Source organism: Flavobacterium algoris (assembly GCF_048158525.1).
GTDB lineage: Bacteria > Bacteroidota > Bacteroidia > Flavobacteriales > Flavobacteriaceae > Flavobacterium > Flavobacterium algoris.
Map to the genome: position 1 here is coordinate 173015 of NZ_JBLNKT010000001.1, position 57671 is coordinate 230685.

At 34.3% G+C, this 57671-nt stretch carries 53 protein-coding genes, 1 tRNA gene and 1 pseudogene (2 of these 55 running past the window's edge); 36 read left to right on the forward strand and 19 right to left on the reverse strand.

From position 1 onward, the window contains the following. The 3 genes from ACM55I_RS00635 to ACM55I_RS00645 form a co-directional block, all read left to right on the forward strand. A protein-coding gene (locus tag ACM55I_RS00635) for an alpha-galactosidase (RefSeq protein ID WP_416844859.1) crosses the window boundary here: on the forward strand, positions 1 to 1300 show its 3' portion. 923 nt of this gene lie to the left of the window's left edge; 1300 of the gene's 2223 nt are visible here — the last part of the coding sequence; its start codon lies beyond the left edge, outside the window; it ends in the stop codon at positions 1298 to 1300. An 85-nt stretch (positions 1301 to 1385) separates the two neighbouring features. Next, positions 1386 to 2405, forward strand: a complete 1020-nt coding sequence (galE, locus tag ACM55I_RS00640) for a UDP-glucose 4-epimerase GalE (RefSeq protein ID WP_416844860.1) — start codon at positions 1386 to 1388, stop codon at positions 2403 to 2405. 360 nt (positions 2406 to 2765) lie between these two features. Continuing rightward, positions 2766 to 4451, forward strand: a complete 1686-nt coding sequence (locus ACM55I_RS00645; protein WP_416844861.1) for a sodium/sugar symporter — start codon at positions 2766 to 2768, stop codon at positions 4449 to 4451. A gap of 121 nt (positions 4452 to 4572) precedes the next feature. Here the strand turns inward: ACM55I_RS00645 and ACM55I_RS00650 are convergent, their stop codons facing one another. The 5 genes from ACM55I_RS00650 to ACM55I_RS00670 form a co-directional block, all read right to left on the reverse strand. After that, the gene (locus ACM55I_RS00650) at positions 4573 to 4743 is read right to left on the reverse strand and encodes a polysaccharide deacetylase family protein (protein WP_416844862.1); all 171 of its coding nucleotides are present in this window, start codon (positions 4741 to 4743) and stop codon (positions 4573 to 4575) included. Positions 4744 to 4962: 219 nt separating this feature from the next. Further along, positions 4963 to 5331 (reverse strand): VOC family protein, encoded by a 369-nt coding sequence (locus ACM55I_RS00655; RefSeq protein WP_416844863.1) that lies wholly within the window; start codon positions 5329 to 5331, stop codon positions 4963 to 4965. 313 nt (positions 5332 to 5644) lie between these two features. Beyond that, positions 5645 to 6010, reverse strand: a complete 366-nt coding sequence (locus tag ACM55I_RS00660; protein ID WP_039110494.1) for a toxin-antitoxin system YwqK family antitoxin — start codon at positions 6008 to 6010, stop codon at positions 5645 to 5647. A gap of 174 nt (positions 6011 to 6184) precedes the next feature. Then, positions 6185 to 6613: a TlpA family protein disulfide reductase gene (locus ACM55I_RS00665; RefSeq protein WP_416844927.1), complete on the reverse strand. Its 429-nt coding sequence runs from the start codon at positions 6611 to 6613 to the stop codon at positions 6185 to 6187. Beyond that, positions 6588 to 7202 carry a hypothetical protein gene (locus ACM55I_RS00670; protein ID WP_416844864.1) on the reverse strand — a complete coding sequence of 205 codons (615 nt, stop codon included), beginning with the start codon at positions 7200 to 7202 and terminating at the stop codon, positions 6588 to 6590. The genes ACM55I_RS00665 and ACM55I_RS00670 overlap by 26 nt, the downstream gene beginning before the upstream one ends. A 162-nt stretch (positions 7203 to 7364) precedes the next feature. Here ACM55I_RS00670 and aspS point away from each other — a divergent pair, with 162 nt between their 5' ends. The 17 genes from aspS (at position 7365) to ACM55I_RS00755 (ending at position 23932) form a co-directional block, all read left to right on the forward strand. After that, positions 7365 to 9116 (forward strand): aspartate--tRNA ligase, encoded by a 1752-nt coding sequence (aspS, locus tag ACM55I_RS00675; RefSeq protein ID WP_416844865.1) that lies wholly within the window; start codon positions 7365 to 7367, stop codon positions 9114 to 9116. 126 nt (positions 9117 to 9242) lie between these two features. After that, complete coding sequence (locus ACM55I_RS00680; RefSeq protein ID WP_007137066.1) at positions 9243 to 9437, forward strand: cold-shock protein; 195 nt, start codon at positions 9243 to 9245, stop codon at positions 9435 to 9437. 233 nt (positions 9438 to 9670) lie between these two features. After that, a complete protein-coding gene (locus tag ACM55I_RS00685) occupies positions 9671 to 10036 on the forward strand; it encodes an NADH-quinone oxidoreductase subunit A (RefSeq protein WP_039110432.1) in 366 nt (121 codons plus the stop codon). A gap of 86 nt (positions 10037 to 10122) precedes the next feature. After that, entirely contained in the window at positions 10123 to 10671 is a 549-nt protein-coding gene (locus tag ACM55I_RS00690; protein ID WP_416844866.1) for an NADH-quinone oxidoreductase subunit B, read from the forward strand. A gap of 4 nt (positions 10672 to 10675) precedes the next feature. Continuing rightward, positions 10676 to 11197 carry an NADH-quinone oxidoreductase subunit C gene (locus ACM55I_RS00695; RefSeq protein ID WP_039110431.1) on the forward strand — a complete coding sequence of 174 codons (522 nt, stop codon included), beginning with the start codon at positions 10676 to 10678 and terminating at the stop codon, positions 11195 to 11197. Between the two features lie 35 nt (positions 11198 to 11232). Beyond that, complete coding sequence (locus ACM55I_RS00700; protein WP_416844867.1) at positions 11233 to 12471, forward strand: NADH-quinone oxidoreductase subunit D; 1239 nt, start codon at positions 11233 to 11235, stop codon at positions 12469 to 12471. Positions 12472 to 12560: 89 nt separating this feature from the next. Next, positions 12561 to 13091 (forward strand): complex I 24 kDa subunit family protein, encoded by a 531-nt coding sequence (locus tag ACM55I_RS00705; protein ID WP_416844868.1) that lies wholly within the window; start codon positions 12561 to 12563, stop codon positions 13089 to 13091. A 1-nt stretch (position 13092) separates the two neighbouring features. After that, complete coding sequence (gene nuoF / locus ACM55I_RS00710) at positions 13093 to 14460, forward strand: NADH-quinone oxidoreductase subunit NuoF (protein WP_416844869.1); 1368 nt, start codon at positions 13093 to 13095, stop codon at positions 14458 to 14460. Between the two features lie 18 nt (positions 14461 to 14478). After that, the gene (locus ACM55I_RS00715; RefSeq protein ID WP_416844870.1) at positions 14479 to 15528 is read left to right on the forward strand and encodes an NADH-quinone oxidoreductase subunit G; all 1050 of its coding nucleotides are present in this window, start codon (positions 14479 to 14481) and stop codon (positions 15526 to 15528) included. After that, on the forward strand, positions 15521 to 16573 hold the full coding sequence (nuoH, locus tag ACM55I_RS00720; RefSeq protein ID WP_416844871.1) for an NADH-quinone oxidoreductase subunit NuoH: 1053 nt from the start codon (positions 15521 to 15523) through the stop codon (positions 16571 to 16573). The genes ACM55I_RS00715 and nuoH overlap by 8 nt, the downstream gene beginning before the upstream one ends. 111 nt (positions 16574 to 16684) lie before the next feature. Then, positions 16685 to 17230: a NuoI/complex I 23 kDa subunit family protein gene (locus ACM55I_RS00725; protein WP_416844872.1), complete on the forward strand. Its 546-nt coding sequence runs from the start codon at positions 16685 to 16687 to the stop codon at positions 17228 to 17230. Then, positions 17230 to 17769 carry an NADH-quinone oxidoreductase subunit J family protein gene (locus ACM55I_RS00730; RefSeq protein WP_291247697.1) on the forward strand — a complete coding sequence of 180 codons (540 nt, stop codon included), beginning with the start codon at positions 17230 to 17232 and terminating at the stop codon, positions 17767 to 17769. Before ACM55I_RS00725 ends, ACM55I_RS00730 begins: the two co-directional genes overlap by 1 nt. Before the next feature lies 1 nt (position 17770). Next, the gene (gene nuoK, locus ACM55I_RS00735) at positions 17771 to 18091 is read left to right on the forward strand and encodes an NADH-quinone oxidoreductase subunit NuoK (RefSeq protein WP_035668725.1); all 321 of its coding nucleotides are present in this window, start codon (positions 17771 to 17773) and stop codon (positions 18089 to 18091) included. A gap of 6 nt (positions 18092 to 18097) precedes the next feature. Beyond that, on the forward strand, positions 18098 to 19993 hold the full coding sequence (gene nuoL / locus ACM55I_RS00740; protein ID WP_416844873.1) for an NADH-quinone oxidoreductase subunit L: 1896 nt from the start codon (positions 18098 to 18100) through the stop codon (positions 19991 to 19993). A 9-nt stretch (positions 19994 to 20002) separates the two neighbouring features. Continuing rightward, on the forward strand, positions 20003 to 21442 hold the full coding sequence (locus ACM55I_RS00745) for a complex I subunit 4 family protein (protein ID WP_416844874.1): 1440 nt from the start codon (positions 20003 to 20005) through the stop codon (positions 21440 to 21442). 196 nt (positions 21443 to 21638) lie between these two features. Beyond that, the gene (locus ACM55I_RS00750; protein WP_416844875.1) at positions 21639 to 23009 is read left to right on the forward strand and encodes an NADH-quinone oxidoreductase subunit N; all 1371 of its coding nucleotides are present in this window, start codon (positions 21639 to 21641) and stop codon (positions 23007 to 23009) included. A 206-nt stretch (positions 23010 to 23215) separates the two neighbouring features. Next, positions 23216 to 23932: a DsbA family oxidoreductase gene (locus tag ACM55I_RS00755; protein WP_416844876.1), complete on the forward strand. Its 717-nt coding sequence runs from the start codon at positions 23216 to 23218 to the stop codon at positions 23930 to 23932. An 82-nt stretch (positions 23933 to 24014) separates the two neighbouring features. Here ACM55I_RS00755 and ACM55I_RS00760 read toward each other — a convergent pair whose 3' ends face one another. Continuing rightward, a complete protein-coding gene (locus ACM55I_RS00760; RefSeq protein WP_416844877.1) occupies positions 24015 to 24755 on the reverse strand; it encodes a hypothetical protein in 741 nt (246 codons plus the stop codon). A gap of 515 nt (positions 24756 to 25270) precedes the next feature. On the opposite strand from ACM55I_RS00760, the gene ACM55I_RS00765 reads away from it, so the two are divergent. Further along, complete coding sequence (locus tag ACM55I_RS00765) at positions 25271 to 26263, forward strand: Gfo/Idh/MocA family protein (RefSeq protein WP_416844878.1); 993 nt, start codon at positions 25271 to 25273, stop codon at positions 26261 to 26263. Between the two features lie 80 nt (positions 26264 to 26343). On the opposite strand, the gene ACM55I_RS00770 is transcribed toward ACM55I_RS00765, so the two are convergent. Beyond that, positions 26344 to 26940, reverse strand: a complete 597-nt coding sequence (locus ACM55I_RS00770; protein ID WP_416844879.1) for a hypothetical protein — start codon at positions 26938 to 26940, stop codon at positions 26344 to 26346. Positions 26941 to 27130: 190 nt separating this feature from the next. Here ACM55I_RS00770 and ACM55I_RS00775 point away from each other — a divergent pair, with 190 nt between their 5' ends. After that, positions 27131 to 28003 (forward strand): AraC family transcriptional regulator, encoded by an 873-nt coding sequence (locus ACM55I_RS00775; RefSeq protein WP_416844880.1) that lies wholly within the window; start codon positions 27131 to 27133, stop codon positions 28001 to 28003. 40 nt (positions 28004 to 28043) lie between these two features. Here ACM55I_RS00775 and ACM55I_RS00780 read toward each other — a convergent pair whose 3' ends face one another. Beyond that, positions 28044 to 28328, reverse strand: a complete 285-nt coding sequence (locus ACM55I_RS00780) for a glycoside hydrolase family 95-like protein (RefSeq protein ID WP_416844928.1) — start codon at positions 28326 to 28328, stop codon at positions 28044 to 28046. A gap of 168 nt (positions 28329 to 28496) precedes the next feature. On the opposite strand from ACM55I_RS00780, the gene ACM55I_RS00785 reads away from it, so the two are divergent. Continuing rightward, positions 28497 to 29771: a Y-family DNA polymerase gene (locus tag ACM55I_RS00785; RefSeq protein WP_416844881.1), complete on the forward strand. Its 1275-nt coding sequence runs from the start codon at positions 28497 to 28499 to the stop codon at positions 29769 to 29771. Next, complete coding sequence (locus ACM55I_RS00790; RefSeq protein WP_416844882.1) at positions 29762 to 30202, forward strand: LexA family protein; 441 nt, start codon at positions 29762 to 29764, stop codon at positions 30200 to 30202. Before ACM55I_RS00785 ends, ACM55I_RS00790 begins: the two co-directional genes overlap by 10 nt. Before the next feature lie 113 nt (positions 30203 to 30315). Here ACM55I_RS00790 and ACM55I_RS00795 read toward each other — a convergent pair whose 3' ends face one another. The 5 genes from ACM55I_RS00795 to ACM55I_RS00815 all read right to left on the reverse strand — a co-directional run bounded on the left by ACM55I_RS00795 (position 30316) and on the right by ACM55I_RS00815 (position 37201). Then, positions 30316 to 33492 carry an efflux RND transporter permease subunit gene (locus tag ACM55I_RS00795; RefSeq protein WP_416844883.1) on the reverse strand — a complete coding sequence of 1059 codons (3177 nt, stop codon included), beginning with the start codon at positions 33490 to 33492 and terminating at the stop codon, positions 30316 to 30318. Positions 33493 to 33524: 32 nt separating this feature from the next. Beyond that, positions 33525 to 34592: an efflux RND transporter periplasmic adaptor subunit gene (locus ACM55I_RS00800; RefSeq protein ID WP_416844884.1), complete on the reverse strand. Its 1068-nt coding sequence runs from the start codon at positions 34590 to 34592 to the stop codon at positions 33525 to 33527. Positions 34593 to 34596: 4 nt separating this feature from the next. Further along, positions 34597 to 35940 (reverse strand): TolC family protein, encoded by a 1344-nt coding sequence (locus ACM55I_RS00805; protein WP_416844885.1) that lies wholly within the window; start codon positions 35938 to 35940, stop codon positions 34597 to 34599. Beyond that, positions 35940 to 36536, reverse strand: a complete 597-nt coding sequence (locus ACM55I_RS00810; protein ID WP_416835031.1) for a TetR/AcrR family transcriptional regulator — start codon at positions 36534 to 36536, stop codon at positions 35940 to 35942. The genes ACM55I_RS00805 and ACM55I_RS00810 overlap by 1 nt, the downstream gene beginning before the upstream one ends. 143 nt (positions 36537 to 36679) lie before the next feature. Continuing rightward, entirely contained in the window at positions 36680 to 37201 is a 522-nt protein-coding gene (locus ACM55I_RS00815; RefSeq protein ID WP_039110397.1) for a YceI family protein, read from the reverse strand. A 207-nt stretch (positions 37202 to 37408) separates the two neighbouring features. Here ACM55I_RS00815 and ACM55I_RS00820 point away from each other — a divergent pair, with 207 nt between their 5' ends. Further along, positions 37409 to 38383 carry a polyprenyl synthetase family protein gene (locus ACM55I_RS00820; RefSeq protein WP_416844886.1) on the forward strand — a complete coding sequence of 325 codons (975 nt, stop codon included), beginning with the start codon at positions 37409 to 37411 and terminating at the stop codon, positions 38381 to 38383. A 112-nt stretch (positions 38384 to 38495) separates the two neighbouring features. Next, positions 38496 to 38849 carry a hypothetical protein gene (locus tag ACM55I_RS00825; protein WP_416844887.1) on the forward strand — a complete coding sequence of 118 codons (354 nt, stop codon included), beginning with the start codon at positions 38496 to 38498 and terminating at the stop codon, positions 38847 to 38849. A 165-nt stretch (positions 38850 to 39014) separates the two neighbouring features. Here the strand turns inward: ACM55I_RS00825 and ACM55I_RS00830 are convergent, their stop codons facing one another. Continuing rightward, on the reverse strand, positions 39015 to 39557 hold the full coding sequence (locus tag ACM55I_RS00830) for a hypothetical protein (RefSeq protein WP_416844888.1): 543 nt from the start codon (positions 39555 to 39557) through the stop codon (positions 39015 to 39017). A 117-nt stretch (positions 39558 to 39674) separates the two neighbouring features. On the opposite strand from ACM55I_RS00830, the gene ACM55I_RS00835 reads away from it, so the two are divergent. The 4 genes from ACM55I_RS00835 to ACM55I_RS00850 all read left to right on the forward strand — a co-directional run bounded on the left by ACM55I_RS00835 (position 39675) and on the right by ACM55I_RS00850 (position 45666). Continuing rightward, the gene (locus ACM55I_RS00835; RefSeq protein WP_416844889.1) at positions 39675 to 42446 is read left to right on the forward strand and encodes a 2-oxoglutarate dehydrogenase E1 component; all 2772 of its coding nucleotides are present in this window, start codon (positions 39675 to 39677) and stop codon (positions 42444 to 42446) included. 7 nt (positions 42447 to 42453) lie between these two features. Continuing rightward, entirely contained in the window at positions 42454 to 43035 is a 582-nt protein-coding gene (locus tag ACM55I_RS00840; RefSeq protein WP_416844890.1) for a hypothetical protein, read from the forward strand. Positions 43036 to 43116: 81 nt separating this feature from the next. Further along, positions 43117 to 44343, forward strand: a complete 1227-nt coding sequence (odhB, locus tag ACM55I_RS00845) for a 2-oxoglutarate dehydrogenase complex dihydrolipoyllysine-residue succinyltransferase (RefSeq protein WP_416844891.1) — start codon at positions 43117 to 43119, stop codon at positions 44341 to 44343. An 87-nt stretch (positions 44344 to 44430) separates the two neighbouring features. Beyond that, positions 44431 to 45666, forward strand: coding sequence for a TCR/Tet family MFS transporter (locus ACM55I_RS00850; protein ID WP_416844892.1), 1236 nt, complete (start codon positions 44431 to 44433; stop codon positions 45664 to 45666). On the opposite strand, the pseudogene ACM55I_RS00855 reads toward ACM55I_RS00850, so the two are convergent. Next, positions 45644 to 46078 (reverse strand): annotated as a pseudogene (locus ACM55I_RS00855) (retropepsin-like aspartic protease); the annotation flags it as partial. The gene ACM55I_RS00850 and the pseudogene ACM55I_RS00855 sit on opposite strands and share 23 nt — an antisense overlap. A gap of 149 nt (positions 46079 to 46227) precedes the next feature. Here ACM55I_RS00855 and ACM55I_RS00860 point away from each other — a divergent pair. The 4 genes from ACM55I_RS00860 to ACM55I_RS00875 all read left to right on the forward strand — a co-directional run bounded on the left by ACM55I_RS00860 (position 46228) and on the right by ACM55I_RS00875 (position 49376). After that, on the forward strand, positions 46228 to 47007 hold the full coding sequence (locus tag ACM55I_RS00860; RefSeq protein WP_416844893.1) for a TatD family hydrolase: 780 nt from the start codon (positions 46228 to 46230) through the stop codon (positions 47005 to 47007). Between the two features lie 65 nt (positions 47008 to 47072). Further along, positions 47073 to 48209, forward strand: coding sequence for a 1-acyl-sn-glycerol-3-phosphate acyltransferase (locus ACM55I_RS00865; RefSeq protein ID WP_416844894.1), 1137 nt, complete (start codon positions 47073 to 47075; stop codon positions 48207 to 48209). After that, positions 48199 to 49227, forward strand: a complete 1029-nt coding sequence (locus ACM55I_RS00870) for an asparaginase (protein WP_416844896.1) — start codon at positions 48199 to 48201, stop codon at positions 49225 to 49227. Before ACM55I_RS00865 ends, ACM55I_RS00870 begins: the two co-directional genes overlap by 11 nt. Positions 49228 to 49289: 62 nt before the next feature. Beyond that, positions 49290 to 49376 (forward strand) — tRNA-Ser (locus tag ACM55I_RS00875). Between the two features lie 98 nt (positions 49377 to 49474). On the opposite strand, the gene ACM55I_RS00880 is transcribed toward ACM55I_RS00875, so the two are convergent. The 3 genes from ACM55I_RS00880 to gnd form a co-directional block, all read right to left on the reverse strand. After that, positions 49475 to 50893, reverse strand: a complete 1419-nt coding sequence (locus tag ACM55I_RS00880) for a gluconokinase (RefSeq protein WP_416844897.1) — start codon at positions 50891 to 50893, stop codon at positions 49475 to 49477. Between the two features lie 225 nt (positions 50894 to 51118). Then, positions 51119 to 52438 (reverse strand): gluconate:H+ symporter, encoded by a 1320-nt coding sequence (locus ACM55I_RS00885; RefSeq protein WP_416844898.1) that lies wholly within the window; start codon positions 52436 to 52438, stop codon positions 51119 to 51121. Positions 52439 to 52536: 98 nt separating this feature from the next. Then, entirely contained in the window at positions 52537 to 53436 is a 900-nt protein-coding gene (gnd, locus tag ACM55I_RS00890) for a phosphogluconate dehydrogenase (NAD(+)-dependent, decarboxylating) (protein WP_416844899.1), read from the reverse strand. Between the two features lie 406 nt (positions 53437 to 53842). On the opposite strand from gnd, the gene ACM55I_RS00895 reads away from it, so the two are divergent. Next, on the forward strand, positions 53843 to 54544 hold the full coding sequence (locus ACM55I_RS00895) for a porin family protein (protein ID WP_416844900.1): 702 nt from the start codon (positions 53843 to 53845) through the stop codon (positions 54542 to 54544). Here the strand turns inward: ACM55I_RS00895 and ACM55I_RS00900 are convergent. Next, a complete protein-coding gene (locus ACM55I_RS00900; RefSeq protein ID WP_416844901.1) occupies positions 54539 to 55087 on the reverse strand; it encodes a hypothetical protein in 549 nt (182 codons plus the stop codon). The genes ACM55I_RS00895 and ACM55I_RS00900 overlap by 6 nt on opposite strands. A 359-nt stretch (positions 55088 to 55446) precedes the next feature. Here ACM55I_RS00900 and ACM55I_RS00905 point away from each other — a divergent pair, with 359 nt between their 5' ends. After that, positions 55447 to 57671: the 5' portion of a bifunctional UDP-N-acetylmuramoyl-tripeptide:D-alanyl-D-alanine ligase/alanine racemase gene (locus tag ACM55I_RS00905; RefSeq protein WP_416844902.1), read on the forward strand. 223 nt of this gene lie beyond the right edge of the window; 2225 of the gene's 2448 nt are visible here — the first part of the coding sequence; it begins with the start codon at positions 55447 to 55449; its stop codon lies beyond the right edge, outside the window.

Sequence of the window (57671 nt, forward strand, 5' to 3'; positions counted from 1 at the left end):
TAGAAACCTTCACGATTGGGCAAGAAAATACAGACTTCTTGATGGTCAAGGCGAACGTCTTACCTTATTGAACAATTGGGAAGCCACTTATTTTGATTTTGATGAAAATAAACTTAAAGGCTTGTTTAAAGATGCAAAAGATTTGGGTGTTGATATGTTTTTGTTAGACGATGGATGGTTTGGCAATAAATATCCAAGAAATAATGATGATGCAGGGCTTGGTGACTGGCAGGAGAATAAAAAGAAACTTCCAAGCGGCTTGGGCTATTTAGTAAAAGAAGCTAAAAAAGAAGGAGTTAAATTTGGTATTTGGATAGAACCAGAAATGGTAAATCCTAAAAGCGAGTTATATGAAAAACATTTAGACTGGGTCATTCGTCAACCAGAAAGACCTGAGATTTATTATAGAAATCAGCTCGTTTTAGATTTGTCGAATCCCGAAGTTCAAGATTTTGTTTTTGGAATTGTAGATAATCTATTTGTAAAAAATCCAGAATTAGCATTTATAAAATGGGATTGTAATGCGACTATTTATAACGCCTATTCCGCATACCTTAATAAAAAAGGATTGCCACAATCTAATTTGTATGTAGATTACACTAAAGGATTGTATAAAGTACTGCAACGAATTCGTGCCAAATATCCAAAAGTTCCAATGATGTTATGTTCTGGTGGCGGTGGACGTGGTGATTATGAATTTTTGAAGTATTTTACAGAATTTTGGCCAACAGATGATACCGAACCTTTGGAAAGAATTTTTGTTCAATGGGATTACTCCTATTTCTTCCCTTCGATTGCAACTTGTAACCACGTGACCGATTGGGGAAAACAACCACTAAAATTTAGAGTTGATGTGGCTAGTATGGGAAAATTGGGTTTTGATATTGTAGCAAGCAAATTAAACCCTGATGATAAAACATTTTGCAAACAAGCTATTTCGAATTACAATTCATTTAAAGATATAGTTTGGCATGGCGATATGTTTCGACTAGTGAATCCTCACGAAAACAATATTGCAGCATTGATGTATGTAAATCCAGAGAAAAGTAAAGCAGTTGTTTTTAACTACTTAGTGAATAATAGATTTAATATTACTGCTACTGAGCGACCAGTTGTATTAAACGGATTAAATCCAAAGAAAAAATATACGGTAAAAGAAATTAACGTGTATCCAGGTATTACTTCATCTATAGCTTCTGATAAAGTTTACTCAGGCGATTTCTTAATGAAAGCTGGAATAAATCCAAATGTTTCTTTGAAAAGAACGAGTGTAGTTTTAGAGATTAACGAAGTAAAATAAGGCAACCAAATAGTTAAAAAGATAATTAATGATTTAGAAGTTATCTACTGAATTTACTGTTTTTAAATAGTATAAAAAATAAATTATGAAAATATTAGTTACTGGCGGATTGGGATTTATTGGTTCGCACACTGTAGTTGAATTACAAAATGAAGGTTTTGAAGTTGTGATTATTGATAATCTTTCTAATTCGTCTGAAGAAGTTTTAAAGGGCATAGTTGCTATAACAGGTATAATGCCGGTTTTTGAAAAGCTTGATTTGAGAGAGAAAGCATCAGTTCAGGATTTTTTCAAAAGACATTCTGATGTTTCTGGTGTAATTCATTTTGCAGCTTCTAAAGCAGTTGGTGAAAGTGTAGGAAACCCATTACTGTATTATGAAAACAATATTAATACTCTAATCTACTTGCTTCAGGAATTGCAACAAAAACTGGAGTCTCATTTTATTTTCAGCTCATCATGTACTGTTTATGGTCAAGCCGAAACAATGCCGATTAATGAAAGTGCCTCAGTTAAACCAGCAATATCACCTTATGGGAATACCAAACAAATTGGTGAAGAAATCATTACGGATGTTACAAAAGTAAGTGGGATTAACGCTATTTTGTTGCGTTATTTTAATCCTATTGGTGCTCATCCATCAACAGAAATTGGTGAATTGCCTATAGGAACTCCCCAAAATTTAGTGCCTTTTATTACCCAAACCGGAATTGGATTGAGAAAAGAATTATCCGTTTATGGGGATGATTACCCAACAACTGACGGGACTTGTGTACGAGACTATATTCATGTTGTCGATTTGGCTAAAGCGCATGTTATTGCTTTGCAGCGATTGGTAAACAAAAAGAATTTAGCTAAAATAGAAACTTTTAATCTGGGAACGGGAACAGGAAGCTCAGTTTTAGAAGTTATTGCTGCTTTCGAAAAAGTAAGTGGACAAAAATTGCCCTACAAGATTGTTGATAGAAGGGAAGGAGATGTGATTTCGGCTTATGCCAATACGGATAAGGCGAATAACATTCTTGGCTGGAAAACAGAGTCAACTCTTGAAGAAGGGATGGCAAGTGCTTGGAAATGGGAGCAGAAAATCAAAAAGAGCAACTAAAATAAATAAAAACAGTATTGTAAACCAGTGAAATGAATCAGAAATAAAATTAGTATTTAATACGGGGGAATACCACTCTTTTAAGTATTTAACTTACATAATGGTAATAAATGTAAAAAATACATTTATAAATGACATAAATAAATATTTTTATTTTACTTTTGACTTTCGTAATTCATAAAATAACAATATAATTTAAACACATATCACATTTTATACTTAAATTTTGTAATGGAATTGTATATTTTTAACCAAATTATAAGATGTGTTTTATGTAAAAAATAAAAATAGTTCAGTTAATAATAAAAAAATAGTACAAGTCGCATTCATTTATATTAATTTCTAAAAAACCATTTACTCATGAACCAGAACCTTGCTTTTGCGGATTACGCAGTATTTATTATCTATTTTATCGTGGTGTCCACCTATGGATATACCATCTATCGCAAACGTGAAAAAAACGAACACGATGCAAAAGCTTATTTTCTTGCAGAAGGAACTCTTACTTGGTGGGCTATTGGTGCTTCATTGATTGCTTCTAATATTTCGGCAGAACAATTCATCGGAATGAGTGGAGAGGGATTCTTTTTAGGAATTGCTGTTGCTGCTTATGAGTGGATTGCTGCTATTGCTTTGATTATTGTTGCAGTTTGGTTTATTCCTGTTTATTTAAAAAATAAGATTTATACCATGCCCCAATTTTTAAAAACCAGATATAACGAATCTACGGCTTTAATTATGGCTGTTTTTTGGTTGTTTTTATATGTTTTTGTAAACTTAACTTCTATTTTATATTTAGGAGCTGTTGCCATTAATGGTTTAGCTGGTGGGGAATACCTACACGCTATTATGATTGGTTTAGCTCTTTTTGCATTGCTGATTTCTTTAGGAGGAATGAAAGTGGTGGCGTATACGGATGTAATTCAGGTTGCTGTTTTGATCATCGGAGGATTAGTTACTTCTTATATTGCTTTGACTACCGTTGGACACTATTTTGGTTTTGGTGAAAACGCAATCGCTGGTTTCAAAGTGTTAATGGAAAAAGCACCGGAGCATTTCAAAATGATTATTCCAAGACCTACAGCTGCGTCTTCTCAATTGGAAATCAATAAGTATCTTACTTTTCCAGGGATGATGTCCTATTTAGCAGGAATTTGGATTATTAATTTGAATTACTGGGGTTGTAACCAATACATTACTCAAAGAGCTTTGGGAGCGGATTTACAAACTGCCCGAACTGGTATATTGTTTGCCGGTATGTTGAAATTATTAATGCCACTTATCGTTATGTTGCCTGGTATTGCTGCTTTTGTTTTACACGAAAATGGGCATTTACCACAATTAGTTGGTGGAAAAGACGGAGCCTATTCAGCAATGTTGACATTTCTTCCTACAGGTTTAAAAGGATTATCTGTGGCTGCTTTGACAGCTGCGATTGTTGCTTCTTTAGCAGGTAAAGTGAACAGTATTTCTACTATTTATACTTTGGATGTACATAAAAAATACATTCAAAAAGACGCTACCGATAGAGCTCAAGTAAACATCGGTAGATATGCAGTTTTTGCTGCAATGCTTCTTGCTGTTTTGTTTACTTGGAATGATGTTTTAGGAATTGGTGGTGTGGGTGGTTTCACTTACATTCAAAAATATACAGGGTTTATTAGTCCAGGTGTATTTGCTATGTTCTTCCTTGGAATGTTCTGGAAAAGAACAACGGGTACAGCTGCTATAGTAGGGGTAATCTCTGGTTTCTTATTGTCAGTTTTGTTTAATGAATTTGCACCTGCATTGTTTGGTAATGAAACATTGTTATACACAGCTTTCGCCAATGGAAAAGGTGGTTTCGAAATCCCATTCCATATTTGTATGGGATTGTCTTTTGTGTTTACGATGCTTCTAATGATTGCCATCAGTTTTGCTGGACCAAAAGTGAATCCAAAAGCATTCGAATTAGATACAGAAATGTTTAAGGTAAAACCACAAACAACTGTATTGATTGTAATAACGCTATTGATTATTTTTGCTTTGTACGTGAAGTTCTGGTAAAAATTAGTAGTTGATATTTTATTAAAAGTGTGAAACTAAATTCGTTTGGTTTCACACTTTTTTTTGATGTATTTAGTTAAATCTACCATTGTGGTAACCCAAATATCTTTTTCTCTTTCTTTTAAATACAGAAGTAATCTATTCTAGCCGTAACGACTGGTGATGATGTGATTAGGTGAAATGTTGCTTTAAAGTTAAATGAATTAAGGATCGGGATTACTTTATCAAGATGAATATTCAGTGCATCGTCATAGGTTAGGACCACGGCACATTTTTTACCATTCCAGTTCATTGATTCTTTTTGTGCATAACATAAACCGTTGGCTACAAATAATAAGGCAATAATAATAATAATAATAATAATAATAATAATAATAATAATAATAAAATTTTTAAAGTTCAGGGGTATAAACAGTTATGTTTTATAATTCTAATATTGGGTTTTGGTTGGTCTAATTATGTTTTTTTGCAATTTTATACTTCATTGATGTATAATTACTTGTCTAAAATCTTATTTCGTATTAAATTCTCCAAAATGCCATAAAATTCCTGATGGATCATGTAAGAAACATTCTTTTCCCCAATCAAGCTCGCGGATAGCTACTAATTTTACATTTTCATATTTTACAGTAAGTTCTAATTCCAATAATTCGTTCCAAAATTGGTTTGCGTCATCTACTTCCATAAAAACCATTGTATTGTCTACCCAATCTTTAACATAGGCATTTTGCAAATAAAAACCCAAGCCATCCGTGTTGAAATAGCTCATATCAGAAGATAAAATATGTTCTTGAAATCCAAGATCACGATAAAAATTACGTGATATTTCATAATTTTTAGCGCCAATAAACGGTCTGATAGATTTTCCTTTATACTCCATTTTTTTCTTTTTCTATAATAACTTGATTGCTAAAGCAACATGTTTAATAACTAAAATAATCTTTTGAGAATTGTCTGTTTACAATCTTTCAAACACAGGAGTCCTAAATATCGAATTCACCATATAATGATTAGACAGTTTTGCGTTTTGTAGCTTTAAGGGTGTACTGTAATCTCTCTTAATATGCTTAACAAAATTGGTGTTTACTTCCATAACGATGTTTTTGTGTGTCGCTATTTCAAGACTAGACACTGATAGAACTAAAAAAAGCTTTCGTTTTGTGCGAAAGCTTTTTATTTAAGTAAAATAATCTTTAGTTTCTGTTAACTAATGCTTCTTGTTTCCAGTTTTTAATGGAAGCGATAGTGTTATTAGAGTAATCAACTTCAGTTAAATTATGGAAGCCATTGTCATTTTTTTCAGACCAAAAAAACCATTTACCAGTTTTTTGACCATTTTTATATTCTCCTGACGAAATTTTGTTTCCTTTTTCATCATAAGCAACCCAAACTCCTTGTAGTTTTCCATTTTCAAAAAAACCTTCTTGTTGCACTTGACCATTTTCAAAAAAGTAAGTTGCTTTTAGCTTTTTACCAAAAGGTTCCAATACTGGTTTTGATTCTTGTGCAAAAATCATTCCTGAGAATAATATTGCAATTAAAATAATACATTTTTTCATATCTTGAGTTTTTAATATTTTACATTTCTTTATCAAAATTAACGAATACTTTACATTAAAAAAACTTTTAGATAACAATTTAGTAACATTAGACAAAAGCTTAACATTGGAATTTTTTTAGACACAAACAAAGCCAACACTTTCGTATTGACTTTGTTGCTCATTTGATATAAATTAATTTAAGAGTGTGTTTAATTGGATTTCTAATTTTGGAGCTGAAGGCCTTAGTGCATCAGCATTTATAATTTTTCCGTTTGGATCAATCAGTATGAATCTTGGAATACTGTTGATTCCGTAGTCTTTAGCAAATTTAGAATTCCAATCGTTATCTGCAAAAAGTTGTATTCCACCTAATTCTTTGTCCTTTATTAATGTTTTCCATTTTTCCATATCTTTTTGCACATCTATTGAAATGCTTACAAATGAAATGTTTTTATCATGGTATTTTCCTTCATTTTTTTTTTTAAAAGGAATTTCTGCACGACAAGGGCCACACCAAGTCGCCCAAACGTCAATGTAAACATACTTGCCTTTTAAATCCTCTAATTTTGTCTTACCTCCCGCGTAATTATCATAATCAAAAGAAAGAAGGAGACATCGTATTTACTAATTTGCTTTTAGCTAAATTAGATTCATAATTCATTTTGAAGTATTTAACGATACCATTGTGATTTTTATCAATACTTTTCTTTTGAAGAGCGACAAAAACAGGATCTAATTTTGGGTTTTCCAATCGCTTCAAATCATCCACTTTTTTCTTATCAAGTCCTTTCGTGAAATCAGCTTCGGTAGAAGTAAGTAAGGGGCCTATGTTTGTTTGTTCATCGAATAGAGAATTTTGAGCTAAAAAATTATTTTCTATTGCTCCTTTTCCGCTATATACTATCGATTCATCAAATTGTTTGGTGTCCATTTTTAGCTTTAAATCAAAGCCATTTTTCAAGTATACTATCGTAAATTCATTACCGTAGCATAAACTATATCTACCTGTGACAACATTCATGGTGTCTTTAAAAACACCTTCTTTATTGACTTGGATTTTTTTGATTAATTTGTTTTTATTGTCAGGGATGTAGATTGCGTCTCCATTCTTGTTAGCTATTTCAGCCTGAAAAGTCATATATTTTTTGTTTTGACATATAGTGCTCAAAGTACTGATTAGAACAAGGGCGCTCAAAAAATGTTTCTTCATAATTAATTGTTTTTGAATTTATAGCATTTTAAAAATAAAGGAAATTACCTATAAAAATTTTAAACATTAACATAATATTTTATTTTAAATAGTACCTATGGGTATAATTTTTAGGGATTAATTTGATTTTTGTGTTTACTTTTGCAATCTAAAATTTAGATCATGTATAGAAGTCATAATTGTGGCGAATTGAACGCCTCGCATATTAATACTGAAGTTACACTCGCAGGTTGGGTTCAGAAATCACGCGATAAGGGATTTATGAATTGGGTTGATTTGCGGGACCGTTACGGAATTACGCAATTAATTTTTGACGAAGGACGTTCTGAAAAATCAGTTTTCGAATTGGCAAAAACATTAGGGCGTGAATTTGTAATTCAGGTAAAAGGAACTGTTATTGAGCGTGAAGCCAAAAATAAAAACATTCCAACAGGAGAGGTAGAAATTTTAGTTACTGAATTGAACATTCTAAACGCTTCGCTTACGCCACCTTTCACGATTGAAGATGAGACAGATGGTGGAGAAGATATCCGAATGAAATACCGTTACCTTGACATTAGAAGGAATCCTGTGAAAAACAGTTTGCTTTTTCGTCATAAAGTAGCGATGGAAGTGCGCAAGTATCTTTCAGATTTGGATTTTTGCGAAGTGGAAACACCTTATTTAATTAAGTCTACTCCGGAAGGAGCGAGAGATTTTGTTGTTCCTTCTCGAATGAATGAAGGACAATTTTATGCCTTGCCGCAATCACCGCAAACTTTCAAGCAGTTATTGATGGTGGGTGGAATGGATAAATATTTCCAAATCGTGAAATGTTTCCGTGATGAAGATTTACGTGCTGACAGACAACCGGAATTTACACAAATCGATTGCGAAATGGCTTTTGTGGAACAAGAAGATATTTTGAATATTTTCGAAGGGTTGACAAGACATTTATTAAAAGTAATAAAAGGTATTGAAGTAGAGAAATTCCCTAGAATGACTTACGAGCATGCCATGAAAACATATGGAAATGACAAACCGGACATCCGTTTCGGAATGGAATTTGGCGAGCTGAATGAAGTAGCTAAAAGCAAAGAATTCCCAGTTTTCAATGCTGCAGAATTAGTTGTTGGAATAGCTGTTCCCGGAGTTGGGAATTATACCCGTAAGGAAATAGATGGATTAATTGACTGGGTAAAACGTCCTCAAGTTGGTGCGTCAGGAATGGTTTATGTAAAATGCAACGAAGATGGAACTTATAAATCATCAGTAGATAAGTTCTACGATCAAAATGATTTAAGCAATTGGGCAAAAACTACAGGAGCACAGTCAGGAGATATGATTTTTGTGCTTTCTGGACCAGCTGATAAAACACGGGGACAGTTAAGTGCGTTGCGTATGGAATTAGCAACACGATTAGGTTTGAGAAAGCCAACTGAATTTGCGCCACTTTGGGTTGTTGATTTTCCATTATTGGAATTTGATGAAGAAAGCGGTCGTTACCATGCTATGCACCATCCTTTTACGTCTCCTAAGCCGGAAGACATGCATTTATTGGAAACAAATCCAGGAAAAGTTCGTGCTAATGCGTATGATATGGTTTTAAATGGAAATGAAATTGGAGGAGGTTCAATTCGTATTCACGATAAAGCTACACAACAATTGATGTTTAAATATCTAGGTTTTACCGAAGAAGAAGCGAAAGCACAATTCGGATTCTTGATGGATGCATTCCAGTTTGGTGCACCGCCACACGGAGGTTTGGCTTTTGGATTGGATAGATTAGTAGCGATTTTAGGTGGTCAGGAAACGATTCGGGACTTTATTGCTTTTCCAAAAAACAATTCAGGAAGAGATGTTATGATTGACGCTCCATCTGCAATAGATGAATCACAGTTAAAAGAGCTCCATATAAAATTGGCGGAGTTGTAGTTTATCGTTTAAATTTGTCAGAAAACGTTGAATATCAATATTTTTACAAAATAAAAACATAAGAATGTCTTTCGTATTGTATTAAATATTACATTTGCTCCATTATAAATTATTATTACTATTACAATGCGTACAGGTACAGTTAAATTTTTCAATGAATCTAAAGGTTACGGATTCATTACAGACGAAGAAACAGGAAAAGACATTTTTGTTCATGCATCAGGAATCAACGCGGAAGAATTACGCGAAGGTGACAGAGTTAGTTATGAAGAAGAAGAAGGAAGAAAAGGAAAAGTTGCTGCGAAAGTAGCAGTGATCTAAGCATAAAAATTTATTTTTTTTGCCTACGAATGTTTAAAACGTTCCGATATATTCGGAGCGTTTTTTTTTGCTTTATTATGAAAAAAGGACATTGTGAATACGAAATTATTTATAATCATTAAAAATTGCGAGAAAATCATATTTTCATAGAAATTAATTTCAGTTTTTAGCTTGTGTTTTAATTCCTTGAAACCTATCTTTGTTGCTTATTTTTGCACGAAAAAAACATACTTATGCAGTCCGATCAATTAAATTATATTCCTATTTTAATGCAGTTTGTTTTAGCTGTAGGTTTTGTAGTTGGAACAATACTTATTTCTGGGAAATTAGGTCCAAAACGGAACTCTGAAATCAAAGATAAAAATTTCGAATGCGGTATCGAATCAGTAGGTAACGCAAGGATTCCATTTTCAGTTAAATATTTTCTTGTTGCTATATTATTTGTTTTGTTTGACGTTGAGGTGATTTTTCTTTACCCTTGGGCAATCAATTTTAAAGAATTGGGAATGGAAGGAATGGTTAAAATGGTAATTTTTATGCTTTTGCTTTTGGTAGGCTTTTTTTACATTATCAAAAAGAAAGCGTTAGAGTGGGAATAAAGATTTATTTTAAATGCTGAATTCTAAATTTTAAATGGTTTCATTGTAATTTATAATTCGAAGTTTATAATTCAAAATAATAAAAAATGAGCAATTCTAAAATAAATATGGTTGAGCCACCTGAAGGTGTTGTTGGGGAAGGTTTCTTCGCTACAAAACTGAATGATGTTGTGGGAATGGCTCGCGCTAATTCATTATGGCCTTTGCCTTTTGCGACTTCTTGCTGTGGGATTGAATTTATGGCTACAATGGCTTCGCATTATGATTTAGCACGTTTTGGTTCGGAGCGAGTGAGTTTTTCTCCTCGTCAAGCGGATATGCTAATGGTAATGGGGACAATTTCAAAAAAAATGGCGCCAATCTTACGTCAGGTTTATGAGCAAATGTCAGAACCTCGTTGGGTAATTGCTGTTGGTGCTTGTGCTTGTTCAGGTGGAATTTTTGATACCTATTCTGTTTTGCAAGGGATTGATAAAGTAATTCCGGTTGATGTTTATGTTCCTGGCTGTCCGCCAAGACCAGAACAAATTGTTGATGGTGTTATGAAATTGCAGGAATTAGTAAGAAACGAATCTGTAAGAAGAAGAAGTTCTCCAGAATACCAAGAATTATTGGCTTCTTATAATATCAAATAAAATAATGGCGCTAGAAACAATACAAATCCAAGAAAAATTAGTCGAAACATTTGATTCGGCTGTTTTTGAATTCAAGCAAGAAAAAGATATATTTTCATTTGAAGTTGCTGCCGATAAAATTACGGCGGTGATTCTTTTTTTGAAAAATGACCCTACATTACGTTTTCATTTTTTGACTGATTTGTGTGGGATTCACTACCCTGACAATGATGTGGATCATCAATTTGCAGTTGTTTATCATTTGCACAATTGGTACGAAAACAAAAGAATTAAAATCAAGGCATTTATCAATGGTGAAAATCCAGAAATAAAAACGATATCTAATATTTTCTTAAGTTCAAATTGGATGGAAAGAGAAACGTTTGATTTTTATGGCATAAACTTCATTGGTCATCCACAATTGAAACGTATTTTGAATATGGATGAAATGATTTCTTTTCCAATGCGAAAAGAATTTCCAATGGAAGATAGCGGAAGAACGGATAAAGATGACCGTTTCTTTGGAAGAACGACAGACAATTATTAAAAATACTCACTATTATAATTTTTCACATTAAATAAATGTCAGAACTATTATTACCACCAGAGCATCGCTATGCTAAAAGAATAAAGGAACAGCTAAACGAAGACGGAAGCGAGCTTTCGATTTTGAATTTAGGGCCTACTCACCCAGCAACACATGGTATTTTTCAAAATATTTTGTTGATGGATGGAGAACGAATTCTGGAAGCGGAACCAACGATTGGTTACATTCACAGAGCTTTCGAAAAAATTGCTGAAAACCGTCCTTTTTACCAAATCACCCCTCTTACTGATAGAATGAACTATTGTTCTTCGCCTATAAATAATATGGGTTGGTGGATGACATTAGAAAAACTATTGGATATTGAAGTTCCTAAAAGAGCGCAATATTTAAGGGTAATAGTAATGGAGTTGGCAAGAATTACGGACCATATTATCTGTAATTCCATTCTTGGTGTAGATACCGGAGCCTATACCGGATTTTTATATGTGTTCCAATTTAGAGAAAAAGTCTACGAAATCTACGAAGAAATTTGTGGAGCCCGTTTGACTACTAATATGGGAAGAATTGGTGGTTTCGAAAGAGATTGGTCGCCAGAAGCTTTTAGAAAATTAGATGTGTTTTTAGAAGAATTTCCAGCTGCTTGGAAAGAATTTGAAAACTTATTCGAAAGAAATAGAATTTTTATTGACAGAACAGTAAATGTAGGGGCTATAACTGCTGAACAAGCTATGGCTTATGGATTTACAGGTCCAAATTTACGTGCTGCGGGTGTTGATTACGATGTTCGTGTGGCACAACCCTATTCTTCTTACGAAGATTTCGATTTTATTATTCCTGTTGGAAAATCAGGAGATACGTACGATCGTTTTTGTGTTCGTAATGCCGAAGTTTGGGAAAGTTTGAGTATTATTCGTCAAGCATTAGCAAAAATGCCGGAAGGAAATGACTTTCATGCTGATGTTCCAGATTATTACCTTCCTCCAAAAGAAGATGTGTACACTAATATGGAATCATTAATTTACCATTTTAAAATTGTAATGGGAGAAATTCCTGTTCCAGTTGCTGAAATATACCATCCAGTTGAAGGTGGAAACGGCGAACTAGGTTTTTATTTGGTTACAGACGGAAGTAGAACGCCTTATAGATTGCATTTCCGCAGACCTTGTTTTATTTACTATCAAGCGTATCCGGAAATGATTAAAGGCTCATTGCTATCGGATGCAATTGTTATTTTGTCAAGTTTAAATGTTATTGCCGGAGAATTAGACGCTTAATAAAATTATAAATGATGAATTATAAATGATGAATGAAAATCAAAAAAAAACATTTAAAATTTAGCATTCAAAATTTGAAATAATAAAAAATGGAACGTACGTATCACAAACAAGAAATAAACATGACCGAAGCATTGATGAATCGCATCAATGAATTGATTAGTCATTATCCTGAAGACAAAAGAAAATCGGCATTATTGCCTGTTTTGCATGAAGTTCAAGATGCTCACGAGAATTGGTTGAGTATCGAATTAATGAATAAAGTTGCCGAAATCCTTTTGATCAAGCCGATCGAGGTCTACGAAGTGGTTTCGTTTTATACGATGTACAACCAAAGACCAGTTGGAAAATACATGTTCGAATTTTGTCAAACGTCTCCCTGTTGTTTGAATGGAGTAGAAGATTTAATGGATTACACCTGTGAGAAATTAGGAGTAAAAGTGGGGGAAACAACGCCAGACGGATTATTTGAAGTAAGAGGAGTTGAGTGTTTAGGAGCTTGCGGATACGCCCCAATGATGCAGTTAGGCGATTTTTATAAAGAACATTTGACTGCAGCAAAAATTGACCAGTTAATTGAAGATTGCAAAAACGATACAATAATAGTACACGATAAATAATATGTCACAAAAAATATTATTAGACAAAATAAACATTCCAGGAATTAAAACCTACGAAGTATACCGTCAAAACGGGGGTTATGCTTCAGTAGAAAAAGCAATAAAAACTTTAACACCTGACGAAGTAGTCGAAGAAGTGAAAACTTCCGGATTGCGCGGTCGTGGTGGGGCAGGTTTTCCTGCAGGAATGAAATGGAGTTTTATTGATAAAAAATCAGGAAAGCCAAGACATTTAGTTTGTAATGCGGATGAATCAGAACCAGGAACTTTCAAAGATCGTTATTTGATGGAATTTATTCCTCATTTATTGATCGAAGGAATGATTACTTCCAGTTATGCCTTGGGTGCAAACCTTTCATACATCTACATTCGTGGCGAATACATGTGGGTATATAAAATATTAGAAAGAGCCATTAATGAAGCAAAAGCTGCTGGATTTTTGGGTAAAAATATATTAGGTTCAGGATACGATTTAGAACTTTATGTTCATTGTGGTGCTGGAGCTTACATTTGCGGGGAAGAAACTGCATTGATTGAATCTTTGGAAGGAAAAAGAGGAAATCCTCGTATCAAACCACCATTTCCTGCTATTTCAGGACTTTGGGCAAATCCAACGGTTGTAAATAACGTAGAGACAATCGCTGCTGTGCCCTGGATTATCAACAATACAGGTGCGGAATATGCTAAAATTGGAATCGGCCGTTCTACAGGAACCAAATTAATTTCGGCTTCAGGACATATAAAAAATCCTGGTGTTTATGAAATTGAATTGGGATTAAGTGTTTACGAATTCATGAATTCTGATGAATATTTGGGCGGAATGAGTTCGGACAGACCTTTAAAAGCTTTTGTACCGGGAGGAAGTTCCGTTCCCGTTTTACCTGCCCATTTAATTTATAAAACTGCCGCTGGCGAAGATCGTTTGATGTCATACGAATCGTTAAGTGACGGTGGATTTGCAACTGGTTCTATGTTAGGATCAGGTGGATTTATTGTTTATAATGATACTGCTTGTATTGTTCGTAATACTTGGAATTTCTCCCGTTTTTATCACCATGAAAGTTGTGGTCAATGTTCTCCTTGTCGTGAAGGAACAGGCTGGATGGAAAAAGTATTGCACCGAATCGAAAATGGTCACGGTCGTGAAGAAGATATCGATTTGCTGTTGAGCATTCAAAGTAAAATTGAAGGGAATACAATTTGTCCATTAGGTGATGCGGCGGCTTGGCCAGTGGCAGCAGCAATTCGTCACTTTAGAGAGGAATTTGAATACCATATTCGTTTCCCGGAAAAAATAAAAAATAGAGATCATTTTGTCGCTGAGCCTTTTGAAAAAGTTAAGCATTTAGTTTCTAAAGTAATCGTATAAAGTCAAGAATTTCAGAAAATGAAAGTAACCATAGACGGTCAAAGCATAGAAGTAGAACCAGGAACAACAATCCTGCAGGCAGCACGTATGATAGGTGGAGAAGTAGTTCCGCCAGCGATGTGCTATTATTCTAAACTAAAAGGAAGCGGTGGAAAATGCCGTTGTTGTTTGGTTGAAGTTGCAAAAGGAAGTGAAGCTGATCCAAGACCAATGCCTAAATTAATGGCATCTTGTGTCACTGGTTGTATGGACGGAATGGAAGTGAATAGTAAATCTTCACCAAGAGTAACTGAAGCCAGAAAATCAGTAACAGAGTTTTTATTGATTAATCATCCATTAGACTGCCCCGTTTGTGACCAGGCTGGTGAATGTGATTTGCAAAATTTAAGCTTTGAACACGGGAAATCAGAAAGTCGTTTTATCGAAGAAAAAAGAACATTTGAACCAGAAAATATTGGCCCAAATATTCAATTGCACATGAACCGTTGTATTCTTTGTTACCGTTGTGTAATGGTTGCAGATCAATTGACAGACGATCGCGTTCACGGAGTAATGGATAGAGGCGATCATTCGAATATATCGACTTGTATTTCCAAAGCGGTTGATAATGAGTTCTCTGGGAATATGATTGACGTGTGTCCGGTAGGTGCATTGACGGATAAAACATTTAGATTTAAATCTAGAGTTTGGTTCAGTAAGCCTTATAATGCACATAGAGATTGTCCTACTTGTTCCGGAAAAACTACGGTTTGGATGTTTGGGGACGAAATCCAACGTGTTACCGGAAGAAAAGATGAGTACCATGAAGTAGATGAATTTATTTGTAATGGATGTCGTTTTGATCACAAAGAGATTGCAGATTGGACTATTGAAGGACCGAGAGCATTCGAAAAAGATTCGGTGATCAACCAAAATAAATACAACAGAAAATTACAGAAAGTGGAAATCGCTACCGAGGATCATATCCTTTTAGGCAGAGAAGAAGACCGCAAGAAAATAAGCATGGTCGAGATTCCATTGACCGAAGAAGACATTATTAATCAAAAAAGCTTGGGTAATAATGGATAGTACTATTATCATAGAAAAAAGTGTCATCATTGTTGCAGTTTTTGCTTTGACAATGTTGATGGCAATGTATTCCACTTGGGCAGAACGTAAAGTGGCCGCTTGGCTTCAAGATCGTGTTGGGCCAAACAGAGCCGGTCCTTTTGGATTGTTTCAACCACTTGCCGATGGTTTAAAATTATTCTCGAAAGAAGAATTTGAGCCAAACACTCCGAACCGATTTTTGTTTTTTGTAGGCCCGGCAATTGCTATGAGTACCGCTTTGATGACGAGTGCCGTAATTCCTTGGGGAGACAGACTGCATTTGTTTGGAAGAGATATTTTACTGCAGGCAACGGATTTAAACATTGGATTGTTATACTTTTTTGGAGTTGTTTCGGTAGGTGTTTATGGAATCATGATTGGTGGTTGGGCATCTAATAATAAATTCTCTTTGATGGGCGCCGTTCGTGCTGCTTCGCAAATGGTATCGTATGAAGTGGCGATGGGACTTTCGATGATTGCTTTGTTGATGATGACCGGAACGTTGAGTTTAAGAGAGATTTCGGCACAACAGGCAGGAATGAACTGGAATGTGTTTTACCAACCGTTATCTTTTATTATATTTTTAATTTGTGCTTTTGCAGAAACGAATAGAACACCATTTGACTTAGCGGAATGCGAAAGTGAATTGATTGGCGGATACCACACGGAATATTCATCGATGAAAATGGGATTTTATTTATTTGCTGAATATGCGAATATGTTTATTTCTTCTACGATTTTAGCGGTTTTATTCTTCGGAGGCTATAATTATCCCGGAATGAGTTGGGTTGTTGAAAATTGGGGGGTGAATATTGCCAATGTTTTAGGATTTGGCGCTTTGTTTATCAAGTTGTGTGGATTCATATTTTTCTATATGTGGGTTCGTTGGACTATTCCAAGATTCAGATACGATCAATTGATGCATTTGGGTTGGAGAATATTAATTCCATTGTCGATCATTAATATTATAATTACCGGAATTGTAATTTTGAGAAGTGAAATTGCAACTTATTTAGGATTTTAATTAGTACCGAAAAAGCCCTAGCCCTGATAGTAGCGGCATCCTTTTATTTTTTTCTTTAAAAAATAAAAGATATAGCGAATAGCAGGATTAAGCTTCAAATAAAAATAAAAAATGTCAATAGAAAGTATATCCTTATCGGGAAGAAAAAAGCAGGTCTCTAACAAGGAGATGACTTTTTGGGAAAGAATGTATCTTATTGCGATTGTCAAAGGTTTGATAATTACGATTCAGCATTTGTTTACCAGAAAAGTAACGATTCAATATCCAGAGCAAGTACGTGAAATGAGTCCCGTTTATCGTGGTCAACATATGTTGAAACGCGATGAGGAAGGTCGCGAGAATTGTACAGCTTGTGGTTTGTGTGCGTTGTCTTGTCCTGCTGAAGCAATCACGATGAAAGCGGAAGAGCGCAGAGCGGATGAAAAACATTTGTACAGAGAAGAAAAATATGCTTCGATATATGAGATTAATATGTTGCGTTGTATTTTTTGTGGATTGTGTGAAGAGGCTTGTCCAAAAGACGCAATTTATCTAACGACTTCAAAAGTATTAGTTCCTTCCAGTTATGAAAGAGAAGATTTTATCTTTGGAAAAGACAAATTGGTCATGCCTTTAGAAATGGCAATGAAAAATGCTCAACTTAAAAACGCTAATTAATGATACATATACCTGATTTAGCTAATGCAACACCGATACAAATCATTTTTTGTGTTTTATCTATTATTACATTAGCCACTGCATTTTTGACAATTTTTAGTAGAAACCCGATTCACAGTGCTATTTATCTTGTGATTTGTTTCTTTTCGGTTGCAGGTCATTATTTGTTATTGAATGCGCAGTTTTTGGCAATTGTTCATATTATTGTTTATTCTGGAGCGATTATGATTTTATTTTTATTCACCATTATGTTGATGAATTTGAATGAACAACATGAAGTCCACAGACCAAGGATTACCAGATTAGGTGCTATTGTTTCTTTTTGTTTGATATGCATCGTTCTGATTTTGATTTTTATAAACTCAAAACCTATTGTTGGAGAATATGTTACAACTGGTGAAGATTTTCAGTCTATAAAAGTATTAGGTAGAATATTACTAAACGAATATATGGTTCCTTTTGAATTTGCTTCCATATTACTTTTGGTTGCTATGATTGGGACTGTTTTATTGTCTAAAAAAGAAAAACTGCAAAAATAAGATGAACAATATTTTAAATCAAATAGGTATAGAAAATTATATATTCCTTTGCGTGATACTTTTTTGTATTGGCGTTTTTGGAGTGTTATACAGACGAAATGCTATTATCGTATTTATGTCAATTGAAATAATGCTGAATGCAGTAAACTTATTGTTTGTGGCATTTTCTACCTATCATCAAGATGCGCAAGGACAAGTTTTTGTGTTTTTCTCGATGGCTGTTGCAGCTGCAGAAGTTGCGGTAGGATTAGCAATTCTAGTTTCAATATTTAGAAACTTAGGCTCAATTACTATCGATAATTTAAAAAACTTAAAAGGATAAATGGAAATGAATACCAATATAGCTTTAGTTTTAGTTCTTGCTCCTTTTTTAGGATTTTTAATCAATGTTTTCTTTGGAAAAAGTCTGGGGAAATCGCTTTCTGGAATAATTGGGACACTTTCTGTAGTAGTTTCTTTTGTTGCTACCGCTTATTTCTTCAGTGGAATTTCAGCACAACCAGAAGGAATTCATATTTCACTTTTTGACTGGATTCAAATCAGTAATTTCAAAGTTGATTTCGGATTTCAATTAGACCAATTGTCAATTTTATGGTTGCTTTTTGTAACCGGGATTGGATCTTTGATTCATTTGTATTCTATCAGTTACATGCACGATGATGAAAATATGCATAAGTTCTTTGCGTATTTAAATCTGTTTATATTTTTCATGATCACTTTAGTAATAGGAAGTAACTTATTAGTAATGTTCATCGGATGGGAAGGAGTAGGTCTTTGTTCTTATTTGCTGATTGGGTTTTGGCATAAAAACCAAGATTTCAATGATGCAGCTAAGAAAGCTTTTATCATGAACCGAATTGGGGATTTAGGTCTGTTAGTTGGAATTTTCATCCTTGGAAGCTTATTCTCGACGTTAGATTTTGCTACATTAAAAACGGCTATTTCAACAGCTACCAATTTAAATAGCTATTGGATTGGTGTTGCCGCATTTGCTCTATTTATTGGAGCTTGTGGGAAATCAGCACAAATACCATTATATACTTGGTTACCAGATGCGATGGCTGGACCAACACCAGTTTCGGCATTGATTCACGCGGCGACAATGGTTACTGCAGGTATTTTTATGATAACCAGATTAAACTTTTTATACAGTCTTGATTTGCCGAGTATGCATTTGGTAAATGATATTATAGCGATTGTTGGAGCATTTACTGCTCTAGTAGCGGCCACAATTGGATTGGTTCAAAATGATATTAAGAAAGTCTTAGCGTATTCAACTGTTTCTCAATTGGGATTAATGTTTTTGGCTTTGGGTTTAGGGGCTTATGAAGTGGCTGTTTTCCACGTAATCACACACGCTTTCTTCAAAGCTTGTTTGTTCTTGGGTTCGGGTTCTGTTATTCACGCTTTACACGGAGAACAAGATATGCGTAAAATGGGTGGCTTGAAAAAAGCGATGCCAATTACTTTTATCACGATGTTAATTGCTTCATTAGCGATTTCTGGAGTTCCATTATTCTCCGGTTTTTTCTCAAAAGACGAAATCTTATTGGTGGCGTTCCATCACAACATTCCGTTATGGGTTGTTGCTTCGGTTGCGTCTATAATGACTGCTTTCTATATGTTTAGATTGATGTTTTTAACCTTCTTCCAAGAATTCAGAGGGACGGAAGAGCAAAAACACCATTTACATGAAAGTCCTTCTTTGATTACTTTTCCTTTAATCGTTTTAGCAATATTGGCAACAATAGGCGGATTAATCAGTTTGCCGGGAAATAGTTGGTTGAATGGGTATTTAACTCCTATTTTGCCTAAATTATTGCATGCAGAACACCATTTAGGAACTACAGAATATATGTTGATGGCTATTGCAGTTGTGGGCGGATTGGTAGGGATTGGTTTGGCTTATGCAAAATACATCAAACAAAACACAGTTCCAACTGAAGATGCTGAAATTACAGGGTTTTCTAAAGTGCTTTATAACAAATATTATATTGATGAGATTTACAATTATTTATTTGTAAGATCAATAAACGGATTGTCTAAATTTTTCAGAGATGATGTCGAAACCGCTTTATCCGCATTAGTTTTTGGATTCGGAAAAGTAACTAACGAAATAAGTTATCAAGGAAAGAAAATACAAAATGGAAGTATTGGACTTTATCTGTTCGTTTTCGTTTTAGGGCTTTGTGCCATTGTTTCCTATTTATTTTTAGCTCAATAATCTTATACTATGAATGTATCTCTAATATTAATTATACTTTTAGTTGGCGCGTTTGCAACCTTTCTTGCAGGCGATAAATTAGCTTCAAAAGTGGCTTTGTTCTTTGGGTTGGCTGCGGCAGGCTGTTCTATTGTATTATTAAATCACTATAATTTAGGTGAAAACATCAGTTTCATCAAACAGTGGATTACAAAACCTAATATTTCTTTTGCCTTAAAAGCAGACGGACTTTCCTTAGCAATGCTTTTATTGACTACGGTTTTGACACCAATTATTATTTTCTCTTCTTTTGGAAATGACTATAAAAACTCAAAATCATTTTATGCGTTAATCTTGTTTATGTCATTTGCAATGGCAGGAACATTCTTAGCAGTAGACGGTCTTTTATATTATATATTCTGGGAGTTATCATTGATTCCTATTTACTTCATCGCATTAATATGGGGTAACGGAGATACAGAAGAACGTAAAAAAGCAGTAGTTAAATTCTTTATCTACACACTTGCAGGATCTTTGTTTATGCTTGTGGCTTTCGTTTATATGTATCAAAAAGCAGGTAGTTTTTTATTGGAAGATTTATATAAATTGAATTTATCTGCAACCGAACAATTATGGATATTCTTGGCTTTCTTCTTAGCGTATGCTATTAAGATTCCATTGATTCCTTTCCACACTTGGCAGGCTAATGTGTACCAAAAAGCACCAACTGTTGGAACGATGCTTTTATCGGGTATTATGCTAAAAATGGGACTGTACAGCGTTATTCGTTGGCAATTACCATTAGCGCCACTTGCTGCCAAAGAATACATGTTTATCTTTATTGGACTAGGAATTGCAGGTGTAATTTATGGTTCAATCGTAGCCTTGAGGCAAAAAGATTTGAAGAAATTATTAGCCTATTCTTCTTTGGCACACGTTGGATTAATAGCAGCGGGAACTTATACATTGACATTAGACGGATTGCGTGGGGCAGTTTTACAAATGATTGCGCACGGTTTTGTGGTTGTTGGATTGTTTTTTGTAGCCGAGATTATTTTCAGAAGATATGAAACCAGAGCCATTGCTGAAATGGGAGGTATCCGTACGCAAACACCAAAATTCACCTCCATGTTTTTGATTTTGGTTTTGGCATCAGTTGCTTTACCAACTACTTTTAATTTTGTTGGAGAATTCACCGTTTTATACAGTCTTTCACAAATTAATATCTGGTTTGCCATTTTAGGAGGATTAACTATAATTTTAGGAGCGTATTATATGTTGAAAATGTTTCAACACGCTATGTTAGGTGAAACCAATTCAAAACTTTTTGCTGATGTAACGATCAATGAAGGAATAACTTTGGTAATTGTAATTGCTGTCCTATTCTTTTTTGGAATGTATCCAAAACCAATCATTGATTTGATCACACCAAGTCTGGAAGAAATTCTTAAAGTTATCCATAGAAATTAGGATTTAGGATTTGACAATGAAGATTAACGATTTTTGATTTCAGATTTTTATGAGATATTAAAAATGATTCTGTTCAAAGTAAAAATTTTAGTACAATTAAAATATATTATTAATACAAATAAATTAGGTTTCAGATATAAAGAATTAGTCGGTTTGTAAATCCTAATTCGTAAATCCTAAATCAAACAATCAAAAAATGAATACATTAATAGCTATAATAGGATTAGGTGTTTTATGCCTTTTATTTGAAATTTTTAATTTAAGGAAAGCCATTGTTCCAATAACGATTATTGGATTATTGGCAGTTCTTGGTTTAACGATATCTGAATTTAATTCTACACAGAGTTACTATAACAATATGATTATTGTTAGTAAATTTTCAACTGTGTTTTCTTCTTTGTTTATTGTGCTTACTATTTTTTTAGTGGCTTTAGGACATAATTTTTACGAAAATCATCAATCTAAAATTTCTGATTTTATTGCCATAAAAGTGTTTTTACTGGCGGGAGCAGTAGCAATGGTTTCTTTTGGGAACTTAGCGATGTTCTTTTTGGGAATCGAAGTATTATCAATATCACTTTATATTCTTGCGGCAAGTGACCGTATGAATTTAAAAAGTAACGAAGCGGGAATGAAGTATTTCTTAATGGGTTCTTTTGCTTCGGGAATCATTCTGTTTGGGATCTGTTTAATATATGGAGCGATGGGAAGTTTTGACGTTACTGAAATCAGTGAATTATCACAATCGGCTGAATTGCCAATTTGGTTTCCAATCGGCATTGTATTGTTAACGATTGGAATGTTATTCAAAGTCGCTGCAGTTCCTTTTCATTTTTGGGCACCGGACGTTTACGAAGGTTCACCAGCATTGACAACAGCATTGATGAGCACTTTGGCAAAAGTAGTTGCTATGGCGACTTTATATAAATTGCTATATGTTATGAATGCTGATATTTCAGAGGCATTCAAAACTATTGTAGTCGTTATTTCTATGGCTTCCATGACTGTTGGTAATATCATGGCCTTAAGACAAACAAACGTGAAACGTATGTTGGCTTTTTCAGGAATTTCGCACGCTGGGTTTATGCTGATGACTTTATTGAGTCTGTCCACTTCAGCGGGTAGTTTGTTGTATTATGCTTCAGCCTATTCTCTTTCTGGAATCGCAGCTTTTAGTGTGATTTTATACGTTTGTAAAAATAGAGATAATGAGGATGTTGTAAATTTTCACGGTTTAGGAAAAACGAATCCTTTGTTAGCTGCGATTCTTACAGCCGCTTTACTTTCAATGGCAGGTATTCCAATTTTTGCGGGTTTCTTTGCCAAATTGGTTTTGTTCAATCAAACGATTCAAGCAGGTTATTTGCCTTTAGTAATTGTAGCAGTTGTCAATTCTATTATAAGCGTTGGGTACTACTTCAAATTGATTTTGGCGATGTATACTAAAGAACCAAATGAAGAAAGAAAAGGAACGCCGGTTATTATTTATGCAGTTGCCGTTATAGCGATTGTCTTGAATATTGCCTTAGGTTTGTTTCCCTCTTTTGTTTTGGATTTATTGGGATAAGCCAAAGCTTTTAAAAATATACAAAAACCATCAAGAGCAATTTTGATGGTTTTTTTGGTTTCATGGGTTTTCTGTTTCCTTTATTGTAATAAATATTTACTATTCGAGTATCTATAATAAAATCCCAAAACCCAAAAAGCTCAATGGTGAATTGATTAATTTTGCCTTATAGAATCAATTTTTGAATTTCAATTAAATAAATGAAGATGGAAAATAAATTAAAAATACAAATCTGGTCGGATATCATGTGTCCGTTTTGTTATATAGGAAAAAGAAGAATGGAAGAAGCGTTACAGCTTTTTGAACACAAAGATGCAGTTGAAATTGAATGGAAAAGTTTTCAACTAGACGCTGGTTTTATTGCTTCCCCTGATGATGATATGGCAGAACATTTAGCAGAAAAATACAGAAAAGATAGGGATTGGGCCCAAAACATGCTTGATAACATGACTCAAAATGCAAAGACCGCAGGATTGGATTTCCATTTTGAAAAAGCAGTTCTTGCGAATTCATTGAATGCACATCGTCTGTTGCATTTGGCCAAAAAGTACAATCTGGCAAATGATTTAGAAGAATTATTATTCAAAGCGTATTTGACCGAAGGTAAGAACGTTAATGATTTAAATACATTAGCTGAATTAGGGCTTGAAGTTGGGCTCGAAGCGGAAGAAATTAAGCAAGTGTTGTATTCTGATGCTTTTGCAAATGAAGTAAAGGAAGATATTGCGGCGGCAAATTCAATAGGTGTGCAAGGTGTTCCCTTTTTTGTTTTCGAAAATAAATATGCAATTTCCGGAGCGCAACCTGCAAGCGCTTTTTTACAAACATTGGAAAAAGTATGGGAAGAAGGTAAATTTGAATCGAAAGTAACTTTGCTGAATACAACAACCGAAAATAGTTGCGACATCAATGGTTGTGACTAAAACTGAGAATAGCTTCAAACAAAAGTCCCGTTGATACGAATATCAACGGGACTTTTTTAACTAACCATTTTAAACAAACTAATTATCTTTTATCTAATCTGATATCTAAATTTCCTGTTACTTTAGCGTCTTCGATTTTGTTTTTTGTACCATTTGTTCTATAATAGTATTGATCTTGATTATTTGAATTTTGGTTGTTCCCATAATCCTGATTGTTATTTTGGTCATTTCCATAATCACGATCGTTGTTGCCATAGTTATTTTGATTATTTCTATAATCACGATCATTATTGTCATCGTTATTTTGGCTGTATTCATTCGCTCTACGTCCTTTTACACTTCCTACAATATCAACAATTTGGCCACGGCGGTTGTAGATAATTTGCAATCCACCTACTTGTTCTAAGGCATAACGGTTGTAAGTCATGTATATGGAACCAACTCGTTTAATTCTATCATTTGAATCATAGTTGATAAATATATTTCCAATCCGTCTTACTTTACCAGAATTATCATGTTCCACTTTTACACCGTAATTTTCATTTCGATAATTTGTGGGCGTACCATACGTTTTATTTACTGCACTTGTTCGGGTTGATTTATAATACATATCATTACCATTTGATGGACGTGTATTGAAATCAAATTGTCCGTCAGGAAATACAAAAAATTCGATTCCTCTTTCGGTGAACACAATTGGTTCCGCATTTCTAAAATCAACAGGTGATCTTCTCTCATGAGAAAAATTGGTTTTTTCTGTTGCATTCGCTACACCACCTCCAATAAGGAAGATACTAGCTACTAAAAGGGTAATTTTTTTCATAATCAATATAATTTGGGTTTTGCCTACTCTCGAGCTTTTCGGCTTACGCTTTTTTACTTATTTGATTAGGTATATCCAAGTAGTGTGCCAAAGTTTTGAATAATGGTTTTGATTTTATGAAGTATGAGTTGTTTTTTAGGATTTAAATGTTTTAAAATCAATTGATTATTGTTTGAAAATAAATTAATAATATAATTTTTAAGAAATGAATATTTATGTTTTTTTTAAGTGTAATTTCTCTTTATGGATATTTTTCCCTTGTCATTTTGCATAATTCAACGACTGATAATAGTTACTACAGCAATGAAAAGACTAAAATAAAAAGGCATTTTTTATTTCTAATAGTTATCAAATAACTTTGATGAATGTTTTGTCGTTGCAAATAAATATTTAAATTTACTTTAACCTTAACAATGTGTTTTATCTGCAAATAAGGTATGTGTAATGACCAGATTGGCTTGACAAAAAGAAATGAACTAACACTATAAGTGGGATTAGTTTTAAAACTATAGAAAATGATTAACAAGAGTGAGAGTACAAAAGTAATTCGTTGGGGAATATTGGGATGTGGTAATGTTACTGAAGTAAAAAGTGGTCCTGCATACCAGAAAACGGAAGGGTTTACAATCGAAGCAGTGATGCGAAGAGATGCTGATAAAGCCGCCGATTATGCTAAAAGACATGGAATAGATAAATTTTACACTAATGGAGATGACTTAATTAATGATCCAGAAATTGACGCGATTTACATTGCGACACCTCCGGATACTCATAAATATTACGGACTTAAAGTGGCTCAAGCCGGGAAAATTTGTTGTATCGAAAAACCTTTGGCACCAAATTATCAAGATAGTCTAAGCATTTATAAGGCTTTTGAAGAAAAAAATATCCCTTTGTTTGTTGCATATTATAGACGTACACTTCCTCGTTTTGAACAAATAAAAACATGGCTGGATACTGATAGTATTGGTGCTATCAGACACATAAGATGGCATTTGAGTAAACCTACAACGACTCAAGATTTATCTGGAGAATATAATTGGAGAACTGACTCTGAGATTGCTACTGGGGGGTATTTTGATGATTTGGCGAGTCATGGACTGGATTTGTTTATTCATCTTTTAGGGAATATAAAAGAGGTTTCAGGTATAAGTCTTAATCAACAGGGATTGTATTCTGCCAAAGATGCTGCTACAGCTTGTTGGGTTCATGAATCTGGAATCACTGGAACTGGAAGTTGGAACTTTGGTTGTTATGAGCGGGAAGATAAAGTAGAAATTTTTGGAAGTAAAGGGAAAATTACATTCTCGGTCTTTGAAAATGAGCCTTTAGTGCTTTCTAATGAGCAAGGAAAAACCGAAGTCTTTATTGAACATCCAGAAAATATTCAGTTGTATCATGCAAAGCAAATAAAGGAACATCTTCTTGGGAATAGTAAACATCCTTCAACAGGATTAACTGGTGCTCATACTAGTTGGGTTATGGATAAAATTATAGGAAACCTTTAGCGATTTAAAAATAGTTCAAAACAAAAAAAAGGCTATCCCAAAAAGACAGCCTTCTCAAATTACTACAATTTATTTAATCACTATTTAGCATCAACGGTTTCTATAAAAGTTTTCCCGTTAGAAGTTATCACAAAGGTGCATCTGTCTCGTTCAATGTTACTTACATCAAATAGTTTACCCACATTTATTTCAGAAGGTAAGGTTTCTTTATATACCTCTATATCATTTGAGTTGTAAATTTTAACAGTAACTGGAGTTTGAGAAACGTTTAACATATTAAGTGTTATTATTCCGTTTTTAGTTGTTAAAGAAGGTTTATAAACCTCAGAAACAGCATCAGCAGATAATTTAGCTACTTTACCAACAACCTCAATTTTATACTTTGAGATTTTAAGGTCGCTTTCAGCTTGTAAATAGTATACTCCGTCAGGGAAAGCCGTTAAATCATATGTTCTGTTAATATCGTCATCAGAAGTGACATTTTCTTGATAAATTAAATTGTCACTGGTGTCATAAATCGACAAGTCGATTTTCTTGATCTCTCTTAAAGTAAAACTAACAGTCTTTCCTTCTTCTTTTTTTAAATCTAATGAGAAATCAGCGTTCCCTGCATGTGCTTCTACGGCAGTTAATACTACTGCGGCTAAGACTAAACTAAATTTTAAAATCTTTTTCATAATGTAAATGTTTAGATTTATAATTGATTATTTATCTGGTGCTAAATTACCCTAATAGATTCATTATGAAGTAGTACAGGATTTTCTAATTTATGTGCTATTTTACCTTTTACGAAATCGATTAAGGTTAAAAAAGATAATTGTGTGTCTGTTTTTAGGTAATTTTGTACTAATTCTAAATACGTAGTCGATGAAAATAGTACCGCCTGCCTTTGAAATTATAGCACCATCCTTTGGGAGTTCCTTTTACTTTTCTCAATATGTTGAAAATGCCAACAGTAAGGCACACTTATGGCATTATCATCCAGAAATCGAATTGGTCTTTGTAAATGGAGGATCCGGTAAGCGACAAATAGGGAGCCATATATCCTATTATACTGATGGAGACCTAATACTTATAGGGAGTAACTTGCCTCATTGTGGGTTTACCAACGAAGAAACTGGAAATAAAAATGAAACGGTTATACAGATGAAACCGGATTTCCTAGGGAATGATTTTTTTGATATTTCCGAAATGAAAAATATTCGGAATCTTTTTAGTCAAGCCAAAGCTGGAATTGCTTTTGAAGGAGAAACTAAAAAGAATATTGGGAAGAAAATAGAATCTATGGAAAAACAGCCGCATTTTGAAAAGTTGCTGACCATGTTAAGCATTCTCAATGAACTGGAATTATCCAATGAATATACCGTTTTGAATGCTGACGGCTTTAGGATGGAAATGCAGATGCAGGATAATGATCGTATTAATGGGGTTTTTAATTATGTGAAAGATAATTTTCAGGAACATATTACGCTGGAAGAAGTGGCTGTATTGGTCAGCATGACTGTACCTTCTTTTTGCCGATATTTTAAAAAAATCACCAATAAAACATTTACTCATTTTGTAAATGATTATCGTTTGGTCCACGCTTCTAAACTACTGGCAGAAAAACCCATAAGCATTACTGAAATCTGTTTTGAAAGTGGTTTCAATAATTTTAGTTATTTCAATAAATCATTCAAGGAGTTTACGGGTAAAAGTGCTTCGCAATACCGTCAGGAACTTAGTTCGGTACTTAAATGAAGAATTTCAACAGTAAGTTAAAATGTCTTAAAATTAAATGTTACCAGATTAATTCTATTTTCTGTCCTTTTTTCAAAGTAACTTTTTTAGTTTTATCTCCATTAAAAAGTGTTGTATTTCCACCATTTTTAGAAAAAACAGTTGCTTTCTTCAAGATCTTACCACTCCATTCCATCGAAATTACAAATCCTCCTCTAGCACAAATTCCTGTTATTGAACCATTTTCCCAGGCATCGGGTAGAGCTGGAAGTAATCTTATTTCGTTTATGTTAGATTGGACTAAGATTTCTGCAACTGCGGCAGTACCACCAAAATTTCCATCTATCTGAAACGGAGGATGGGCATCAAATAAATTAGGATACGTTCCGCCACCTCTTCTTGATTTCTCTGTTTTCTTTCCATCTGGATCTACATATCGAAGTAGTTATTAACAAAACCAAAAATTAACTTTTGTTACTTACTCGCATAAAAGCATATTGAGTAATTTTGTTTAATGTATGCTTTAGTCGACTGTAACAATTTCTACGCTTCTTGCGAAAGGGTTTTTCAACCTCAATTCGCAGGAAAACCTATTGCAATATTGTCAAATAATGATGGTTGTGTAATTTCCAGAAGCAGTGAAGCTAAAGCGGCTGGAATTCCAATGGGTGCACCGGCATTTAAAATCAAGGAGCTGGTAAAAGAGAAAGGAGTAACGTTATTTTCTTCGAATTATGCCCTTTATGGTGATCTGAGTAATCGGGTGATGTCAATTTTAGGCCAGTTTACGCCTAATGTCGAAATTTACAGCATTGATGAAGCTTTTCTTAATTTTGATGGTTTACAGGTTTTAGATTACCATGATTATGGTATTCAAATGAAAACCCGCATACAAAAATGGGTTGGAATTCCCGTTTGTATTGGTTTTGCACCAACCAAAGCATTATCAAAAGTAGCCAATAAAATTGCCAAAAAATTTCAAGACAGAACGCATGGTGTTTATATAATCGATAGTGATGAGAAACGCATCAAAGCTTTGAAATGGACAAAAATTGAAGATGTTTGGGGCATTGGTTATCGAATGAATAAAAAGATGAAAGCTCGAAATATTACCACCGCTTTAGACTTTATAGCACCACAACACGAAGCTTGGATTAAGAAAGAAATGGGAGTAACGGGTCTTCGGTTAAAATATGAATTAGAAGGGAAATCAGTTTTAGAATTAGAACCTCTTGTTGATCAAAAGAAAAGTATCGCGATTACCAGAAGTTTTCCAAAACAAATCTCTGATTTTGATTTGTTGCGGGAACGCATTGCCACTTTTGCATCGGTTTGTGCAGAGAAATTGCGGAAACAAAACTCTTGTTGTCATACGATTATAGTAATGTTAGTTATCGATAAACATACGGTACAAACTTCCAAATATTATTTTAATATGGCCGTTACCCTGCCTTTTGCAACTAATTCTACTTTGACAATTTCGAATAAGGCAATTGATATCTTTAAGAAATTGTACAAAGGAAACGAGAATATAAAATTCAAAAAAGCAGGCGTTATTGTTACGGAACTTATAGATGAAAACAGAAAACAATTGCAGTTATTTGAGGAGGAAAATCCAAAACATTTGGAGTTAATGAAAGTGATGGATCGGCTCAATAATAAAATTGGAGATAAAAAAGTAAAATTGGCTACACAAAATTTAAGCCTGACGTGGAATATGAATCAGAAGCATTTATCGCCAAAATACACTACTAATTTTAAAGATATTCTCGAAATAAAATGTCAGTAAATAAAAATCAAAAACTTACCTTTTTTCTGCCTGATTTTGAAAGTGACTTGAAAATCCCTTTCATGTCCGAAGGCGTTTCGGCGGGATTTCCCTCGCCGGCTGCGGATTTTATGGAGACGAATATTGATTTAAACAAAGAGCTAAGTGAAAATCCTTTGGCCACTTTTTATATCAAAGTCAAAGGAAATTCGATGATTGATGCGGGCATAAATGACAAAGATGTGCTTGTGGTGGATCGAAGCTTAGAACCGCAAAACAATAAAGTTGTCATTTGTTTTATCGACGGGGAATTTACGGTGAAACGCATTCAGCTTGAGAAAGATTGTTTGTATCTCATGCCTGAAAATTCTAATTATTCTCCTATAAAAGTTACCGAAGAAAATCAATTGATCATTTGGGGAATCGTGACCTATGTGATAAAGAAGGTTTAAAACCAGTTACACATCGTCTAAAAAAAACGAATTCGCAGAAAGTTGATTTTTAGAAACAAAAAAACCTGCCCAAACTAATGGACAGGTTCTAAATTCTAAAATATAATTAGGTATTAAAGCGTATGTTTTGGATTAAATCCATCTTCACTTAATTCAGCATGAACATAATCGGCAACCATTTCCGCTTCATAATCTGTTTTTTCACCTTTTGAGAATTTGTGAATGATTTTTTCCATAATTTCATAAATTACAGGAACGACGATCAAGGTTAAGAATAACGAAGAAATTAATCCTCCGATAATTACCCAAGCCAAACCATTTTTCCATTCAGCTCCGGCTCCAGATGCTAATGCAATTGGGAACATACCAAAAACCATCGCAATAGTTGTCATCAAAATTGGACGAAGTCTCGCATGATTGGCCTGAATTAGTGCCGTTCTTATTGATTCTCCCGCAGCTCTTCGTTGATTGGTGTAATCGACTAGCATAATCGCATTTTTACATACTAGACCAATAAGCATAATTACTCCAAGAATGGTGAAAATATTCAAAGTGTTATTTGTTAACGCCAACGCTAGCATTGCTCCGATGAACGAAAGCGGAATGGCAAATAATACCACAAATGGATGCACAAAACTGTCATATAAAGAAACCATTACCAGATAAACTAAGATAATAGCCGCTAATAATGCAATTCCTAATGTTCCAAAACCTTCACTTTGGTTTTCTTGATCTCCACCCCAAATGTAGTTTACACCAGTTGGTTTTTCTAACTTGTCAAGCTTTTTTTGCCATTGCGTTACAATGGTTCCAGACGCCACACCTACATTTTGACCTTGCACCGTTACTGAAGCGGTTTTGTCTCTACGTTCCAATTGGCTTGGTCCAGAACCTTCCTTGATTGTTGCAAATTGCGATAATTTAATTTGCTGACCAGAAGAGTTGATGAAAATTAGATTACTAACATCTTCAATACTTTTTCTGTCAAAACTGTTGTATTTTATATTGATGTCATATTCGTATTCTCCGGCTCTAAATTTTCCATCTGTATTTCCAGAATAAGCCGTTTGCATTGTTCCTCCTACTGTTTGTAAAGTAAGTCCAAGCGCAGCCATTTTATCTCTGTCAACTTGCACATTAATTTCAGGATTTCCATCTTCAACAGTTAGTTTAATCTCTGTTGTTCCAGGAATTGTTCTTAATTCAGCTTCTGCTAATTTGGCAAATTTCATGGCACTTTCTACATTTGGTCCCGTTACAACTAACCCTAAAGTGGCATTTTCAGCCGTTCCTAAAATACCAACCGGAACTGTTTTTACTTTGGCGCCAACCAATACTTTTTCTAGTTTTCTTTTGATTTTTGCTGCGTAAACTGATGCTCCATCAGTACGATCTTTTTGTTCAATCATTTTTACGTCAATCTCGGCTTTGTAAGCGGTTGCTTGCGAGCCTCCTAAACCTTCGCTGGTTTGACCAACCGTTGTAATTTGACTATGAACATATTCTTGCGTTTTCAAAAATGCTTCTGCTTTTTGTGTCATAAAGTTGGTTTGTTCTAATGACGCATCTTTTGGCATTTCTATTTGAACTAAAAATTCACCACTATCTGACGCTGCAAAGAATTCACCACCAATAAAACCTCCACCAACTAATCCTATGGTTGATCCAAAAAAGAGGACAAGAACAATTGCTAAAGTTGTTTTGTAATGATCTAAAGACCATGTTAATAAACGGGAGATCCAGTTGATGAAACGGGTTAAATAGCTTTCAAATCCAAGGATAATTCTTCCGAAAAGATTTTTGCCTTCAATATGTTCTAATTTTCCATAGCGAGAAGACAACCAAGGAATAATGGTAAATGAAGCTAATAATGACAATAATGTTGAGATAATAACGGTTACACAAAACTGTGTAATAATGTTAGAAACTAAACCTGAACTCATGGCGATTGGTAAAAACACAACCACAATAACTAAAGTGATTGATACTACAGTTCCACCAATTTCAGCTGTTCCGTCATAAGCAGCACGAACACGGTTTTTGCCCATTTCCATGTGCCTGTAAATGTTTTCGAGGACCACAATGGCATCATCGACCAGAATACCAACTACAAGAGATAATCCAAGTAAACTCATTAAGTTCAAAGTGTATCCCATCAAATAAATTCCAATAAATGTGGCAATTAATGATGCTGGAATAGAAACCATTACAATAAGCGAGTTTCTAATGCTGTGTAAGAAAAACAACATTACAAAGGCAACTAAAAGTACTGCAATCAATAAATCATGCACAACAGAATCAGCAGCTTCAAGTGTGAAAATTGTACTGTCTTTAGCTATTTGAAGCTGTAATCCATTCTTTTTATAATCAGTTGTAAGTTTATTAATTGTTTTAACCAATTCCTCACTTACAGCAACCGCATTAGCATCAGATTGTTTAATGATTTGTAAAACAATAGCACTTTTTTGATCGACACGCGATATTTTTTCTGCAATTTTTTGAGTATCTTGAACATCTGCAATATCACCAAGTCGAACTTGAATTCCGTTTTGGGACGAGACTACTAAATGTCGCAATTCTTCAACATTTTTATATTTTCCGGCTAAACGAATTAATATTTTTTGATCACGGGTTTGAATATTTCCTGTTGGAAAATCTAAATTAGAACTCAAAATAGTTTGTTGCACTTGAGGAACAGAAAGTCCGTAACCTTGCAGTTTTACTGCATCAAGATTGACTTGAATTTCACGTTCTTGCCCTCCAATAATATTTACTTGTGCAACACCTGCAACTCTAGAAAGAACTGGTGCAATTTTTTTGTCTATTAAGTCATAAAAAGCGGCTTCATCCATTTTTCCGTTGGCACCAATAGTCATAATTGGTAAATCGCTCAAAGAGAATTTGGATAACGAAGGCGTCTTGGCATCATCTGGTAAATCACTGATGATGGCATTTATTTTTCGTTGGGCATCATTCATCGAAATGTCTACTTTGGCTGTTGAAGTCAAAGAAATCGATACGATAGACAAACTTTCGTAGGATTTAGAATCAATTTTTTTGATATTTTCTAAAGAAGCAACGGCATCTTCAATTTTTTTGGTCACTGTGTTTTCTACCTCACTTGGTGATGCACCAGGGTAAACGGTAGAAATTGTAATTACATTTTGTTCAAATTTTGGAATTAATTCGTAGCCCAAATTGCTATAACTAAACAGTCCACCAAGTATTAGAATCGCAAACAATACAATGACTAATGAAGGACGTTTTATGGATATTTCTGCTAATTTCATATGTTTTTACTTTTAAAGGTTTAGATTAAAACCTATTTGATGATTTCCACTTTGCTTCCGTCTTGCAAGTTGATTTGTCCTGTAACAATTACATTTTCGCCATCAGATAATCCATTTAAAATTTCCACTTTATCGCCCAGAATTCTTCCCGCTGTAACTGTTTTTAGTTTTGCAGCTCCATTTTCAATTACAAAAATTTGGTTGCTGCTTACACTTCCAACAAAAGCATTTCTAGGAACAACCATTAACGATTGTTTTTGTTGGTTTGAAGCAAATGCTGCAGTTCCATACATTCCTGCTTTCAAATCATTTGATGCATTGTTTGTAATTTCAATTTCTACTGGAAAATTCAAACTCTCATTTGCTTTAGCAGCAATAAAAGTTATTTTTCCTGAAAAAGATTTGTCTGGATAAACACTTGCAGTAACGTTAACAGGAGTTCCAATTTTTAAGCTTGCAACTTGGTTTTCGTTAACATTAACTTTTAATTTAAGTTTAGAAACATTTACAATATCAAATAAAGATGTTGCTGGCATTCCGCTTAAAATAGAACCTGGTTCAATGTATTTTTTATTGATAAAACCGCTAATTGGCGCTTTAATTCTGGTATCGCCAACGTTTATGTTTGCTTGTGTTAATTGCGCTTTTGCATTAACCATTGTCAATCTTGCCTGGTCCAATTGTTGTTTGGTAACACCACCTGTTTTGAATGCATTTTCGTATCTGCTGTAATCTGCAGCTGCATTTTGATAAGATGAATTTGCTGTTTGAGCGTTAACATTGATAACGTCGCTTCTTACAATGGCCAATGTTTGTCCAACAGAAACATAATCACCTTCTTTAGCCAAAACACTTACTACTTTTCCTGATTTTTCAGCAGAGAAAGTTAATTCTTGAATAGGTTCGAAATTTCCGTTTGAGGTAAAATCTAACGAAACCTCTTCGGTTTTCACTGTTTCAATTTTTACAGAAACTGCTGCATTTTTTTGAGCAACAATATCTGTTTTTTCTTTATTTTCTTTTTTATTGTTTGTTAAGATTACTGCGATGATTGCTATTGCGCCTAAAATAATTATTCCGGTTATTATATTTTTTTTCATGTTGTTAGTTGTTTAATAAAGTTTTTAATTCTCCTTTTGATTTGATTAATTGAATTTCTGCCAGTTTGTAATCTAATATTGCAGAAGTGTAATTGTTTTGTGCCTCTGTCAATGAATTTTCTGCATCCAATAAATCAGTTAAAGAAGCCAATCCTTGCATGTAATTATTTCTGGTGTTGTTTAGAACGTCTTGTGCTAATTGTGCATTTTCCTTTTGGTTGTTTATAATAACGATACTGTTATTAATTTGAATGTTTGCGTTTTCATACGCTAAATCAAGACTTAATTTGGTGTCTTTTATGTCTTCCTTCAAGGATCTTAAATTAACATCTGCCTGTCTTACTTTTGCTCTAGTTGAAAACCCAGTGAAAATAGGCACTTTCAAATTCAAACCAATTGAAGAATAATCAGACCAGTAAACGCCATCAGCTGGTTTTGCTCCCCAAGGCATTTTTGGACCTTGACCAATATAATTGTAGCCTGCTGAAAGGGAAAGTGTTGGGTAGTATGCCGCTTCATCCGCTTTCTTTTGAAACATTAATAATTGTTCTTGTTTTTTCAAAAGCAAATATTCTGTTCTGTTTGCCGTATTTGGTACTTCAGAGAATGCTTGTGGTGTCACTTGAAATTCAGTCTGTGGGATACTGATTTTAGTTTCAATTGGCATCCCGATGTAAAACTTCAAAGCGTTTTCTTGCAGTTGAACCGCATTTAAAACTTGTTGACGTTGTGTATTGATGTTTGAAATTTTTACTAAAATTCTATCCAAGTCAATTTTTTTGGCAAGACCATTATCAAATTGTCCTTTAATTATGTTTTTCACTTTGGTAGTGTTCACATAATTACTGTCCAGAACATTTAATTTTTGTCTTTGAACATAGACTTGGTAGTAGTTGTTTGCTACTCTTTCAATTACTTGCTCTTCTGTTAATTGATCATTTATCTGATAGAATTCTCTAGTTGATCTAGCGGCTTTTAGACCTGTAAAAACGGATTGGTCAAAAAGAGTTTGTGTCAAGGAAACACCCGCAGTTGAATTCCATTTTTGTCCAAAATTAAGTTTAACTGTAGTCCCAGGTTCGCCACCAAAAGACCCTCCGTCGAGGAAAGTAGTTTGTAAAATAGGGTTGTAAGTCAAACCACCATTGGCAGAAATTTGAGGTAAAGCTTTGGAACGAACTTCTTGAATTTGATATTCGCTGTTTTCTACTTTAAGTTTGGCTTTTTTAGCATCTGCTTTATTCTCTAAAGCATAGGTAATCGCATCTTTTAAGGTTAACGATTTAATCTCTTGTGATTTTACAGTGATTGCAAAAATCAAGAAACTGGTTAAAATTATATTCTTCATTATATATTAGGTTTTAGTAAGTGTTTTTCAAGTTCAATAATTCCTTTTGGCGTTGCCAAAGCTCTGGTGTGGTATTCTAAAATTTCAAGTTCTATTTTTTGAGCTTCTTTTTCAGAACTTGTGGTTTCTTTAATGCTAAAAACGAGGAGATAATAAAACCGTACATAGCTTTCAATATTTACGTTTTCTCGATACAATCCTTGTTTAATCCCTTTCTCAATATTTTGTTTGAAAATAGTGTTACACTCGTCAATTTCTCTACACATTACCTTTTCATATATTTCTGGGTAATGTTTTTTTAATTGATATACCGGAGAAGTATCCGATGATTTAAACATTTCTTTAAACAATTTTCTTATCTCGAAATTTTCTTGAATTGCATTGTAATTTTTTAAAATAACATCGTCAATTATCTGGTGTATTTCTTTATGGATTGTTGCAGTGCTTTCCTCAATGAGTATTTCTTTATTACAAAAATACTTGTAAATCGTTTTTTTAGAAATGCACATTTCACCGGCAATATCATCCATTGTAATACTCTTAAAACCTAGTTTTAAGAACATTTCACTTGCTTTTGATATGATTTTCTCTTTCATTTTGTTTATTCTTAACCTGTTACGGTTTGTTTTGATTTGTAGAAATAATGTTAAATTTCGAGTGCAAATGTAAGAAGGAAACTCTAAACACCAAAATAGTTTCCAATTATTTTGTAATTATTTAACATTTGCATAAAAGGGTCTTAAACCGTGAATTCTAAATTTGCAATAAGCTTGATGTCTTGCCCTGTAGTTATACCGCCAGTTTGAGTAAATGCATTTGATGTTAATCCAAAATCTTTGCGATTGATGTCTCCAGTTATTTCAAAAGCTGCTTTTTGATCGCCATTATACGCATTGATTCCAATAAATTCGGCATCAAGCTCAACAACCTTTGTGATGTTTTTGATGGTTAAATTTCCTTTCAAAAAATTAATGTTCTTGTTCACTTTTTGGAAAGAAGTAGACTTAAAGCTTATAATGGGATACTCATTTATATCAAAAAAATCATTCAGTTTTAAGTGTGAATCAATTTGTTCCAGTTTCGTATCGGTGTTGTTTACATCTAAAGAAAATTCGATTGAAGCATCTTCAATTTCATTATCCTGAATGTCTATATGGCCTTTGAATTTGTTGATAGTTCCAGCTAAATAGGCGATTATGGAATGTCTTATTTTAATCAAAACATCAGATTGTGTTGAATCAATTGTCCAGGTTGTTGTCATAATATTTTGGGTTTTATTTAGGTTTGTTTTTCATTTCACAATGGTTTGAAATGACTGTAATTGAAATGTTAAATTTTGATGCAAATGTAGACAGGAAACTTTGAATACCAAAATAGTTTCCAATGTATTTACAATTATTTAACACTTCATTAAGAAACGTAGTTTGGAATAAAGAGTGAATACTGTAAATTAGCCAAAAATTAATTTATGCATACCATTTATCAGTATCAGGAGTTCATTTCGGAATATTTGCAATCGCAATATGAAACCAAAGAGCCCAAAAATTTGTATGATCCCATACATTATATTTTAGATCTTGGAGGAAAAAGAATACGTCCGGTCCTTACACTTATGAGTACTGAAGTTTTTGATACAGATTATAAAAAAGCGTTGCCAGCGGCTTTGGCTGTTGAGGTTTTTCATAATTTTTCATTGGTTCACGATGATATTATGGACGATGCCCCTTTGCGAAGAGGGAAGCAAACGGTACATGAGAAATGGAATATAAATACCGGAATTTTATCCGGGGATGCGATGTTGATTTTGGCGTATCAATATTTTGAGAAATACCAACCTAAAATATTTCGTAAACTGGCTAAATTGTTCAGTAAAACTGCTCTTGAAGTTTGCGAAGGCCAACAATGGGACGTGGATTTTGAAGTTAGAGATGATGTTACCATTCGGGAATACCTTAAAATGATTGAATATAAAACAGCCGTTTTAGTTGCTGCAGCAATGAAAATGGGTGCTATTATTGCTAAAGCCTCAAAGGAAAATGCAAATTTAATATACGATTTTGGACTCAATTTAGGATTGGCTTTTCAATTGCAGGATGACTATCTGGACGCTTTTGGTGATCCGGAAACTTTTGGAAAACAAGTTGGTGGTGATATTATTGAAAACAAAAAAACGTATTTATATCTAAAAGCCGTTGCTTTTTCGAAAAAAGAAGAGAAACAACAACTCATGGATTTATTCTCCATTCAGCCAGAAGATAATTCAGATAAAATTAAGGCAGTAAAAGAGATTTTTAATAGTTCAGGTGCTTCAAAAGCAACACAAGATGCTATTCAAGATTTTACATTTAAAGCTTTTCAAACATTAGACAAAATGGATATCAGTGCTGATAAAAAAGCAATGTTAAGAGCTTTTGGTGAAAATTTAATGGGAAGAAAAGTTTAAAAAAAATCAATGGCAATAGAAATGTCAAAAATCAATAGTACTATTGATTTTTGACTTAAAGGTTGGTTGTCTAGGATTAATATTGATTTTTGACATTGAAATTTTAATAATTATGTTTATAGCTCCAAAAAATACTGATTTACTACTCATCGAGGCCGAAGGAGAAAATCTATACCTGAAATTAATCGAACAGATTAATAAGGATTTTAATCTCGCTAATGAGGCAATTGATTTTCCGTTGAGTATGTCTCCCAATGAATTGAAGATACAATTGCATGAAAAAATCTACAGGCTAATTCAATATAAATTTGCCGAATATCTTAATCTACTTTACATAATTGATGTTTCTGAAGAACAAATAAAAAAGCTGGATGGCTCAGATTTAGTAATCCTTGCCGAAGAAGTTGCTTTTCTAATTCTGAAAAGAGAATGGCAAAAAGTGTGGTTCCGCAATAAATACCGTTAATCGTTTTTTCTTTGGGAAATTAAATTGATAATCTTTTTGGGCAAGAGGTCTAGTTAATCATTGCTCTTTCAGGGCTGTTATTTCCAAAATTCCATAATAAGTGCCGTTAATCGCTTTTTCTACGGTTTCGGCTCCCTCTCCTTTGGAGAGGGTTGGGGAGAGGAATTAAAAATAAACCCTTACAAAAGGCATGAAGGCAGTACCATAAACGTTGTTGTTGTCATTTAATACATTATAACGTGCGCCAATAGTTACATTTCCGGCTCTATAACCAGCTCCGAGAAACATACCGGTGTTCCAGTAATCTTGTGAATTGCTATTGGAGCCATCTAAATTTACATTGACTCTTAATTCCTCTAACTCAGCCGAAAGTTGAATTTCGTTAATAGGATTAAAGAGTGCTACAATACTTCCTCCATATAAATGAGAAGCGTAATAATTCTTTTGTTTTATATAAGTGTATTGGGCGCCAAGACCCAAAGCTACATATTCATTGAAGTTGTAAATAGCACTTGGAGCCAGTGATATATCAGTATATTGAGAGCCAAAACTTAATCCTATCCCTCCTCCAAATTGTACTTTTTTCCAGAAATCACTTTGTGAATGGGGTGCAATTGTTTGTTGTTGAGCGGATAAAAAACAGGAAGAGAATAAGATTGTCAAAATCAAAAAAGATCTTAAAATGGCTAATTGATGAGTTTTTTTCATGTTTTAAGGGTTTTTTTAACAAATTTTTACGTAAAAGTACGTAAAAAATAGATTTAGATATACTGGATTATTGTACTTTTGTCAAACTATTTAACAAAAAGTATATTCACTAGCATTATGGATAGGTTTTCATTTTTAAACGCAGCACACACCGAATTTTTCGCACAATTATACGATCAATATTTAGTAAATCCAGATAGCGTAGAGCCAAGTTGGAGAAGTTTTTTTCAAGGTTTTGACTTTGGAATGACTACTTATAATGAGGAGAATCCAGTAACCTACATTGCAAATGTAGCTTCTGGGAATATGGAGAGTACTCACGTATCAGAAAAACTTCAAAAAGAGTTCAACGTACTAAAATTAATTGATGGGTACCGCTCTCGTGGACATTTGTTTACAAAAACAAATCCTGTAAGAGAGAGAAGAGCTACTTTGCCTACACTTGATATCGCAAATTTTTCGCTTTCTGCGGCCGATTTAAATACGGTTTTTGATGCGGCAAAAGTTATCGGTATTCAGCCTTGTACACTTCAAGAAATTATAGGACATCTCGAAGCAATATACTGTCAACACATTGGAGTGGAGTATATGTATATTCGTAAGCCTGAAATGATTACTTGGATTCAAGATAAATTAGGTATAAACGATAATCAGCCTAATTTTTCTGCTGATGAAAAAAAATCGATTCTTAATAAATTAAATCAAGCAGTTTCTTTCGAGAATTTCTTGCATACAAAATATGTTGGTCAAAAACGATTTTCACTCGAAGGAGGGGAATCTGTAATTCCAGCTTTAGACGCTTTGATTGAAAAAGCAGCCGAAAAAGGAGTAGAGCAATTTGTAATGGGAATGGCTCATAGAGGTCGTTTGAATGTTTTGGCCAATATTTTTGGCAAATCAACTCAAGATATTTTTGGTGAATTTGACGGTAAAGATTACGATCAGGAATATTTTGATGGTGACGTAAAATACCATTTAGGTCTTACGGCTGATAAAGTTACCAGTACAGGTAAAAAAATAAATATTAATTTGGCTCCAAATCCTTCTCACCTTGAAACAGTAGGTGCAGTAATCGAAGGAATTACAAGAGCAAAACAAGATAAATATTTCCCTAATGATTTCTCTAAAGTATTGCCAATTGCCGTTCACGGGGATGCTGCAATTGCTGGTCAGGGAATTCTTTATGAGATTGTGCAAATGGCACAATTAGACGGATATAAAACGGGAGGTACAATTCATATTGTAATCAACAATCAGGTAGGTTTTACAACTAATTATCTGGATGCTCGTTCATCAACCTATTGTACTGATGTTGCCAAAGTAACCCTTTCACCAGTATTACACGTAAATGCAGATGATGCAGAAGCCGTAGTACATGCGATGTCGTTTGCTTTGGATTTCAGAATGCAATTTGGTCGTGATGTATTCATCGATTTATTAGGATATAGAAAATACGGACATAATGAAGGTGACGAACCTCGTTTCACGCAGCCAGTTTTATATAAAATCATTGCAAAACATCAAAATCCTAGAGATATTTATGCTGAAAAGCTATTGTCAGAAGGAGTTATTGATGCTACTTATGTAAACGGATTAGAAAAAGAATACAAGTCTAATCTTGAAGTAAATCTTGAAGCTTCCCGTAAAAAAGACCTTACAATCATTACTCCATTTATGAAAAATGAATGGAAAGGTTTTGAGCAAGTTACTGACAAGCAAATGCTTGAAAAATATGATACTTCGTATTCTAAAGACGGATTAGATTCTATCATAAAAACAATCTCAAGCTTACCGTCAGATAAGAAGTTCATCAATAAAATAACTAAAATTGTTACTGATAGAAAAACGGGTTACGACAATAACACTATAGATTGGGGTACTGCAGAGGCATTAGCTTATGGTTCGCTTTTGACAGAAGGTTTTGATATTCGTATTTCAGGTCAAGACGTGGAGCGTGGTACATTCTCTCACCGCCACGCAGTGGTTAAAGTAGAAGATTCTGAGGAAGAAGTTATCTTATTGAATGCTATCGAAAACAAAAAAGGGAAATTCAATATTTTTAATTCTCTTTTATCTGAATATGGTGTTTTAGGTTTTGATTATGGCTACGCTTTAGCAAACCCAAATACACTTACAATATGGGAAGCACAGTTTGGTGATTTCAGTAATGGAGCCCAAATTATGATTGACCAATACATATCTTGTGGGGAAGATAAATGGAACAATCAAAATGGTATCGTTTTATTATTGCCTCACGGTTACGAAGGACAAGGAGCAGAGCATTCATCTGCCAGAATGGAACGTTATTTACAATTGTGTGCCAGACAAAACATGTATGTTGCTGATTGTACAACGCCTGCCAACTTCTTCCACTTGTTGAGAAGACAAATGAAAACCACTTTCCGTAAACCACTTATAGTGTTCACACCAAAAAGTTTATTGCGTGATCCAAGAGTTGTTTCTTCTGTTGAAGAATTTGCAAATGGTAGTTTCCAAGAAACATTTGATGATGAAACAGTAAATAAAGCGGATGTGAAAACATTAGTTTTCTGTACAGGTAAATTCTATTATGACATCACTGCCGAAAGAGAAAATAACGGCCGTAATGATGTTGCTGTAGTTAGAATCGAACAATTGTTCCCATTACCGGTAGAACAATTAAAAGCCATTATCGCTAAATATCCAAACGCGGATGATTATGTTTGGGCACAAGAAGAGCCTAAAAACATGGGAGCTTATAGCTATATGTTGATGAATTTCGATTTAGTAAAATGGAGATTGGCTTCACTAAAAGCGTATGCAGCACCGGCAGCAGGAAGTTATACAAGAGCAAAACGCCGTCAGGCCGATGCAATACGAATGGTATTCGATAAAAATTTATTTAGATAGTTTAATTATGAAAAAAATTATAGTATTATTATTTTTTAATCTGATTTTTGCTTTTTCATATTCTCAAGAATTAAGAAAGCCAAGTGAAGGAAAGTCAATAGTTTATTTCACGAGAATATCATCAACAGGATTTTTAATTAATTTTAAATATTTTGATGGAGATAAATATTTAGGAAAATTTAATCATGGAAAATTTTTAGCTTACGAATGTGAACCTGGAAAACATTTGTTTTGGTCTAAATCTGAAAATATAGATTATCTGGAAGCTGAATTAGAAGCAGGGAAAGTATATATAATCGATTCAGAGCCTCAAATGGGTGCTTTTAAGGCTGGAGTGAAATTAGTTCCTTTTGATAATGATCAGAATAATTATAAGAATATTAAAAAGTACGAAAGAAAAAAAGCTAATATTTTAGAAGCAATTTCTGGAGCAAAAGAATACAGTATTAGTGATGATGATTTAGTTGAAGCCAAAAAAGACCAAGAGGATTTAGTGAAACGATCGATGGAAAAATATACAAAACGAAAAGCAGACGGAGAAGTTTATACTGTGTTATCAGTTAATAATAGTTATATTTCGACCCCATAAACAAAAAAATAATCCAATTATTTTGTTAGTAATAAAGTAATTGTTGTAAAAATTAAAATTCATAATTTAAAATAATAGAACATGATTTTAGAAATGAAAGTCCCATCACCAGGGGAATCTATAAAAGAAGTTGAAATTGCAACTTGGTTGGTAAAAGATGGAGACTATGTAGAGAAAGACCAAGCGATTGCTGAGGTTGATTCTGATAAAGCAACATTAGAATTGCCTGCAGAAGCAAGCGGAATCATTACATTAAAAGCAGAAGAAGGCGATGCTGTAGCAGTAGGAGCAGTAGTTTGTTTAATAGACACTAGCGCTGTAAAACCATCAGGTGCTGCACCAGCGGCAGTGGTTGAAGCGCCAAAAGCTGAAGTTAAAGCAGAAGCACCAAAAGCGGCTCCGGTAGCGGCAGCTCCAGCAGCAACGTACGCTTCAGGAACTCCATCTCCAGCAGCAAGAAAAATATTAGACGAAAAAAATATAGCACGAGCTTCAGTAACAGGAACTGGGAAAGACGGAAGAATCACTAAAGATGATGCCGTAAATGCAGTGCCATCTATGGGAACACCTACAGGTGGATCTCGTGGAACAGAGCGTACTAAATTATCGATGTTGCGTAGAAAAGTGGCAGAAAGATTAGTTGCCGCTAAAAACGAAACAGCGATGTTGACTACTTTCAATGAGGTAAACATGACGCCAATCAACTTGATTCGTAATGAATACAAAGATGCCTTCAAAGCAAAACATGGTGGAATTGGTTTAGGATACATGTCTTTCTTTACAAAAGCAGTAACCAGAGCATTAAAATTATTCCCAGATGTAAATTCAATGATGGATGGTGATCATAAGATTGCTTTCGATTTTTGCGATATTTCAATTGCGGTTTCAGGACCAAAAGGATTAATGGTTCCTGTAGTTCGTAATGCTGAAAACTTGACTTTCCGTGGCGTTGAAGCTGATATTAAAAGATTGGCATTAAAAGCACGTGACGGGCAAATCACAGTTGATGATATGACTGGTGGAACGTTCACAATTACTAATGGTGGTGTTTTTGGAAGTATGTTGAGTACGCCAATTATCAATCCTCCACAATCTGGAATCCTTGGAATGCACAACATTATCGAGCGTCCAATTGCCGTAAAAGGCAAAGTGGAAATTCACCCAATGATGTATGTAGCTTTATCGTATGACCATAGAATTATTGATGGACGTGAGTCTGTTGGTTTCTTGGTAGCGGTAAAAGAGGCTTTAGAAAATCCATTAGAGTTATTATTGGATAACAATCCTAAAAAAGCATTTGAATTGTAATATACAATTCATAAATAACAAAAATCCGTTTAGAAAATTTTCTAAACGGATTTTTTGTTTATTTGTCTTTTTAACCAATACTATTTTATGGCATCAAATAAAAAACAGGCCGCTATCAGCTTTATTTTCATCACAATGCTAATTGATATAACTGGTTGGGGAATTATCATTCCAGTTATTCCAAAATTGATTAAAGAATTAATACATGGCGATATTAGTGATGCAGCAAAATATGGTGGTTGGTTAACATTTGCTTATGCGATAACTCAATTTATGTTTGCACCTTTAATTGGTAATTTGAGTGATAAATTTGGGCGAAGACCCATAATTTTAATTTCGCTTTTTGCCTTTTCATTGGATTATATATTGTTGGCGTTTGCTCCAACGATTACATGGCTATTTATAGGGAGAATAATTGCAGGATTAACTGGTGCGAGTATTTCAACCGCTTCGGCTTATATAGCTGATGTGAGTACGCCAGAGAATATAGCCAAAAACTTCGGAATGATTGGTGTGGCTTTTGGGCTAGGATTTATAATTGGACCCGTTATAGGAGGTGTTTTGGGGCATTACGGATCTAGGATTCCGTTTTATGCAGCGGCTGTTTTGTGCTTGCTGAATTTCTTGTACGGTTATTTTATTTTGCCGGAATCATTATCAAAAGAAAATAGAAGACCCGTTAATTTAAAAAGAGCCAATCCAATTGGTGCTTTTTTGAATTTAAAGAAATACCCTTCACTATATGGATTATTGTTTGCTCTGTTTTTGATTTATGTTGCGGGACATGCGGTAGAAAGTAACTGGAGTTATTTTACGATGTACAAATTTAGTTGGGACGAAAAAATGGTCGGAATTTCGTTAGGCGTTGTTGGGATTTTAGTAAGTCTTGTTCAAGGAGGATTGATACGATGGACTAGTCGAAAACTAGGAAATGAAAAAAGTATTTATGTTGGAATGGTATTATATACTATTGGAATGTTTTTGTTTGCTTTTGCTTCAGAAAGTTGGATGATGTTTCTCTTTTTGATTCCGTATTGTCTTGCGGGAATCGCTGGCCCAGCATTGCGAGCTATAATTTCGAATCATGTTTTGCCATCAGAACAAGGCGAAATTCAAGGAACAATTGCGAGTTTAACAAGTGCCGCAACCATTATTGGGCCACCAGTAATGTCGAGTCTTTTTTATTATTTTACACATAAAGGGTCACCATTTGAATTTGCAGGAATGCCATTTATTCTTGGGGGTTTATTGATGATGATAAGTGGTATTGTTGCTTATTTTTGGTTGAAAAAGTATAGTGTTTCAAATACAAACAATGATTAAAGTAATCGATTATCCCTTTCCCTTTCATCAAAACATCGGCACCTATGATTCCATGTACTGGTTTTGATTTGTGTTGCATCAGTGCTTCATTCACGTGAGATAAGTCGAAAATTACAAGATCAAACTCCAAATCTTTCCAGTTGCCCAGTTGCAATTGATTTTTAAAAGCAATTTGCGTGAACATTCCGTTTGCTCCCGCACCAGACGCTTTAGTTTTTGATTTTTTGGCTTCCAATAAAAACAAATCAATACTCTCAAATCCCACACAACTATTTGAAGCACCGGTGTCAAGAATGAAATTGCCGAGTACCCCATTGATTTTGGCTTTGATCAGCAGATGTTGTGTTTTGGTAATCATAAATTTTACTTTTTTGTAATTTTCTCTTTTGAGGATATCGTGGAGGTTTTTCATTTATACCAAATTTATTTTAGAGTCTAGTTCTCTATAGAACAAATATACAAGTAGTTTTTTTGAGTTTTTAATGGAAATATGCGAATCTTTGTTAAACCATTTTTCCTACTAGTATTATTCTTGTAATTTTGTACGCTTAAACTGTATACTTGGAAACAACAACAATAATAACCGATACGCACACTCATTTATATTCTGAGGAATTTGATCAGGATAGAAGCGAAATGATTCTAAGAGCGATTGATGCCGGCGTTTCTCGTTTTTTTATTCCTGCAATCGATTCTTCTTGTGCGGAATCCATGTATGAATTAGAAAGAAATTATCCTGATAATGTGTTCTTGATGATGGGTTTGCATCCTACTTATGTAAAAGATAATTATCTGGAAGAGTTGCAACATGTAGAAGCCGAGTTGGCTAAAAGAAAATTTTGCGCCGTTGGTGAAATTGGGATTGATTTGTATTGGGACAAAACTCATTTGCCTCAGCAACAAATTGCGTTCAGAAGACAAATTCAATTGGCAAAAAAATATAAATTACCTATAGTGATTCATTGTCGCGAAGCTTTTGAAGAGATATTCGAAATTCTAGAGGAAGAAAATTCTTATGATTTGTTTGGGATTTTTCATTGTTTTTCTGGGACTTACGAGCAGGCATTACGAGTAATTTCGTATAATATGAAACTTGGAATAGGCGGTGTTGTGACTTTTAAAAACGGTAAAATCGACCAATTCCTAAATCAAATAGACTTGAAAAACATCGTTTTAGAGACAGATTCACCTTATTTAGCACCCATTCCTTATAGAGGAAAAAGGAATGAAAGCAGCTATCTGGTAAATGTTGTAAACAAGTTATCCGAAATTTATGGTCTGACGCCAAATGAAATTGCCGCCACAACAACTGAAAATTCTAAAGCAATTTTTGGGATTTAAAACAAATTTATTTTATTTTAACTTTTTTTTTGTTCATTTGCCCACACAAACATAGAAAACTAACAATGCAGAAATTTGACGCTATTCGGCCATTTTACGACTCCGAAATAAACGAGGCTCTTCAAAATGTGATTCATCACCCTATGATGAAGGCATTAATGAATTTTTCTTTTCCGGATGTTGCTGACGAAGTTTGGAAAGAACAATTCCGAAAAACGCATTCTATTCGTGATTTTCAATGTAATTTTATTTACCAATCCGTTCAGAAAGTACTAGAAAAAAGTTCCGAAGGATTAACTACTTCTGGCTTCGAAAATTTAGAACCTAATACCTCTTACCTATTTATTTCAAATCATCGTGATATTCTTTTAGATACCACTTTATTGAATGCTGCTTTGTTTGAGCACGGATTAGTGATGACTGCTTCAGCAATTGGAGATAATTTGGTCAAAAAATCTTTTTTGAAGACATTAGCAAAACTGAACCGTAATTTTCTTGTACAACGAGGCTTAACGCCAAGAGAAATGTTGCAGAGTTCAAAGTTATTGTCAGAATATATAGGTCACTTGTTGCTTCATGAAAACCGTTCGGTTTGGATTGCACAACGCGAAGGAAGGACTAAAGATGGAAATGACACTACAAACCCAGGGGTTTTAAAAATGCTGGGAATGGCTTCAGATGAAAAGAATTTGATGGATTATTTCAAAAAAATTAAAATCGTCCCAGTTTCTATTTCGTATGAATACGATCCAACTGATGCTTTGAAAATGCCTCAATTAATGGCTGAAGCCAATAATGAAGTTTACATCAAAGAAAAAAATGAAGACTTCATGACGATTCTCAGTGGCGCTTTGGGACAGAAGAAAAGAATTCATATCCATATAGGGAAAGTTTTAGACACTGAAATAGATACAATCGTTGCTGAAAATGACAATTGTAACAAGCAAATACTGGCATTGGCACAAGTTATAGATGATTCTATACTATCCAATTATAAGCTATGGCCGACCAATTATATCGCGTATGATATTGTTAATAAAATCAATACCCATTCCCATCTTTATACAGAAAATGAGAAATCACTTTTTGAACGTAGGTTAGAGATGCGTATTGACGAAACTAATCCCGTTGCATTACAAGGATTTTTAGCTATGTACTCTAATCCTGTAGTTAATAAATCAAAATACCATAATGTTATCTAAAGCCAAAATACTTCTAATTTATACTGGTGGAACCATTGGTATGAGGAAAGATTTTGAAACGGGTGCGCTTAAGGCTTTTAATTTTAGTAAATTATTACAGCGCATTCCCGAATTGAAACAATTAGACTGTGAGATAGAGACTATTTCTTTCGAAAATCCTATCGATTCCTCTAATATGAATCCTCAAGAATGGGCTAAAATTGCTTCGATTATTGAAGGGAATTATGCTGAATTTGATGGATTTGTGGTCCTTCATGGTTCAGATACCATGTCTTATTCCACATCGGCATTGAGTTTCATGCTCGAAAATTTATCAAAACCTGTGATTTTTACCGGATCGCAGTTGCCTATTGGAGATTTACGTACCGATGCCAAAGAGAATCTAATTACGGCTATCCAAATCGCGTCTTTACGTGAAAATGGAAAATCGGTTATAAGAGAAGTTTGTCTTTATTTTGAGTACAAATTATATCGTGGTAACAGAACGACAAAAATAAATGCAGAACATTTCAAAGCATTTACATCCCCAAATTATCCTGCTTTGGTAGAATCTGGTGTTCATTTAAATATGAATCCTGAGTTGTTTTTACCAATACCAAGAGTTAGAAAATTAAAGGTCCATAAGAATTTAGATAATAATGTGGTCATCATAAAAATGTTTCCTGGAATAAACGAAACAGTTCTTTCGGCGATTTTTAATATTCAAAATCTTAAAGGAATTGTTTTAGAAACCTATGGATCTGGAAATGCTCCAACCGAAGAATGGTTTATAGCTCTTTTGAGTAAAGCGATTGAAAACGGATTGTACATCATTAATGTTACCCAATGTTCCGGAGGAAGTGTCAGTATGGGGCATTATGAAACTAGCACAGGAATGAAAAAAATAGGTGTGATTTCAGGTAAAGACATCACTACCGAAGCAGCAATCACAAAATTAATGTACTTATTGAACCAAAAAATTGCACCAAAAGACTTCAAAACTATCTTTGAAACACCTTTACGGGGGGAAATGGTATAATATTCAGATTTTACTTTTCTAAGTCAGTTTTTTTTGTGTTCTTTGCAACCTTGAATAAAAATAGAGAGGTGTCCGAGTGGCTGAAGGAGCTAGCCTGGAAAGCTAGTATGTGGGTAACTGCATCGTGGGTTCGAATCCCATCCTCTCTGCAATGAAATTAATGCTTCCTGAAGGGGAAGCATTTTTTGTTTTATAGCGTGACAAACCTTTTTTATAGCAGATATTAGATTAATTTAAAAAGTCCGTTTTAAATATCTTTCAACAAAGGATAAACCCGTTTGAATTTCTCAAAACCCTGTTCGTAGATTTCTTTGTGATCTTTATTTGGTAAAAAGGTTTTTTCAATTCTGGTATGATTTGAAATAGGAATCCCAGTAGCTTTAAACCCAATTAAAACAGCTCCCCAAGCAGAAGCTTCGATTGTTTCGGCGACGACTACTTTCATTTGAAAAATATCAGCGACCATTTGCAGCCAAAGTTCGCTTTTTCCAAAGCCACCGCTGGCCATGATAGTGGTTTCATGTCTTTTTTCTGGATCAGGAAGTAAGACTTCAGTAATGCTCAACAATCCAAATAAAATGCCTTCGAGTGTAGCTCGAATCAAATGAGCTTTGGTATGGATGATTCGGATTCCCAAAAGTGTACCCTGAGCGGAAGCATCCCAGATAGGAGCTCTTTCGCCCAATAAATAAGGGACAAAAAGCAAGCCTTCGGACCCCGCAGGTATTGTTTCGGCCTGCTCGAATAATTCTTCAAAAGATTCGTTCGTTTTTAAGATGGACTCTTTCAGCCATTGCAAAACAATTGCACCATTATTAACCGCTCCTAATTTTAAGTATTGATTGTCCATCAAATGATAACATTGCGTTCGCATTTGGGAATCAATATAAGGTTTGTCAATTGGCAACCGCACTGCGCCGCTGGTTCCAATGGATAACGCCATGCGTCCAGTTTCCATTGCTTCGGTTCCTAAATTTGCCAATACTCCGTCACCACCACCAAGAATATAATGGAAACTATCTGATAGTCCTTTGCTTTGATGTGTAGTACTAACAATAGTAGAAAGTTGGGATTCTTCTATTTTTAAAAATTCAAGAATTTCCGATTCCCATTGTATCGTATGAATATTCATTAGCCCAGTGCCCGAAGCCATGGAGGAATCAATTACATATTCGCCTGTAAGATGATGCCAAATGTATTCTTTGAGGCTAATAAATTTATGCGCTTTAGAAAAGTGTGTTGCATTATTTTCTTTCAACCAAGCAATTTTAGTCATGGGAGTAAACGTATGAATAGGAATGCCCGTTTTTTGATAAAAAAGGAGTCCTTGCTCTGATTCTTTTAATGCCTGGGCTAGTGAATGCGCTCTATTGTCTGCCCATAGAATGGCATCGGTGAGCGGTTTCCCGGTTTCATCTATTGCCATTACACTTTGCATAGCCGAACTAAAACTGATAAATTCAGGCTGAATTTCTTTTGTAATTTCCGCAATGCATTCTAAAACAGCTGTTAAGATTTTATTGGGTTTTTGTATACTCCAATCAGGCTTTGGGTGATACATAGGGTAGGACTGGGTAAATTGACGAATCACTTTCCCTGTCTTGTCAAAACACACCGCTTTGGTTGCCGTGGTACCAATGTCTATTCCTATGTAAAACTCCTCCATTTTTATTTTAGATAAATTCAATTGTATTATTTACAGACATTTTAAAACGAATTTTTTAAAAAAAACAGGCTAAATTTTTTAAACATAGGAGAAATATAAGGGCATATAAGGCAAAAAATGAAATAGTATAGTCATAAATATTTTGGAATCAAGGAATTTGTCTTGCGTCCCAAAAAAGAACCTAATTTATATGTTCTTATATTTCTTACATGGTTTAATTATTTTTTATACCACAAATAAATTCAGTAACAATACACCTGCTAATCCCATAACCCCGATTATGGTTTCCATGACGGTCCATGTTTTAAACGTATCCGAAATACTGATTCCGAAATATTCTTTAAACATCCAGAAACCCGTATCATTCACATGGGAACACATTAAACTTCCGGCACCTATAGATAATACCATCAATTCCGGACTGATTCCGGAACTAACCACCAAAGGTTGTACAATTCCTGCCGCGGTTAATCCTGCTACGGTTGCTGAACCCAATGCGATGCGAATAATCGTTGCGATTAACCAACCTAAAAGTAAAGGAGAAAGTGTTGATTGTTCGAAAGATGCAGCTAAATCAGTGCCGATGCCACTGTCGATTAATACTTGTTTGAAAGCACCACCTGCTGCAATAATCATAATAATCATGGTAGCAGAACTCAGTGCCGAACTGGATTTATCCATAAGGTCCTGCATCTTTCGACCACGATTGATACCTAAAAATACAATTGCAAACAATACCGCAATAAGCATTGAAGTGGTGGGATTTCCAATGAATCCAATGATATGACGTAAGGAAGATGTTTCGGGCAAGGTTAATTCGCTTGTTGTTGCCAATGCCATTAAAATGACAGGAATTAGCGCAGTCAAAAAACTGATACCGAAAGATGGCATTTCGTTTTCGTCGAATGTTTTGCTTTCGAATAATCCCTTGGGCGGAATGGCGATAATTTTTTTAATGAATTCTGGAAAAACAATTCCAGCAATCACTAAAGTGGGAATAGCAATCACTAATCCGTAAAGTAATGTTTTTCCAATATCTGCTTTAAAAATCACGGCAATGGCAGTTGGTCCAGGATGAGGTGGCAAAAAACCGTGTGTTACAGAAAGTGCCGAGGCCATCGCAATTCCAAGATAAATAATGGGTTGCTTAGTACTTTTTGCGACAGCGAAAACCATTGGAATCAAAATCACAAAACCGGCATTGTAAAACATCGAAATTCCTACCGCAAACCCTGTAAGCATCATCGCCCATTTGATGTGTTTAATGCCAAAAGACTGAATCATTACAGCACTTATTCGTTGCGCCGCGCCACTATCCGAAAGGATATTTCCCAAGATAACTCCTAAAGCGATAATCAAAATCAAAGAGCCTAATGTGCTCCCGATTCCTTGCTGAAGAGAGTTAATGATATCAGGAAAGCCCATGCCCTTAGCAATTCCCACAAAAAGAGAAGCAATAATCAATGAAATGAAAGCATTCAGTTTTATTGCGGATATCAAAACAAGCAATAAAAGAATACTTGCAATTAAAATTAATATGGACATAGACTGGAATGTGATAAATTAGGGATCAGATAAATGCGTGTTAAATCGAGTGCGGTCGAGACTGTTTTTTGAACTTTTAAATGCAGTAAAATTTTCTATTACTCATTTTTTTCGACTGCATGACCGCCAAATTCATTGCGAAGTGCGGCTACTACTTTTCCGGAGAAAGTATCCTGCATTTGGGAACGGTAGCGCATCATGATGGAAAGGGCAATAACCGGAGTTGGAACGCCTAAATCCAAGGCTGTTTCCAATGTCCATTTTCCTTCACCCGAAGAATGCATAATTCCTTTAATACCATCTAATTTAGGGTCTTTCGAAAAAGCATTTTCTGTCAATTCCATTAGCCAACTGCGAACCACGGAACCATGATTGAATAGTTTAGCTGTTTTTTCGAAATCAATATCAAATTCGGAGTGTTCAAAAACTTCAAAACCTTCAGCGATGGATTGCATCATTCCGTATTCGATGCCGTTGTGAACCATTTTAGTAAAATGTCCGCTTCCGGCTGCACCCGTATATAAATGACCATTTTCAACAGAAATATCCTTGAAAACTTGCGCAACATATTCAAATACTGGAGCATCTCCGCCAATCATCGTACAAGCACCATTCAAAGCTCCTGAAGTTCCACCTGAAGTTCCACAATCTAAAAAGTCAATGCCAAGTTCCTTCAGTTGGGAATAACGGCGTTTCGAATCTTTATAGTTAGAGTTTCCTCCGTCAATGATAATGTCATTTTTTTCTAAAAAAGGAATTAGGGAAGTGATAACTCCGTCTACAATTTCGCCAGCAGGAACCATTAACCAAATCACTTTTCTGTCGATTAATTTATTGCATAATTCTTCAACTGAAAGTGCCTTTGTGATTCCTTCCTGACCAATTTTTGTTACAAAGTCTGTGTTTACATCTTGGGCTACTACTTTGTAACCATTTCGCTGTAAATTAAGGGCAAGGTTGAAGCCCATTTTTCCTAATCCTATAATTCCAATTTGCATGACTTTTTTGTTTTAAGTATAATTTGAAAATGCTTTTGCAAAAGCGTTTGAAATTTTTTTCTAGTAAAAATATTGGTTTTAATTTTTTAACAAGCAATTTATTCGAGAAATATTTAAACTAGCTTAAACCAATATGTTAATTAATTGGTTTTTGATGGATCAGATTTGAATTGCGATACAATTTTTTAAATAAACTTATGTTTATTACAGGGTTTCTGTTTCTCAACATATAAGAGAAATATAAGTTGATTTAAGTTTTTCTGTGTTTAGTTTATTATAAGCTTTATTTGTGAGCAATACGCATAAGAAAAGTATCAAAATCCTATATTTGTAAAGTCATAATGAGAAATAGAAACCTATGAATAGGTGTGGAACAATCATTAAGTAATTTTAAACCAAAAGCAATATGCGATTATTTCTGAGTTCTTTTCTTTTCTTATCCGTTCTTTCTGTTTTTTCGCAAGAAATTGTGAAACAAGAAAATGCGCCAAAAGTAAAAATTGATTCATTGTACAGAGAAGATCAGTTTTATTTTGGATTTACATACAATACGTTATTGAATAAACCTGTGGGGTTATCTCAAAGTAAATTATCCACTGGCTTTTCGGCTGGTTTTCTTAGGGATATGCCTATAAATAAAAATAGAACTGTTGCAATCGCGTCCGGAATTGGTTTTTCGTATAACAATTACAACCAAAATCTTGCCATTTCTAAAACGGACGAAACACCCGTCTATTCGATTATTGATGCCGAAACAACCTTTAGCAAGAATAAATTTTCACAACTATTAGTAGAGGTTCCTCTTGAATTCAGATGGCGTACATCAACCTATGAAAGTTATAAATTTTGGAGAATTTACGGAGGATTTAAATTCAGTTATTTAATTTATGACCGTTCTATTTACAGTGATGATCAAAGTAAAATAGTTGTTTCGGGCAATAAAGATTTCAATAAATTTTTATATGGTGCTTATATTTCATCGGGTTATAATACAATAAATGTATATGCGTATTATGGTTTGAATTCGCTGTTCAAAACCGCAAAAATTGATGGTAAACCTATCGATATGACTTCTCTTAATATTGGGATTATTTTCTATATTTTATAGCCATAAATACAGCAAAAGCAGTTGCGATACACTTCCTAGGAGAAACCCAATAATCAGTTCAGTAGTCGTATGCGCCTTCATTTCTAAGCGGGAGGAGGCCACGAGACCATTCATAAGTATTAAAAAGACAATCAAAAAAGTGCTTTGAACCTGATAATGGATGCTTATTCCAATAACAAATACTGTTAAGGAACTAATGCCCATCATGTGTAAACTGGCTTTTGTCTTAAAAAACGATAATATTAAGGCTTGCAAAGTGCTCATTAACGCTCCCAAAAAGAAGAAATGCAACTCGGGATATCTATCTATCGTAATGCTTTTTCGAACCAATATAATAATGAGAAAAGAATGAAGAAGAAGAGGTATTTTACGTTGTGAGACTTCGGCAACCATTATGGAATCAATTTTTCCGGCAGCACGTAGTAAAAAAAACAGCAGGACAGGAACGATTACCGTAATAATTAAGATTTGTAAAAAAATGACTAACTTTTCCTGATTTATAATAAAGGAAGCATTGTAAAAAAGGTAAACCATCGTTGCCATTACCGAAATGAATATCGGATGAAAAATGTAGGAGAATATTGGAAGGATTTTTTTCAAGATTTCTAATGGTATTTATATCAACAAATATAGCAATAATGACAAAATAGTTGGTTGGTATTTATGGCGTTTTTAACGTATTTCGTACTATAAAATGCAATTTTATCCAGTTTTAATTAAGCAGAAATAGCTGTAAATTGTAGCGTTTCAAAGTCTTCATTTTGAAAAGAAGTGTTATTTTTGAGGAAGTTTTAGAAAGAAACCAATTAATTACTGCGTTTACGCAAAAATTACGCTGCTTTCCTTTCGATAGAATAATTCGTGTCAATCAGTAAAATCGGCGTCATTCGCGTTTCAAAACAATGAGTCTAAAAATCCAAAATATTATTCCTCAAATTCAGGCTGAGTTTGTAGGCGACAACAGTGCCGTTTCAATTGATACGATTTCTATTGACAGTCGCTCGTTGCAAAATGGTTCGCAAACCTTGTTTTTTGCTTTGGTTGGAACCAATAATGATGCGCACATTTACATTAAAGATTTAATTGAAAAAGGCGTTCAAAACTTCGTCGTTACCCATATTCCGGAAGACTCTAAAACCAAAGCCAATTTTCTGGTTGTCAAAAGCACATTGGAAGCCTTGCAAAAAATGGCGGCATATTATCGCGGTCTTTTTCATTTTCCTATTATTGGATTGACCGGAAGTAACGGTAAAACGATAGTAAAAGAATGGCTCAATTTTCTATTAAGTCCAGATTATAATATTATTCGAAGCCCCAAAAGCTACAATTCACAGGTGGGAGTTCCTTTGTCTGTTTTGGCAATCAATGCGCAACACAATCTGGGGATTTTTGAAGCCGGGATTTCTACCGGTTCCGAAATGGAAAAACTGGAGCCCATTATCAAACCCACGATTGGAATTTTAACGAATATTGGTTCGGCACACGACGAAGGTTTTACAAATTTAGAAGAAAAAATAAAAGAGAAAATGCGCCTTTTTGAGAATTCAGAAGTGATCATTTATCAAAAAAATGAGATTGTTGATTCCTGTATTTCTAAAAAAACAAAAGCATTTACATGGAGTTTTGATGCTAAAGCTGCCGATGTTTTTGTCTTTCATGCAGCAATTAAAAATGACAGTACAACCATTCAATACCAATACAAAGGAGACTCATTCGAATTGATAATTCCGTTTCAGGATAAAGCCTCGATTGAAAATGCGATTTCGTGTTTGATGATTTTGTTGTATTTTAAATATGACGGAAAGACGATTCAAAACCGAATGGAATTGTTGTATCCTGTTGAAATGCGTCTGAAAGTTAAAAACGGAATCAACAATTGCAGCATTATCGATGACAGTTATAGTTCTGATTTTCAATCGCTTAAAATAGCGTTGGATTTTCTCGAAAGTCAAAATAAACGTCAAAAAAAGACCTTAATATTATCGGACATTTTTCAAAGTGGTTTGTCCAATGCCGAATTGTATTCCAAAGTTGCCCAATTAGTAGTTTCAAATAAAATTACCAGAGTTATTGGGATTGGAGAAATTATCTCATCATTCGAAAATAAATTCAACAACTGTGTTACTTTCAAAAATACGGAAGCATTTATTTCCGGTTTTGAGGATTTAAATTTTAGCAATGAAACGATTTTGATTAAAGGAGCGCGCACGTTCCATTTTGAGGAAATCGTGGCTTTGTTAGAGGAGAAAACACACGAAACTGTTCTTGAAATCAACCTGAATGCCATTAGTCATAACCTGAATTTCTTTAAATCAAAGTTGAACCCAAAAACTAAAATAATGGTGATGGTAAAAGCTTTTGGGTATGGAAGCGGAGGTCTTGAAATTGCCAAATTACTGGAGCATCACAAAGTGGATTATTTGGGCGTAGCTTTCGCCGATGAAGGAATCTCGTTAAAAAATGGCGGGATTAATTTACCAATTATGGTATTGAATCCTGAAACAACCAGTTTTGCAGCGATTATTCAACATCAATTAGAACCCGAAATTTATAGCTTGAAAGGATTGCGTGCGTTCCTTAAAATTGCCGAACAAAAGAAACTAAAACATTTTCCTATTCATATAAAGCTCGATACCGGAATGCACCGTTTGGGTTTTGAGAACAATACCATTGATGATTTGATTGCGACTTTAAAAGGAAATCAAACCGTTAAAGTGAAAAGTGTTTTGTCTCACATGGCGACAAGCGATGATTTAGAACACCAGGATTTTGCGCATTCGCAAATTGATTTGTTTGAAAAATTATCATCAAAATTGATGACCGAATTAGACATAAAACCCATTCGGCATATTTTAAATACTTCGGGAATTAGTAATTTTCCCGATTCGCAATACGATATGGTTCGCCTTGGAATTGGCCTTTACGGCGTTTCAAATGATAATGAAGAGCAGAAATATTTGGAAAATGTAGGGACACTTAAATCAGTGATTTCTCAAATCAGAACCATTCCTGCCGGTGAAAGTGTGGGATACGGCAGGCGATTCATGGCGCAGAAACCAACAAAAATCGCCACAATCCCTATTGGTTACGCGGACGGAATTTCAAGAGGTTGGGGAAATGGAGTTGG

What these genes read in the sequence shown, in the direction of transcription:
- galE (WP_416844860.1), top strand. Translation starts at nt 1,386, where the DNA reads ATGAAAATATTAGTTACTGGCGGATTGGGATTTATTGGTTCGCACACT.
- ACM55I_RS00645 (WP_416844861.1), top strand. Translation starts at nt 2,766, where the DNA reads ATGAACCAGAACCTTGCTTTTGCGGATTACGCAGTATTTATTATCTAT.
- ACM55I_RS00650 (WP_416844862.1), bottom strand. Translation starts at nt 4,743, where the DNA reads ATGAACTGGAATGGTAAAAAATGTGCCGTGGTCCTAACCTATGACGAT.
- ACM55I_RS00655 (WP_416844863.1), bottom strand. Translation starts at nt 5,331, where the DNA reads ATGGAGTATAAAGGAAAATCTATCAGACCGTTTATTGGCGCTAAAAAT.
- ACM55I_RS00660 (WP_039110494.1), bottom strand. Translation starts at nt 6,010, where the DNA reads ATGAAAAAATGTATTATTTTAATTGCAATATTATTCTCAGGAATGATT.
- ACM55I_RS00670 (WP_416844864.1), bottom strand. Translation starts at nt 7,202, where the DNA reads ATGAAGAAACATTTTTTGAGCGCCCTTGTTCTAATCAGTACTTTGAGC.
- aspS (WP_416844865.1), top strand. Translation starts at nt 7,365, where the DNA reads ATGTATAGAAGTCATAATTGTGGCGAATTGAACGCCTCGCATATTAAT.
- ACM55I_RS00680 (WP_007137066.1), top strand. Translation starts at nt 9,243, where the DNA reads ATGCGTACAGGTACAGTTAAATTTTTCAATGAATCTAAAGGTTACGGA.
- ACM55I_RS00685 (WP_039110432.1), top strand. Translation starts at nt 9,671, where the DNA reads ATGCAGTCCGATCAATTAAATTATATTCCTATTTTAATGCAGTTTGTT.
- ACM55I_RS00690 (WP_416844866.1), top strand. Translation starts at nt 10,123, where the DNA reads ATGAGCAATTCTAAAATAAATATGGTTGAGCCACCTGAAGGTGTTGTT.
- ACM55I_RS00695 (WP_039110431.1), top strand. Translation starts at nt 10,676, where the DNA reads ATGGCGCTAGAAACAATACAAATCCAAGAAAAATTAGTCGAAACATTT.
- ACM55I_RS00700 (WP_416844867.1), top strand. Translation starts at nt 11,233, where the DNA reads ATGTCAGAACTATTATTACCACCAGAGCATCGCTATGCTAAAAGAATA.
- ACM55I_RS00705 (WP_416844868.1), top strand. Translation starts at nt 12,561, where the DNA reads ATGGAACGTACGTATCACAAACAAGAAATAAACATGACCGAAGCATTG.
- nuoF (WP_416844869.1), top strand. Translation starts at nt 13,093, where the DNA reads ATGTCACAAAAAATATTATTAGACAAAATAAACATTCCAGGAATTAAA.
- ACM55I_RS00715 (WP_416844870.1), top strand. Translation starts at nt 14,479, where the DNA reads ATGAAAGTAACCATAGACGGTCAAAGCATAGAAGTAGAACCAGGAACA.
- nuoH (WP_416844871.1), top strand. Translation starts at nt 15,521, where the DNA reads ATGGATAGTACTATTATCATAGAAAAAAGTGTCATCATTGTTGCAGTT.
- ACM55I_RS00725 (WP_416844872.1), top strand. Translation starts at nt 16,685, where the DNA reads ATGTCAATAGAAAGTATATCCTTATCGGGAAGAAAAAAGCAGGTCTCT.
- ACM55I_RS00730 (WP_291247697.1), top strand. Translation starts at nt 17,230, where the DNA reads ATGATACATATACCTGATTTAGCTAATGCAACACCGATACAAATCATT.
- nuoK (WP_035668725.1), top strand. Translation starts at nt 17,771, where the DNA reads ATGAACAATATTTTAAATCAAATAGGTATAGAAAATTATATATTCCTT.
- nuoL (WP_416844873.1), top strand. Translation starts at nt 18,098, where the DNA reads ATGAATACCAATATAGCTTTAGTTTTAGTTCTTGCTCCTTTTTTAGGA.
- ACM55I_RS00745 (WP_416844874.1), top strand. Translation starts at nt 20,003, where the DNA reads ATGAATGTATCTCTAATATTAATTATACTTTTAGTTGGCGCGTTTGCA.
- ACM55I_RS00750 (WP_416844875.1), top strand. Translation starts at nt 21,639, where the DNA reads ATGAATACATTAATAGCTATAATAGGATTAGGTGTTTTATGCCTTTTA.
- ACM55I_RS00755 (WP_416844876.1), top strand. Translation starts at nt 23,216, where the DNA reads ATGGAAAATAAATTAAAAATACAAATCTGGTCGGATATCATGTGTCCG.
- ACM55I_RS00760 (WP_416844877.1), bottom strand. Translation starts at nt 24,755, where the DNA reads ATGAAAAAAATTACCCTTTTAGTAGCTAGTATCTTCCTTATTGGAGGT.
- ACM55I_RS00765 (WP_416844878.1), top strand. Translation starts at nt 25,271, where the DNA reads ATGATTAACAAGAGTGAGAGTACAAAAGTAATTCGTTGGGGAATATTG.
- ACM55I_RS00770 (WP_416844879.1), bottom strand. Translation starts at nt 26,940, where the DNA reads ATGAAAAAGATTTTAAAATTTAGTTTAGTCTTAGCCGCAGTAGTATTA.
- ACM55I_RS00775 (WP_416844880.1), top strand. Translation starts at nt 27,131, where the DNA reads ATGAAAATAGTACCGCCTGCCTTTGAAATTATAGCACCATCCTTTGGG.
- ACM55I_RS00785 (WP_416844881.1), top strand. Translation starts at nt 28,497, where the DNA reads ATGTATGCTTTAGTCGACTGTAACAATTTCTACGCTTCTTGCGAAAGG.
- ACM55I_RS00790 (WP_416844882.1), top strand. Translation starts at nt 29,762, where the DNA reads ATGTCAGTAAATAAAAATCAAAAACTTACCTTTTTTCTGCCTGATTTT.
- ACM55I_RS00795 (WP_416844883.1), bottom strand. Translation starts at nt 33,492, where the DNA reads ATGAAATTAGCAGAAATATCCATAAAACGTCCTTCATTAGTCATTGTA.
- ACM55I_RS00800 (WP_416844884.1), bottom strand. Translation starts at nt 34,592, where the DNA reads ATGAAAAAAAATATAATAACCGGAATAATTATTTTAGGCGCAATAGCA.
- ACM55I_RS00805 (WP_416844885.1), bottom strand. Translation starts at nt 35,940, where the DNA reads ATGAAGAATATAATTTTAACCAGTTTCTTGATTTTTGCAATCACTGTA.
- ACM55I_RS00810 (WP_416835031.1), bottom strand. Translation starts at nt 36,536, where the DNA reads ATGAAAGAGAAAATCATATCAAAAGCAAGTGAAATGTTCTTAAAACTA.
- ACM55I_RS00815 (WP_039110397.1), bottom strand. Translation starts at nt 37,201, where the DNA reads ATGACAACAACCTGGACAATTGATTCAACACAATCTGATGTTTTGATT.
- ACM55I_RS00820 (WP_416844886.1), top strand. Translation starts at nt 37,409, where the DNA reads ATGCATACCATTTATCAGTATCAGGAGTTCATTTCGGAATATTTGCAA.
- ACM55I_RS00825 (WP_416844887.1), top strand. Translation starts at nt 38,496, where the DNA reads ATGTTTATAGCTCCAAAAAATACTGATTTACTACTCATCGAGGCCGAA.
- ACM55I_RS00830 (WP_416844888.1), bottom strand. Translation starts at nt 39,557, where the DNA reads ATGAAAAAAACTCATCAATTAGCCATTTTAAGATCTTTTTTGATTTTG.
- ACM55I_RS00835 (WP_416844889.1), top strand. Translation starts at nt 39,675, where the DNA reads ATGGATAGGTTTTCATTTTTAAACGCAGCACACACCGAATTTTTCGCA.
- ACM55I_RS00840 (WP_416844890.1), top strand. Translation starts at nt 42,454, where the DNA reads ATGAAAAAAATTATAGTATTATTATTTTTTAATCTGATTTTTGCTTTT.
- odhB (WP_416844891.1), top strand. Translation starts at nt 43,117, where the DNA reads ATGATTTTAGAAATGAAAGTCCCATCACCAGGGGAATCTATAAAAGAA.
- ACM55I_RS00850 (WP_416844892.1), top strand. Translation starts at nt 44,431, where the DNA reads ATGGCATCAAATAAAAAACAGGCCGCTATCAGCTTTATTTTCATCACA.
- ACM55I_RS00865 (WP_416844894.1), top strand. Translation starts at nt 47,073, where the DNA reads ATGCAGAAATTTGACGCTATTCGGCCATTTTACGACTCCGAAATAAAC.
- ACM55I_RS00870 (WP_416844896.1), top strand. Translation starts at nt 48,199, where the DNA reads ATGTTATCTAAAGCCAAAATACTTCTAATTTATACTGGTGGAACCATT.
- ACM55I_RS00880 (WP_416844897.1), bottom strand. Translation starts at nt 50,893, where the DNA reads ATGGAGGAGTTTTACATAGGAATAGACATTGGTACCACGGCAACCAAA.
- ACM55I_RS00885 (WP_416844898.1), bottom strand. Translation starts at nt 52,438, where the DNA reads ATGTCCATATTAATTTTAATTGCAAGTATTCTTTTATTGCTTGTTTTG.
- gnd (WP_416844899.1), bottom strand. Translation starts at nt 53,436, where the DNA reads ATGCAAATTGGAATTATAGGATTAGGAAAAATGGGCTTCAACCTTGCC.
- ACM55I_RS00895 (WP_416844900.1), top strand. Translation starts at nt 53,843, where the DNA reads ATGCGATTATTTCTGAGTTCTTTTCTTTTCTTATCCGTTCTTTCTGTT.
- ACM55I_RS00900 (WP_416844901.1), bottom strand. Translation starts at nt 55,087, where the DNA reads ATGGCAACGATGGTTTACCTTTTTTACAATGCTTCCTTTATTATAAAT.